Consider the following 56875-nt stretch of genomic DNA (forward strand, 5'->3'; position numbering starts at 1 on the left):
CATTGGCATGTCGAAAACAGTGGTGTCAGGCATGCCTACATCAAGCGCGGCACGCCCCAACTCAATGGGAAGGTCGAGCGATCACACCGTTCCGATCAGCAAGAATTCTATTAGCTCCTCAGTTACAAAGGCGACGTGGCTCTCGAGGTCAAACTGGATGAATGGGAACACACCCACGTTTCGCTTGATACAGGCTTCTATTTCACGGGTGAATTGACCGCTGCCGCCTTCACCAACAATGCGTGCCGGATGATCTAGACGTCCTCGATTATGATCGCACGCAGGTCATTGACGTTAGTGCCTGTTGGGCCCGGCACGAACAGATCACCAGCCGCATCAAAAGCACCCCACGCATCATTGCCAGACAGCGCCACCCTTGGATCAACACCACCTGCACGCATACGCACAGCACTTTGGCCATCCGCAAACGCGCCTGCGTTATCTTCTGACCCGTCAATCCCGTCCGTATCTGCCGCAAGCGCGGAAATGCCATGCATACCCTCTATCGCTTGAGCAAAAGACAAAAGAAATTCCGTATTGCGCCCGCCTCGCCCTTTAGCACGCAAGGTCACAGTCGTTTCACCACCTGATAGAAGAATCGATGGTTTCTTGAACGGTGCATTTTTATCCGCAACCTGTTTCGCGAGGGCTGCGTGCATTAAGCCAATGTCGCGCGCCTCGCCCTCAATCGCATCGGACAGGATCGAAACGGAATAGCCCGCATCACGCCCAACCGCAGCAGCCGCGTCTAGCGACATACCAGCAGAGGCCACGACAGTCACGCTACTTCGTGCAAACCCATCATCTGACGGATCAGGCGCACGCGCGCTTTCTTTTGCAAGGTGCGTTTTGATCGCCTCGGGCCAATCAATGCGCAGGCTTTCAATCAAACTCAGCGCATCTTCGAGTGTCACATCATCGGGCACAGTCGGACCAGAAGCCACTTGCGCGGGATCATCACCCGGAACATCCGACACAACCAACGACACCACACGCGCAGGGTAGGCGGCTTGTGCCAAGCGCCCACCTTTGATCCTGCTACAGTGCTTGCGGATTGCATTCATCGCACCAATCGGCGCACCAGAAGCCAACAAAGCCTCATTCAAAGCTTGCTCATCGGAAAGCGTCAAACCCTCTGGCGGCGCTGGCAAAAGCGAAGAACCGCCGCCGCATATCAAAGCCACAACAAGATCTTCTGGACCCAACCCCTCGACCGCTTCAAAAAGCGCGGACGTCGCCGCAAGACCTGCCTCGTCTGGAACAGGATGCGAAGCTTCCAATACTTTCACATGTTTGCACGCCACTGCGTAGCCATAACGCGTCACAATCGCACCAGTGACAGGATCGCCCCAGAGCTGTTCGAACGCAGCTGCCATTTGCGCAGCACCTTTGCCAGCACCAATCACAACCGTGCGCCCTTTGGGCTTGTCCGGTAAGTGCGCTTTCAAAGACGCCAAAGGGTCAGCGGCTTTGATCGCCGCATCAAACATTTTGGTCAGCAGTGCGACATGATCTTCATTCACAATCTAGGCTTTCGCGTCTTCAATGTCCTCAGACACGACTTCTGCATCGAAGACTTCGACTTCTTCCGGCTCCGCGATGTTTTCTACGTCGACCACGTCTACACTCAAATGATCCTCGAGCACGCCAACGATTAACGGAAGCATTGCAACGCCTGTGGATGTAACAACCTCAGATGCGGGCGGTGATTTCCAGCTCAACGTATCGAAGCTTGCACAATTACCACAAACGGGCTCCCACTCTGCATGAATATGGTTACAGGCATCGCAGACCCATTGCGGACCACGTGGTGCGCTGAGCGCACGGGCAAGCCAGCCCTTAACAATCGCATCGGACGCACCTTCCCCGCGCTCAATCGCAGCCATGATTGTCAGTGCGCGCGCATCTGGCGCGGTCTCGACAAGATCGCCCATTGCGCGACGCGCAGCAGGGAAGTCTTCGGCGGCGATATTCAGCTCTGCGTTCAACATCTTTGTTTCTGCATGATCCGCGTTGGACTTTGTCAGCTTGGCAAAGCGCTTGATCCGCTCAACAGGAGTTTCCTCAGGTTCAATCGCAGCGTATGCAGCCGCCAATTCCGGGTGCGGTTGAACATCCCACGCCTTTTTCAACACGCGCACAGCATAGCGTTTCTTGTCCTGCTCTGTGTAGCTGCGTGCCGCCATAACAGCCGCAGGGATTAAATCAGGGGACAAACGATTTGCCTCAGTCGCGGCTTCGCAAGCTTCAATGCCGTTGCCCTCGTCAAAGACACCTTTTGACTGCGACAGGGCCAACACAGCTTCGCGTCGCTTATGCACATCGCGTGGCAGCGAGCCACTTTTCAGCTTGGCCGCCAAAGTCTTGCGCGCACCAGCCCAATCCTCGCCCTGCGCTTGCAGCTTGAGCAAAATGTCCTGCGTCTCTTCATGCTTTGGCTTGAGCGCGAACGCACGCTCTGCAAGTTGCAGCGCCGTGTCTGTGTCGCCCTCGGCCAACTTCTGTTTCATGATGCCACGCACACCCACAAAACGGGTTGCTTCATCTTTAACCAATTTTTTGTAAGTCTCTTCCGCTTTGCGACGATCCCCCGCCATTTCAGCAGCTTGAGCTGTCAAAAGATTGGTCAGTTCTGGCTTGGCGAGATATTTCTCCGCCTTTGTCGCTTTGCTCATCGCCGCGAAGCCATCGCCAGAGGCCAGTGCCATCATCCCTTCGGATAAAGCTTGATACCCTTTACGTTCGCGGTTTTTTGAGAAGTGCCGCGAAAGCGCCGTCTCGTCACCGTTGATGAATTTCAAGACTGCCACCAAGAGCGACAGCAACTTAAGAAAGACCCAAAGCGCCACCAACAAAAGGGCTAATCCAAGGATGATCTGCAAAGGTGAGAGCGAGAATTCTATTCCCCCCATGTTGACGACCGCGCCGCCCCCAATTTCCATCAGATATCCGGCACCTAGTGTGAGCGCCGCTATTATTGCCACAAAAACTAGAACTTTTAGCAAAGACCAAAGCATTCAAAAGCGCCTTATTGAGAGTTCAAAGTAGATGCGAGGACTTCAGCCTCTCGCGCGGCGGAGAGACGTAAATTGGCCTGCTGCATCCAATCGGCCAGCGGCGCTTTTGCACCGTCCGGTAGTGTATTTGCTTCCACAAGCGCATCGCTGATCCGGCCCGCATCAATCGCAGCACCTACGCGCGACAGGATCGCATCGGGATCATCGCCCTCGCGTGGTGTAACAGAACGCACCTCAAGCTGACGCGTCAAAAAGCTGGTTACCCCACCCCCTGTTTCTTCGCTGCGCACCACCGCCAAAGCTGCACGCGCTGCTTCGGGGTAGCTGTCACCAAGTGCGGCGACAGTCGGCAAACCATCAGTTGCCGATTGTGCCAGAACCTCGGGGATCGTCACATCTGTATTCGCTTCAACCTCTGCCAGGGCATCCGCAAAGGGTGCACCGCTTTCAAGTGCAACCAAAATACGCATCACAGCAGCACGTGCCATGGTCTGGCGTGCCGTGTCTTCGGCGTTTTGTTTGGTATTTTGCGCTTCATCAATTATCTGGGCCAATTCACCCTTTTGCAGATCAAGGGCTGCACGCAGATCCACAAGTTCATTCGCCATCGCTTGAGAAATGCCGCTATTATCATTTGGCTGCTCTTCCAGTATGGCAACGCGTGTTTCCAAAGCGCCAACATTCTCAACAACTGCGCCGATCTGCGTTTGTAAGTTACCCACCGCTGCCACCGCCGCTTCAAGCGGGCCAGTAAACGCCTCGGGCTGCGCATTCAAAAGCGCTTGCAGATTATCAATACGGCCTGATTGTTGCTTCAACGCGCGCTCAAAATTGATTTTCGCGGTCACCGCTGCACCAAAAGGCAAACCATTCGGGAAAATATACTGCGCGCTTACAACGCCCAAAAAAGCGGCGATTACACCGCCAAGAACCAATGGGACAAAACCGCTTTTCTTCTCGACTACTGGCTCGGGTGCAGCAATCGAAGTCTCTTCGGAGATGTCGGTCGTCTCAACCACTTCGGTGACCTCTGGCGCGTCAATCGGATCCACCTCTTCAGCAACAGCAACCGCATCTTCTGCAGTCTCTTGAGAACCCTCTGGGGCATCCACATCGCTCGTGTCTTGCAAGATCTCTTCAATAATTTCATCAGCAGTAACGGGCTTTTGAGCTTTCTTGCTCTTGCCTCTGGTCAGTTTTGCCACGTTACGTACCCTTCAATTCTATTCATCACACACTTTGGTCGAGGATGACCTTACTGCCCTGCTTGACAACCCTCAAGCAATGACCAGCTCAGAAATCCTGGCAATCATCCCCTTTGCATCAGGATGTGGAGCGATAGTGGCCCCAGGGCAAGCTGCCGCCGCCGATCTCGAGATCGCGATTGTTTTCACCTGAGGGCCAAACGGACCAGAACTTGCAAACTGCAGCGCACTGCGCGGTGAGAACAGGGGAACTATGACAGGCGCTCCCCCCTGCAAGAGGGCTCTGGCAGATGTGCTCAATTCTTTCAGGTTCTGTTCATATGCAATTAGGCTCTGTAATTTAAGTCCCTTCGCACGCAACCTGTCCACCAATCCACCACGAGTGTGTCTGCCACGAATATGCAAGATTTCGCCGCTGGGATTCGCGTTTTGCACGTCACTCACAAGGTGCTCCACCGTGCCGCCACTCACCTTTGGATCAAATCCAATTGCACGCGCTGCATCTGCTGTCGCCTCGCCCACGCAAAAACAAGAGGCGCGTGTTGTGAAACAAGCACGCGACCATGCATCCACCCCGTTACGGGATGTGAAGACAATCGTTTGCGCGTTCGGCTCTTCGTTCAAGTCCAGAAAATCAATGTCGATCAACGGGGATATTTCAATCCTGATCTCTCCAAGTCGATCCACAACCTGTCTCGCAAATCGCTGCGACGCCGATTGCGGTCGCGTCAAAAGCAAGGTTGTGAGCTGCGCCATGGATTGAAGCCGGTATTGTTTGCGACAAGCGTCAGTGGTAGCTGCTGAGCAACGTTCTGGCAATGGAGACCCCGCCCGTGGCACGCCCAATCACCATCCTTGGTTTGGAAAGCAGTTGCGATGATACTGCCGCCGCAGTGGTGCGTCGTCATGAGGATGGTGCGGTGAGAGTGCTGTCCAATGTTATTATTGGTCAAACAGATCTGCACAAGGCATTCGGTGGTGTCGTTCCCGAGATCGCCGCGCGAGCGCACGCGGAAATGATCGATCTCTGCGTCGAGAAAGCACTTAGAAAAGCGCAGCTTGGGTTGCCCAAGATGGATGCAATCGCAGTAACCGCAGGGCCGGGTTTGATCGGCGGCGTCATGTCTGGCGTGATGTGTGCCAAAGGTCTGTCCGCCGCGGCAGGCAAACCTCTGATCGGTGTGAACCATTTGGGAGGCCATGCGCTCACACCACGTCTGACGGATGGTCTGCAATTTCCATACTTGATGCTTTTGGTGTCTGGTGGTCACTGCCAATTTTTAATCGCGCGCGACCCTGATGATTTTTCGCGCATTGGAGGCACGATTGACGATGCGCCTGGAGAGGCGTTTGACAAAACTGCCCGCCTTCTTGGCCTTGTACAACCCGGCGGTCCTGCGGTCCAAAAAGAGGCAGCACTTGGCGATCCAAAACGTTTTCGGTTTCCACGCCCGATGTTGGATCGCGCTGGTTGCGATATGTCGTTCTCTGGCCTTAAGACTGCGGTACTGCGCGCCCGCAATGAAGTGATGACGAACGATACAATTCGCCTTCAAGATGTCCGCGATCTTTGCTCAGGATTTCAAAGCGCCGTGGTCGATGTACTAGTCGAAAAATCGCGCCGTGCTTTGACGCTATATCTTGCAGAAAATCCCAGCTTTCCTGCCCTTGCCGTTGCAGGTGGCGTTGCTGCGAATACAGCCATTCGCGCTGGATTAGAGACTGTTTGCGCAGAAATGAATGTGCGATTCACCGCCCCACCCCTCGCGCTTTGCACGGACAATGCGGCAATGATTGCCTATGCAGGATTGGAGCTTTTTGAGGCAGGGCATCGCGATGATCTAAGCCTGAGCGCACGGCCGCGTTGGCCTTTAGACACGTTAAGCGCACCTATGCTAGGAAGCGGTAAGAAAGGTGCAAAAGCATGAGTATCGCAGTTCTTGGTGCTGGCGCTTTTGGCACAGCTCTCGCAATTTCGCTGGCGCGCAACGGAACAGGCATCACACTTTGGGCGCGTAGTGAAGCAAATGCAAAGCAAATGCAGTTAGAACGCATAAACTCTGCACGCCTGCCAAATACGACCCTGCCTCACACGATTAGTGTTACGTCGAATATAGACACCATAAGGGTATTTCAGACCCTATTGCTGGCAGTTCCAATGCAGCAACTTGCAGTTTTCGCGCAGAAGAACGCTCATGTTCTGGCATCTAAAACGCTTGTTGCCTGCTGTAAGGGTATCGATCAGAATACGGGGCTTGGTCCTGTTCTAACCCTGAAGGCCGCATTGCCCGATGCTCAAATTGCGATCCTCACAGGACCCAGTTTTGCGCATGATATTGCGATTGGTTTGCCGACTGCGCTTGCGCTTGCGTGCGAGGGCGAGCAGGTTGGCAAGCACCTGCAGCAAACACTGAGCACATCGAACCTACGGCTCTATCGCAGCAGCGATGTAAAAGGGGCCGAACTTGGTGGTGCCATGAAAAATATTGTCGCAATTGCCTGTGGTGCTGCCATCGGCGCAGGTCTTGGGGAAAGCGCGCGCGCGGCACTAATCACGCGCGGATTTGCGGAAATGCAACGGATGGCGCAAGCGATTGGAGCACGCTCAGAAACGCTTGCCGGACTTTCGGGATTTGGCGATCTCGCGCTAACCTGCGCTTCTGAAGGATCGCGGAATTTCCGGTACGGTCTTGCGCTGGGACGCGGCGAGGAGTTCGATCCGACCGTTACTGTTGAGGGTGTAGCAACGGCCAAAGCCGCCTTAGCACGTGCGAAAACCCTGAGCATAGACATGCCTATAACAGCCGCAGTCAGCGCATTGATCGATACAACAATAACACTTAACGAAGCCATGGATTCGCTCCTCGCGCGTCCGCTGAAGGAGGAAATATGCTGATCGCATTAATGGCAAAGGACAAAGACGGTGCACTGCAAACGCGCCTTGATAATCGCGACGCGCATCTAGCGCACATCAAAAACAGCGGCATCGTGATGCACGGAGGTCCCCTCCTGAATGACGCCGGGAAAATGTGTGGCTCGCTGGTGATCCTTGATGTTGAAGACATGACAGCCGCTGAAAACTGGGCCGCGAATGACCCTTATGCGAAAGCGGGCTTGTTCGCGTCTTGCGAGCTGGTTCAATGGAACAAGGTGATCGGCTGATGAAATATTGGCTGTTCAAGTCCGAGCCATCCGTTTGAGGCTAGGACGACCAAGTTGCAAAAGGAAAAGGCGGTCGTCAGCATCGTCAAAGTTTTCAAAAAAGCACATCCAGATAGCACCACTGACGATCCAGAGTCGAAGTGCGTTGATATAAAAGCAATTGAACAGCTCAAGACAGCGGTCACGCTTGATGTGGTCAAAACCGATCCGCATTTCGCAGAAATGAGCCTTGTCAAAATTCGCGCTTGTCCATCCAGCCCATCAAAGCAGAAGAATGGCAAATTATTTGCGCACTAGGTGGAATTGCATAATTTTTCATCGCCCTTCATGGTCTTCGCACGACACATAGATAGTAAAGACTTACGGAATTTATCAATGTCTTGGTGGCGGCCACTGCCAGATCTGGTGTTTGTACAATCTGGTACGGTGTACTGTCGAAACTTCGGATAGAGGTATTCGGCGTCAAGGTCGGTGCAGATGGTAAGCCGGCGAATGGGGTTACCAACAGGTAGCTTAACCCCTGTTCTGAAGGTAGAAATGATCCGCGTGCGCAGCGTTTTAGTCAGGGCCAAGCATTGTGCCGAACCGATCACAGGAAGTGTCGCGAACCTCGCGCAGGAATTGTGCTTTGGCGTAATCCTCATCCTAATCCTCCGGCAATCGGATGCGCGGGCTGTCGGTTAGGTCGAGACCCAAGATATCAATCGCACCCGCCGTTGCATGTGTGCTCCTCCGGTCTGTGCCAGAAATGCGACGGCAGTTGTATGGCCCAACATGGCGGAGCCTGCTAGCTTGTGTGTTGAACAGATCTTGCGCAATGGATTGAATGCCATTTTCTTCCCACATGAAAATGCGTAGCGCGGTCGCGCAAACGGTTTCAATCGGACCATTATCAGTCACGCCAACACGCCTTAATGTAAGGCCTACAATCCCACACGCTCCATCTCTGTAATGCGCCCAGCACTCTGAATGATCTCTTTGTACAGCTTTGGATCACTGGTTGCCCAATCGAGCTTCCAATGTGTAAGCGGCGTGATCGGATCGCTTACCGAGGGCGGTTCAAACACATTCCAACGATCTGGCAGCGGCGTATCAGGGTGACGCAGCAGAGCAGAGCCTATCAGCGCCACAGCCACCAAAACAAAAAGCGCCGCACTCCGTTTCAAAGGACTGCGGCGCTTTTCAAATTTATCGCTCATAAGAGTGTATTAGTAGCGGTAATGCTCTGGCTTAAACGGACCGTCGGGGGAAACGCCGATGTAGGACGCTTGTTCCGTGTCCAACTTGGAGAGCTTCACGCCGATACGATCAAGGTGCAAACGCGCGACTTTCTCGTCGAGGTGCTTGGGCAGAATGTAAACTTCGTTCTTATATTCATCACCACGCAGCCAGATTTCCATCTGGGCCAGTACTTGGTTAGTGAATGAGGCTGACATCACGAAAGACGGGTGGCCCGTTGCGTTACCAAGGTTCAACAAACGACCTTCAGAAAGCAGGATCAAGCGGTGGCCATTCGGCATCTCGATCATGTCCACTTGCTCTTTAATATTAGTCCATTTGTGGTTCTTCAGGCTTGCGACCTGAATTTCGTTATCGAAGTGACCAATGTTGCCAACAATCGCCATGTCCTTCATCGCACGCATGTGCTCGATGCGGATCACGTCCTTGTTGCCTGTTGTCGTGATGAAAATGTCCGCCGTCTCAACAGCGTCCTCAAGTGTAACAACTTCAAAGCCGTCCATCGCCGCCTGCAATGCGCAAATTGGATCAACTTCGGTAACTTTTACACGTGCACCAGCACCAGCCAGCGACGCAGCAGAGCCTTTGCCCACATCGCCGTAGCCCATAACAACTGCAACTTTGCCGGCCATCATCGTATCTGTCGCGCGGCGGATGCCGTCGACGAGGGACTCTTTACAGCCGTACTTGTTGTCAAACTTGGACTTCGTGACGCTATCGTTCACGTTAATCGCAGGGAACGGCAATTGGCCATCGCGCTGGAGTTCGTACAGGCGATGAACGCCTGTTGTCGTTTCCTCGGATACGCCTTTGATGTCTGCTTTGGTCTTTATGAACCAGCCCGGTGTTTCTGCGATACGCTTCTGGATTTGCTTCTTGATGACTTCTTCTTCCTCAGATGTTGGCACAGCCAGCACATCTTCGCCAGCTTCCATTCGTGCACCTAACAGGATGTAAAGCGTCGCGTCGCCGCCATCATCAAGGATCATATTCGCGCCCGTTGGGAACATGAAGGACTTGTCGAGGTAATCCCAGTGCTCTTCCAAGCTTTGACCTTTGATCGCGAAGACAGGCGTACCGCCCGCCGCAATCGCCGCCGCTGCGTGGTCTTGCGTGGAGAAAATGTTGCATGACGCCCAGCGCACGTCCGCGCCAAGTTCTACAAGTGTTTCGATCAGAACCGCTGTCTGGATTGTCATGTGCAATGAGCCAACAATACGTGCGCCTCTGAGTGGCTTTTCAGCACCAAATTCTTCACGCAAAGCCATCAGGCCCGGCATCTCTGTTTCAGCAATATCCAACTCCTTGCGACCGAAGTCCGCAAGGCTGATGTCTTTTACGATGTAATCATTGGCCATTTTACCGTTTTCCTTTAAATATCTCTTATTCTGCTGTGCATTTAGCACTGGCCCCCCCCTCCTTCAAACAAAAGCCGAAAGAAAGAACTGAGAACGGCAAAATCGTGACTTATCGCCCACCTGGGAAATGAGTCATCCAGTTCGTATCCCCAGATGCAATGTGCGACGCACGGCACAAAGCCCAGCGCGCACGGATTTTTTTCGAGACGTTTAAATAAAGCGCGCCCTCGTGGACCGTCCATGCATCGGGATCACCGGGGGCGAAGTAACCTTTGAACATCGCAAACGCACAATACACACCAAAGCACGACGCATATTTATCTGGATCAGCTTTAAAGGTCGCGAGGTTCTCGATATTGGCAAAATGGAAAATGGTGTCTTTGTGCTGTGTGCTGTGCGCGTCGCTACCCATGACGCCATCTTCATTGCCAAGCGAGAAGTAAGCGACAACATCGCCCCCGCTGGTAGCAAGATCATCACCTGCATTGAACCAGCGCGGTTCTGTTGCGGCGACGGTGGGCATAGCAAAACTTGCGACAGCGAGTGCTGTAAAAGAGCGGCGAATGAGCGTCATGGGTAAGTTTCCTTTTCATCATAGGGCTGGCTGCGTTACATCTTGATCCCAAGTGAAGAATTGAAAATCTCGGAGTTTCCCCATGTTACAGAAACGTGCTTGGCAGCGCATGTTATCGGGCCGTCGTTTGGACCTTTTGGACCCAACTCCAGTGGATATCGAAGTCGAAGATATCGCGCACGGACTTGCCTTCGTTGCGCGGTGGAATGGCCAAACTAAAGGAGATTTCGCCTATTCTGTTGCGGAACATTCGCTTCTGGTTGAAACGCTTTTCACCCGTTTGCAGCCCAATGCACCCGTGAAATGGCGCTTGGCTGCTTTGTTACATGATGCGCCAGAATATGTTATTGGCGACATGATTAGTCCGGTGAAAGCAGCGGTTGGGCCAGGATACGGCGAGCTCGATGAACGCCTAACAGCTGCGATTCATTTCCGCTTTGGTCTGCCTGCGACTTTGCCTGTCGTAATCAAAAAACAGATCAAAAAGGCCGATCTGATCAGCGCACGGCTAGAAGCGGAGCAAATCGCAGGCTTTACCACAAAAGAAGCAGACCAATTGTTCGGCAAACCCAGCCAGGACTTGACCGCGGGCCTATCGATCCAATTGCGTCCACCCTTAGAGGCGCGCAATGAATTCACAGCACGTCATGCAGATCTATTGGGGCAACTCTAATGAACATCACCATTCGTCCGCTTCAAGTGAGTGACATTCGCCTAATGACGGAACTCCTGAACGAAATCATCGAGATTGGCGGCACAACTGCCTATCTGAGCCCTCTCCCCGAAGCTGAGCTCGCGTCTTGGGTTGCACGCGGGACAGAGCGCGCCAGCTGGACAGTCGCCGAAGATGACACTGGCACATTGGTTGGATTTCAATGGGCAGAGCCACACGCGCTTTTGCCACCAGAAGCCGCAAGCATCGCGACGTTTGTACGCATAGGTGTTGTAGGTGGTGGCATCGGCACGCGACTATTTTCTGAAACATCAAAACATATGAAGCAGTTCAGATTCGAATGGATCAACGCGTCGATCCGTTCTGATAATGACAGCGGGCTTAGGTACTATACGAAGATGGGGTTCAAAGATTGGAAGGTTGATCATCATGCAACGCTCTCGGATGGGCGCATCACTGGCAAACATCATAAAAGGTACGACCTGTAAAATTATCGAAAGCCCAGCTTCGCGCACAGGTTGTTTATGCATACTTCGTGAATAATATTCACAATTTTACCTTAAATGATTTCTATCAAGCACCAATCAAAACACCGTGCGTTTGATCGCACAGAAATCTGTATGCTTGAGAAAATAACCGGTGCGCACCTCCCGTTTCATTGTTTCTATCGTTCTCGTCCTTTCGGTGTCTGGCTGCGTCTCTTCGACAGAGCGGATGCTCAGCTCTCGTCGGGCAGCGCCGGAACAGGTCTCTGTTTTGAATACGACAAACGAAATGCAAATGCAGGAACTAGACAAACGCGCTGAACAAGATGACACGCGATATCATTCGCAAGTCGACTGTGAGCAGTGCCGCGATTGGCGCAGTTGCTGGTTGTGGCTTAAGGTCAGGACTCATAACTAGAATATGACGGTTGCGGCGAGAGCGATAGCTGACAGGAAAATCTTTGGGTAACGACTATAACGGGTTGAGACACGTCGCCAGTCTTTGAGCCTCCCGAACATCCTTTCGATGCGGTTGCAGCGCTTGTCGTAATTGATGGTCTTCTTGCACGATTTGTATACTGGGATGCAGGGCTTTGTGCCTATATCTACAAGGGTATCTCGGAACCAGTCAGCGTCATACCCTCGATCTGCGAGAAGCCACTTAGCTTCAGGCAGGCCCGTTCATCAATGCCGCAGTACCAATATAATCGCTTACCTGCCCTGGGTAATGAACAGACGGGCTTGACGGCCGATGGTCTTGGTAACGGCGTGCTATTTAGTATTCATTACCCCTTGGTCAGCCTGATCAGGCATCCACGCCCCCCTTTTTAAGCTTCAGACTGGAGGCCGTGCGATGCGTCTTGAGATACGTTGTATCAATTGAGACGGTTGTGTTGTCGGGAGCTTGTTCAGCCAGTCTCATTATGATCCGGGCAAACACACTCATATCACTTCAACGTTTCCAGCGATTATACAACGTCTTTAGTGGGCCATACTCGGAAGGTGCATTGCACTAACTTAAGCCATTGCGATTGATGAATACAATTCAACTTAGAACGCGGCGATCATCCACGCGAGCGCGACCTCGGCTCTTTGCAAAGTAAGACCGAAGACGCTTCATCTGCGCCTCCGTAAGCCTGTATAAGTTGCTCATCATATCCCCCTAAACTGGGGGTCGTGAACCTTAGCTGCGCGACAAGCTCAATCAGTTAATGGGCCTTGAACCTAGATGTCGCATATCTGGAAATGAAAAATATTTTTTTGAAAGTGCAAAATTTCGCAGCGTTATCTATACCTTGCGTTGTGCCAACTCACAAAATTCGCCACACCGTCTTTTAAATCAGTTTTATTCATTGGGCCAATGAGATCATGCAGCAATGTGGCATCCGCCCAAGTAGCAGGCATATCACCCGGTTGAATATCCAACATATTTTTCTGTGCCGTCTTGCCAAGCACCTCTTCGAGCGCTTCGATGAATTCAGTAAGCTTTGTGGGCGCGCCGTTTCCGATATTCACCGCACGCCATGGGGCGATGGGGGAAAGATTATCTGCGGTGCTCACGGGGGTTTTGCCGGGGATTGCATCCATCAAGCGACGTATAGCATCGACGAGATCATCAACATAGGTGAAATCACGCAGCATATCGCCGTGATTATACACATCGATGGAGCGGTCGTTCTGTATGGCATCAGTAAATTTAAACAGCGCCATATCAGGTCGCCCCCATGGGCCATAAACCGTAAAGAAGCGGAACATCGTCGTTGGAATATCATAGAGATGCGCATAGGTCTGCGCCATCGCCTCTGTCGCCTTTTTGGTCGCCGCATAAAAGGACATCTGAGTATCTACTCTGAGGGTTTCGCGGTAGGGCATGTCGGTGTTGGCGCCGTAAACAGAAGATGTGGAGGCGATCAGCAGATGCTTGGGCGTGTGATTACGCGCGGCTTCCAGCACTTCAAACGTACCGCAGATGTTGCTTTGCACGTAGCTGCGCGGTTCATCAATTGAATAGCGCACACCTGCTTGTGCGGCGAGATGGATGACCATTGCGGGTTTATGTTTGGCAAAGATGTTTTCTAGAACATCAGGCGTTTCAAGGCGCGCAATCACAGGCGTAAACGCATCGTGCGCTTTGAGGAGAGAGAGGCGCTTTTCCTTAAGAGAGACGTCGTAATAGTTTGTCATCGCGTCCAGTCCGATGACCTCAAGCCCGTCGCTTAGCAGGCGCTGACACAGATGAAACCCGATAAACCCAGAAGATCCGGTGACAAGGATGGGGGCTTTCATGGTCGTTCTCCTACAGGAGCGCAATGTTTCGTACGCAAAACATTTGAAGATGGGAATTAATCGGGGTTGGATTTACCTTCTGCGTCTTGATGCTTATCAAGAAAGTAGTCAAGTGTAGGGTCGTTACTTATCATATTCTGAGAAGCCGGTAAGGGGATATAAAAGGGGCTTATGAGGCTTGGAAAGTGAGTGCTTCCAAACGATCCATTGAGCCGCTTTGAGATGTGTAATACATGGCGCCTTTCGGGTATCATATGAGTCAAATGCGAGTTTCTTTTTTAGACAATAATATAAGGGACTAAAATGCAATTTGGAAAGAATACGGGCTCCCTTTTAGTTGCCTTCCTGTTGGGATTATTCCCCGCGTTTGCATTGCCGGCGCTGCAAGGAATATTGTGGATCGTAATAATCACTATTGGTCTGTCTTTTCGACAGATTGAACGCGCACTATTTCAAAACGCTTTGAATTTTTGCAATTTAGCCTTCGCCCAGTTCGCGATTTTCTTTTTACTAAATGCGGCGATCTTCGACGTCCTTGAAGGAGGACGGGTATACTACCGCGCAGTTGCGTTGGAAAACTGGTGTCTCACGCTTGTTTGTCTTGTTCTGCTCGCGGTTTGGCTACAGCTCAGCCGTGCAGAGGATGTAAAGAGGGCACTATTCCGCTGGCTGCCTGCTGGTCTCACCCTGTCATTTTTGGTGGCGACAGGAATTTATTTGTTCGGCAATCAAGGCTCGCGGATTGAAATTTTTGCCTCAAATCCTTTAGGACCGCCCCTTTGGTTCTTGGTGCTCACCATGTGCAGCTTCGCATGGTTTTTTGAAATGAATCGTAAACAGAAAGCCTGGCGTGTTGCCTTGCTATTTATGGCGGGGCTGATGGTGATTTACGCAAGTGCGCGGCTGGTCGTATTCGCTTGGGTAATAACAGGTATGGCGTTGGCGATCTGGCTGTATTTGCGCGCAGAGCCCCATCACAAAAAACAGGCCTTGCTTGGGATCATTTTAAGCACTGCATTTGCGATTGGGGGTGTAATGCTTGTGAATTCCTTGACCGACGGATTCCTTGTTGCCCGAATGGCGGAGTTTACCAATGTAGAGTTTACCTATGACAGCATAAGCGCCGAATTTTTACGACTGAAGATTTGGGATGGCACATTGACCATTGTTTGGGAAAACCTCTGGTTTGGTATAGGTCAGGTCAATGAACGTTTCGCGATCCGACAAGAACTTGAGTGGGAGAAGTGGCAAAATTCCCATCAAGCCTATTTGTCTTACCTCATTGCAGGTGGTATTCCAGCTCTGATCTCGGGGTTATTAATGCAAAGCCCAGTACTCGCGTTTCTCAAATCCACAAGGCGATCAACAATGCTACCCGCGTTCTTGGGCCTTGGCGTCGCCGTCACCATGAATTGCTTTACAGATTCGATTTTTCAATCGGCCGTCAATGTGCAAGTGTTCATGGTCGCGACCTTGATCTTTCTAAAGGCCAGCGACGCGGATTAACCGATCTTGGTGCCCTAGAAATAGGTCTCATCCGCCATAATTTAGCCATCAAAGGTGCGTAGATTTCCTGTAGCTCGACCGTGTCCCCCACATTCAGCAGCGTAAGGGTCTGCAGGGGCAGGGTGGTTGTTTCTGAATTATGCGTGCCGATGATTTCACCGGTTGTACCTGAAATCGCGGTGAGCCCGTTCAGCAAAAGACGCCCTTGTATTCGTACGCTCGCGTTGCCGTTAGTTTTGTAGGTCAGGGATGCACCCAGCAGATAGGTGCCATCCACAGGCGCAGGCTGGATTGGGGCACAGTGCTCTACGTTAGGGTCTAAATTGGCCCTGACCGTGCTTTATTTAACTTTTCGAAAACCTGCATGCCCGTGCGCTCGCGTAAGGGTTTGCTAAGCATGGGATCACTCAGCCTGTGGCGCTACTTTTTCTGTAGGCTGTTCCGGCACGATCTGGCGAGAATGTTTACGCAAATGACCTATAGCTTGGTCATGAGTAATTTTACCTTGTCCGAGCTGCTCCATCATTTGTGCATGCTCAACACCTTTTGCAGCTTTGAGGTGCTGTCTGTGTTGCTCAAAAATCTACGGCCACATGAAGCGCAGTACGTTTATTTCCATCCATAAAGGCATGGATGCAAGATATTGCTCCCGCATAAGTGGCTACGAGTTGAAATGTATCCGTTTCACTATACGAATATTGATTCTGCGGGCGCGCAAGCGCAGATTCGAGTAAAGCGGTGCCCCTTGAGCCGTGCGCACCATGATTGAAATACGGCTCTAAACCCTAACGCGGGCTGCGCTTGGCAAGAATGCGCTGCAAAGTACGGCGGTGCATGTTCAATCGACGCGCAGTTTCACTGACATTGCGATCGCACAACTCATAGACACGCTGGATATGTTCCCAACGCACGCGATCCGCACTCATCGGGTTTTCCGGTGGCGGTGGTAACTCATCACCGCTCGCCAAAAGCGCGTTGGTGATATCATTGGCATCCGCGGGCTTGGACAAATAATCAATCGCGCCGATCTTCACGGCGGCCACCGCTGTTGCGATTGCACCATAGCCTGTCAGCACAATCACGCGACAATCAGGGCGCTTTTCGCGCAGAACTTCGACAACGTCCAAACCGTTCCCATCTTCAAGGCGCAAATCCACAACAGCGTAAGCAGATGGACGCGCCGTCGCAATCGCGCTTCCCGCAGCGACAGAGCCTGCTGTTTCGACCTCAAAGCCACGTTTTTCCATGGCTTTGGCAAGACGGCGTAGAAAAGGTTCGTCATCGTCGACAAGCAAAAGTGACTTGTCGTCACCAAGGTTTTGAGCAGCATTAGTGTTCATGCGGGGATCCTCGGGGCATTAGCGTCGTTAACGAACCCTACGCCTAAGCTGTTGGACGGTCAAACCTTTGCGCACTCTAAGAGTTGTTCACAAAGCACTGGATCGTATCGGCCATCTGCTCGGGTTGGATTTCGCGTCGAAAGAATTCAACAACACCATGCCCAGGTAGGACAAGGTATGAAAAAGTCGAATGATCGACGAAATAGAATTCATCGTCCGCGGGCTGGGCTCTGTAATAGGTTTTATATGCTTGGCTCGCTGCTTTAACCTGCGCAGGAGATCCGGTCAGTCCAATCATACGTTCATGCAAATTGTCAGCGAATTCGCCAACGACTTCAGGCGTGTCACGATTTGGGTCGATTGAGATGAAAACAGGGGTGATCTCTGTTCCGCGTTCAAGCAACACATCCGTTGCTTTTGCGTTGCGTGACAGATCAAACGGGCAAATATCAGGACAGAAAGAATATCCGAAATAGATCAAAGTCGGCTCTGCGATAACATCCTTCTCCGTCACCTCTGCTCCAGTCTTGTCGATCAAGGTGAAGGGACCACCGATCTGGCCACCGCCCCCTGCGACCTGACCGATCCGGCATTGCGCGAATTGATCCTTTGGTGCGCTAAAAAACGTCAGCGCCACAAAAAGGCCCAAACAAAGAGCAACGGCAAGTACTGCAAGAATTGCGAGTAAGCGGGTCATAGACATCTCCGGCTGTGGCGGTCAAGTTGAGAGGGCGTAAATCTCGCTCTGATTATCACTGTCGCGCCACAATGCATATGCACCAATGTGTGAAGGTATGCGACAAAAAGGACCACTTGGCAGATGGCATATACCGATCCCTATTCGCCCTCAGGCACGCAACGCCATAACTGGATCCGTTTGCGCACAATCACCATGCTGCGTTGGACTGCGATTCTTGGTCAACTGATCGCGATCATCGTGGCGCAGAACATGTATAATCTGCAGTTAGAGCTTGGGTTGTGCTACCTTGTCATCGGTGCCTCTGTTGTTGGCAATATTGTGGCGATCTTCCACTTCCCCGAAAACAAGCGTTTATCAGAAACAGAGAACCTTTTGATGGTGGTGTTTGATCTGCTACAACTGTCGTTCTTACTGTTCTTGACGGGTGGTCTTCACAACCCCTTCTCTCTGCTGATCCTTGGCCCTGTTACTGTGTCTGCTGCGGTAATGTCGCTGCGCTCAACCGTGCTGCTTGGCTTTTTGGCGCTGGTCATTGTGTCACTGCTTGCGCAGTTTCACTTGCCGCTTCGAACGGAGCAGGGGTTTATCCTTCAAATCCCTCAAGTCTTTGTGTTTGGAAATTGGGTTGCCACGGTGATCGCACTGCTTTTTCTCAGCGCTTATAGTTGGAAAACCGCGAATGAAATGCACACTATGGCAGAAGCGTTGCAAGCCACACATCTTGCATTATCGCGCGAACAAAAGCTCACCGATATCGGCGGGGTCGTCGCGGCTGCCGCCCATGAACTTGGCACGCCACTTGCGACGATCAAACTGGCAAGCTCTGAGCTGATGGATGAGCTATCTGACAAGCCCGCGTTGGCAGAAGACGCCGCATTGATTCACGAACAAGCGGACAGATGTCGAGAGATATTGCAGTCCATGGGGCGCGCAGGCAAAGATGATCTTCATCTGCGCAAAGCCCCCTTGAGTGCCGTGCTGGAAGAAGCCGCAGAACCGCATCTTAATCGCGGCAAGGATATCGTTTTTGAGCAAAACGTTGTAACTGAAACGCCCCAACCTGAAATTCTGCGCCGCCCGGAGATCATTCACGGCCTGCGAAACCTTGTTCAAAACGCTGTCGATTTCGCGCATGGCACTGTCTGGGTGGAAACCAATTGGACGGACGATCATATAACAATTCGTATTGTTGATGATGGCACAGGATTTCCCCCTCACCTGATCGGACGGATTGGCGATCCTTTCATGGGACGGCGCAAATCAGAAAAAGAGCGCAAAGCGCGCCCCGAATATGAAGGCATGGGACTTGGCCTTTTCATCGCAAAGACTTTGTTAGAACGCTCTGGTGCCGAGTTGCGCTTTTCGAACGGCTCCTCGTTGCTTGTGCGCGAGCAAAAGCTAAAGAGAGGTGCGATAATTGACGTCATATGGCCACGCACAAAGATTGACGCTGCCTATTCAGAGCTGGCTCAAGTGACTGGAGAAAATTTCCGCAACGCCGAGCATTAACTTTTGAGCTTAAGTATTAATTAAGAACCAGCACGCTAAATAGAGACAAATTTTCTTCAAGGCGTGTTCACGATTTTTACTCTAACTTGGATCGACATAAGCGTTATCGTTGGGGCTGCTGCGGCGACCGATGTGCTCTTAAAGTTGTTCAATAAACCAAAGACCGCGTTCGCTCCGGTGAAGCATGGAGCGCACCATTGCAAAGCAAAGACGGTCAAACGCCTGCGATTAAAGTTTAGCCACTCGCGCCCGGCGCAAGCTTGATCGCCCTAGCCCCTGAGACACCAAACAGAGCCGCGCCCAGTCGCATCGCGATCCCTACAAAACGCCTCACCGCGTCCAATTCAGCGGTTGCGTAAACACAATTCGCGGTTCCCCCTCCCTCGAAAGCACCGTAGCTTGATCACATGTTGATCGAGCTACCAAACCAAACCCTCAATACATCTGAGGAGACTGCAAACCTCGCGGTGCGCGTCGGTGCTCAGTTGCGCATTGGTGACACGCTGCTTTTGCAAGGTGACATCGGGACTGGCAAAAGCTTTTTCGCACGCGCCCTAATCCAGTCTTTGCAGGATCACCCAGAAGACGTGCCCTCCCCCACTTTCACGCTTGTACAAACCTACACCACAAACGTGGGCGAGGTTTGGCATGCCGATCTTTATCGTCTGAACGACCCAAGTGAAGCAGAGGAACTTGGCTTAACCGAAGCCTTCAGCGACACAATTTGTTTGATTGAATGGCCTGATCGAATGGCAAATTTGTCGCCTCCCGATGCAATCATCCTCTCCTTTACCACTTTGGCAAATGATGACACGCGTCAGATATCATTCTCAGGCGGCGCACAGGCGCTAAGATCCCGAATTTTGAAAGCCCTTCTATGACCACGCGCGAACAAGTAATTTCAGGATTTCTAAGGACGACAAATTGGAAATCCGCACAATACGCGCCCCTTGCTGGCGATGCATCGATGCGAAAATACTTGCGACTAGGTCCCGGTGATAATGGTCGGGTCGCAGTGCTTATGGACGCAGATCCTGCACTTGGCAACGATGTTGGCCCCTTCGTCAGAATCACGAACTACTTGCGCAGTGTCGATCTAAGTGCCCCAGAGATTTTCGCCACCGATCCCGCACAAGGCATCTTGATTATCGAAGACCTTGGTGATGCGCTTTTTGCGCGGGTTGTTGCGCAGGACCACACACTTGAAGAACCGCTCTACACTGCAGCAACTGACACTTTGCTCCACCTTCACAATGCGGCACCACCAACCCTCACACCATACGATGCAACGGTCATGACCAACATGGCTGCGCTCGCCTTTGATTGGTATCAACGCGGTGCATCCGACGCGGTAGACATTGACGCCAAAGTCAGCTTTTCTGATGCATTTTTTGCCTTATTAAAAACTAAAATTAGTCCACCTAGCGTTCTTATCCAGCGCGACTATCACGCAGAAAATCTACTCTGGTTACCAGAGCGTGGGGGCATCGCACGCGTTGGTTTGTTGGACTACCAAGACGCACAACTGGGCCACCCCGCTTATGATCTCGTTTCACTGCTTAAAGACGCGCGCCGCGATGTGCCCGAAGCAATTGAGGAGAAAATGATCGCCCATTACATCGAGGCCTCTGGAACGGATGCGCAAGATTTTCGTGACGCTTATCATCTGCTTGGCCTGCAACGTAACCTTCGCATTCTGGGTGTCTTCGCGCGGCTTTCGATGCACTTTGGAAAGCCCTCCTATATTGATTTGATCCCGCGCGTTTGGAGCTTCATCCAGCGCGATCTTAACCATCCAGTTAACGCGAATGTCGCCGACCTAATCACTACAGCGCTTCCCACACCTACGCCAGAAACCCTCCAACGATTGAAAGACAAATGCGCGACAGTCCCAACGCTATAATGCTCTTCGCTGCCGGTTTTGGCACACGCATGGGCACGCTTACAGCGAACACGCCCAAACCACTAGTGCAAGTCGCAGGTCGCGCATTGATTGATCACGCTTTGGCAGAGGTGGGGGCGGTCACCCTCGAAACGAGGGTAGTGAATTGTCACTATTTTCCTGAGCAAATCAAAGCTCACTTCAGAGACCAAGACGACATAACGATTATCGAAGAGGCCGGCGAGATTTTAGAAACTGGCGGCGGACTTAAGAACGCGTTGCCCATACTTGGCGATAGCCCTGTGTTTACCATGAATACAGATGCGGTTTGGAACGGTGAAAATCCACTGAAGGCGCTACTGAAGGCGTGGGATCCTGCCAAAATGGACGCGCTCTTACTGTGTGTTCCTAAGTCGAATGCAATTGGTCATGACGGGCCAGGTAATTTGCATTTGGCGCAGAATGGACAACTCTCTTACGGCGTGGGCAGCATCTATACGGGCCTTCAAATCGTCAAGACTGCAGCCCTCAACGAGATTGAACAAAGCTCCTTTTCGGTGAAGCTTCTCTGGGAAAAATATTTCGCTGAAAACCGAATGTACGGTTTAGAGTTTGATGGCAAATGGTGTGATGTAGGGACGCCAGAGGGTGTGCAATTGGCCGAAGCCATGCTCGCAGGCCGCGATGTTTGAGGCACAAGAAACCCCACGCATATTTGCACTCGGCCTTGGCGTTGATTTTCCAAAGGCGCTTGTTAAGGGCGTACTAGATCGTACTCAAAATAATGCGCCGACCGACATCGCGCAGATACAGATCATCCTGAATACAGCGCGGATGCGGCGGCGTGTGAGCACCCTTTTCATCGATGGAAAAGCCAAGCTTTTACCGCAGATCACTCTGCTGGGGGACATCGGAAAACACCCCAAGTTTCATTCGATCCCCCAAGCGGTCTCCCCCCTTTCGCGACGCATCGAACTCATCGCGTTGGTTGACGCATTGTTGCGGCGCAATCCTGCTTTGGCCTCCCGCAGTTCGCTTTTTGATTTGGCGGATTCACTTGCTGGTCTCATGGATGAAATGCAGGGCGAGGGCGTATCGCTAGAGGATATTTCAAACCTCGAAGTTACCGACATTTCCGGCCATTGGGCGCGCGCGCAAGAGTTTATCAGCATCGTTGGTCGCTTCCTTGATCTCTCGCAAGTACGTCCCGATAGCGAGGCACGCTCACGCGCTGTCGTTCTTGCCCAGATTGCGGGTTGGCAGATCAATCCGCCGACACATCCTGTAATTTTGGCCGGCTCAACAGGGTCACGCGGCACCACTGCTTTGCTGATGGAAGCCATCTCAAAACTTCCTCAGGGTGCCGTCATTCTGCCCGGCTTTGACACTGATACGCCACACGAAGTTTGGGAAGAGCTGATCGCGGATCACCCAACGCGCATGGACCCAGAAGATCACCCGCAATATCGCTTTGCAAACCTGTTGAAATCCCTTTCCATGCATCCAAAAACCGTACCGCTTTGGCATGATACGCCTCCAGTGGACACCGCCCGCAATAAGGTTGTCTCGCTCGCTTTGCGCCCCGTTCCCGTGACAGACGGATGGCTGCGCGACGGTCCTAAACTGGGCGACCTGACAAGCGCAATGCAGCACGTCACACTTTTGGAACCGCAAACAAGCCGCGAAGAAGCGCTTGCCATCGCAATGCGGCTTCGCTTTGCTGCTGAACAGGGAAAAGCGGCCGCACTTGTCACTCCGGATCGCATGTTAACCCGTCAAGTCACCGCGGCTTTAGATCGCTGGGATATCAAACCTGACGATAGCGCAGGTTTGCCGTTGCAGCTTTCCCCACCGGGTCGATTTTTGCGTCATGTGCTTGAGTTGTTCACGCGACTGCTTGATGCGGAAGCTTTGCTGACGCTGCTAAAGCACCCCCTGACACATACGGGTTCAGAGCGCGGAACGCATCTTTTGTTAACCCGCGAGCTAGAGCTTTCGATCCGCAAGAACGGCCCTGCTTTCCCGGCCAAAGACAGCCTTCTTGCTTGGGCGAAAGATAACAAGCTGGACGGTGCTCAAAGCTGGATTGACTGGGTCGCAAACACATTTTGCGGGCATCTTTGCGATGGTCCTCAGAACGCAGTCGAGCTAGCCGAACGTCACATAGATTTAGCTGAACGCATCTCCCAAGGGGCGCAAGATGTGGGCACGGGTGACCTTTGGAAAGAAGGCGCAGGCCGGGAGGCAATGTCGCAATGGGTTGCGCTGCGTTCCAATTTGGATGCTTTGCCAGATCTCTCTGCACGTGATTACGCTGATCTTTTCGGTGGTGTTCTGTCGCGCAGCGAGGTGCGCAATCCTGATACTGGTCATCCGAACGTGTTGATCTGGGGAACCCTCGAGGCGCGTGTTCAAGGCGCGGACTTGTTGATACTCGCTGGTCTGAACGAGGGTAGCTGGCCCGAAGTACCCAGCCCCGATCCTTGGCTCAACCGACGCATGCGCGCGGATGCAGGGCTTTTGTTGCCTGAACGCCGTATCGGCCTGTCTGCACATGATTTTCAACAAGCAATTGCCGCGCCTGAAGTTTGGCTAACCCGCGCCCAGCGCTCTGATGATGCGCAAACCGTGCCCTCGCGATGGCTCAATCGGTTAACTAATTTGATGAACGGATTGCCTGATCAAGACGGCCCAGTCGCAATTGAGCAAATGCAAGCGCGTGGCAATGAATGGCTAGAACGCGCACATCAGCTTGAGACCCCTATTGAGGCGCACCAGGCTAAACGCCCCTCCCCAAAACCCGCGATTGAAGTTCGGCCAAATCAGCTGTCAGTCACAGAAATCAAAACGCTCGTACGCGATCCTTATGCGATCTATGCCAAGCATGTTTTGCGATTGGCACCGCTCGATAGTCTCGTGAAAACCGCTGATGCGCGTTTGCGCGGGATTGCAGTGCATCAGGTGTTTGAAGACTTCGTACGCAGTTGGGACAAAGGGGATACTGCTGCTGATCTCATGGCGCACGCGGAGCGTATATTTGATAGCGATGTGGATTGGCCTTCTGCGCGCCTGATGTGGGCCGCCCGCATCGCACGTTTGGCTAACGATTTCGTTGCTGAAGAACGCGAAAGGCAGCAGATTGCTGTGTCGTCTCGCCTGGAAGTGAAGGGCAAAAGCACGCTAACCGAACTTGGTTTCACGCTTACCGTCAAAGCTGACCGCATTGATTTAGACGAACGTGGTGGCGCGTATTTATTTGATTACAAGACAGGCACAATTCCGAGCAAACCACAGCAGCTCGCCTTCGATATGCAACTCTTGCTAGAGGCCGCAATGGCAGAGCGCGGTGACTTTTATAACCTACATCCACGACACATTGAGGGCGCGACATATCTTGGCGTCGGCTCTGGTACAAAATCAGTGGAAGCGCCTTTGGATGACAAACCAACAGCAAAAGTTTGGGCAGAACTTTACAAGCTGATTTCTGACTATCAAGAGTCTAATAAAGGCTTTACGGCCCGACGTGCGATGGAAAAATCCAAGAGTTTCGGACGCTACGATCAGCTTTCACGCTTTGGCGAATGGGATGAAACGGATCTGCCCGACGATGGTGGAGTGCGCTCATGAACACACGGAATGACGCGACCCAAGCCCAAGTTGATGCTGCGCGCCCGCACATGTCTACGTGGTTATCCGCCAATGCTGGGTCCGGCAAAACCCGCGTGTTGACAGATCGCGTCGCGCGCCTGTTGCTTGCCCAAGTTCCGCCAGAACGTATCTTGTGTTTAACCTACACCAAAGCCGCTGCCGCAGAGATGCAGAACCGCTTGTTCAAACGCCTTGGCGAATGGGCGATGCTTGAGAACGAGGCGTTGCGCGCAGCGCTACAAGAATTGGGCGAAGAAGGCTCAATCGGTGCAGAAGACCTTCGCATGGCCCGCACGCTTTTTGCGGCTGCAATCGAAGCACCCGGCGGTTTGAAGATCCAAACGATCCACTCCTTCTGCTCCACCGTTTTGCGGCGCTTTCCGCTAGAGGCAAATGTCAGCCCACAGTTCGCCGAAATAGAAGAGCGCGCCGCCGAATTGCTGCGCGAAGAGTTGATCGAAGAGATGGCGTCCAGCGAAGATGCGACATTGATCTTGAATCTTGCGACGGTAACGGGCGCCTATGATCTGACTGAACTCAGCGGTGAGATTGTTGGGCAACGCACTGCATTGATCGCGCCGCCAACCGACGATGCAGTATTTGCCGCATATGATCTCGACCCCTTGATCAACGAAGAACAAATTGCCGCCTCCGTCTTTATGGGCGGTGAGGCGAATCTGCTCTCAGCGCTCGTCAATGTGCTTAACACATCGGGCGTGACGGACGTGAAAATGGCTTCAAAGTTAACCACGATCACCGCACTTGATGCGAGCGCTTTGCCAGTCTTGGAAGATGCCTTTCTCCTGAAGAAAGATGGCAGCGCCAAGGTCGGGAAGGTCCCCGCAAAAGGCGTGCAAAAGGATTTCGTCGCACATCAAGATGCGCTCGATGCTTGGATCCTTCGTGTTGAGGCCGCGCGCAGCTCACGCCTAAAGCTCGCGGCGGTTCAGAAAACGCTGCACCTCAACCGTTTCGCCGCTTCTTTTCTCAAGCGGTATGAGTCAAGCAAACAGGCGCGCGGATGGCTTGATTTTGACGATCTCATCCTGAAAACACGCGATCTCCTCGCCAATTCTGAAATGGCGCAATGGGTCCTCTATAAACTAGACGGCGGCATCGATCATATTCTGGTGGACGAAGCCCAAGACACCAGCCCGACGCAATGGGATGTGATTGAACGACTGACCTCCGAAATTACAGCAGGTGATGGCGCACGAGGTGAGGTGCCACGGACGATCTTTGTGGTCGGTGACAAAAAACAGTCGATTTATTCGTTCCAAGGTGCTGATCCGCGTGAGTTCGACCGCATGCGTAGCGAGTTTGATGTGCGGCTACGCCCCACCAATTCTCCCTTGGTTCCTGCTGAGTTGCATTACTCTTTCCGCTCTTCCCAATGTATTTTGGAGTTGGTCGATAAAGTGTTTGAAGGCCATCCCGCAGCCGGTTTTAGCGGTTCTAATCATCTTGCGTTTGAAGGTGGCCCACCTGGTCGCGTCGACATTTGGCCCGCCATTCCAAAAGCTGAAAAACTCGATGGCGGCGATTGGTCGGATACGGTCGATAAGTTGGGTGAGAACGATGAAACCGTCCTGATGGCGCGCCGCATCGCAGATGAAATTGCGCGCATGACTGGACCTATGGGCGAAGCAATTTTTGACAAAGGGATCTTTCGCAAAGTGCGCGCAGGCGATGTTTTGATCCTTGTTCAACGTCGATCTGATTTGTTCGAAGAAATCATTCGTGCGTGCAAAGCCAAGGGCCTGCCGATTGCTGGCGCAGATCGCCTGAAAGTTGGTGCTGAAATGGCAGTGCGCGACTTGCAAGCTTTGTTAAGCTTTCTGGCGACGCCCGAGGATGATTATGCCCTCGCCGTTGTCTTAAAATCCCCACTGTTTGGGTGGAGCGAAAAGCAGCTTTTCGATCTTGCCCATGATCGCAGTGGACCTTTCTTGTGGCAAGAATTGCGCTCGCGAAAGGACATGCATCCCGATGTGCTTCACACGCTTGAAGACTTACGCAAACAGGCAGATTTTCTTCGTCCGTATGATCTGATTGAACGCGTCTTAACGCGCCACAATGGACGTCGTCATTTCGTTGGCCGCCTTGGACGAGAAGCGGAAGACGGAATTGACGCGCTCCTTGCTCAGACGCTGTCATTCGAGCGGTCACGCATTCCTTCGCTGACCGGGTTTCTCACGTGGATGGAAAGCGATGACCTGACGATCAAGCGCCAACTTAGCCAAGATAAAGACGAAATTCGCGTGATGACAGTGCATGGTGCGAAGGGTCTCGAGTCACCGATTGTAATCATGCCGGAGACGCAAAAACGTAAAAGTCCTGGTGGCGGTTCCTTAATCAAAATGGATGATCTGGTGGGATGGAGCGTGCGCAATGAAGATGCGCCCGACATCATAAAGACCGCCAAAGCAAAACGCGAAGAGCGCCAAGCGGAAGAGCGGATGCGCCTGTTGTATGTGGCGATGACGCGCGCTGAGAAATGGTTAATTTTGGGAGCGGCAGGTGACCTTGGCAAGACTGACGATGAAAGCTGGTACGGACTTGTGAGTTCCGCTGCGCGCAAGCGCCCACATGTGGAACATGACTTTACCTTTGGCAAAGGACTGCGCATTGAACCTGTACCCTGGGGCGATATTGAAGAGGCCCCTAAGCAAACGTCGCTCGTACAATCGATCGAATTAGATCCACTGTTTCGCGAAGTAATTTCAATAATCGTACCCAGTGAAACGACGATCAGCCCGTCAAACCTTGGTGGTGCAAAGGCTCTGCCAAGCGAAACTGGTTTGGATGAAGAAGCCGCGAAACTGCGCGGCACACGGGTGCATCTACTTCTCGAACATTTCTCGCAAACGCCCATCGATAAGTGGGCCGCTATTGCTGAAACGCTGCTTACCGACACACCCGACCTTGACGACCTTATCGTTGAGGCAACAAAGGTAATCACCGCCCTTAACCTATCTTTCATCTTCGATCATGGTACGCTGTCTGAGGTGCCAATCACCGCCACTTTGCCCGGCCTTTCGGACAAACCCATTCATGGTATCATTGATCGCCTTATTGTGAACGACACCGACGTTTGGGTAATTGATTTTAAAACCAACGCTGCGGTGCCCGCTGATGCGGCCCATTGCCCCGAGAGTATTTTGCGGCAGATGGGGGCCTATAGAGCTGCTTTGCAACAAGTGTATCCGTCACATCACATTCGCACTGCCATTATCTGGACCCGTAACGCAAGCTTAATGGAGTTGCCTGCGAGCCATGTTGATCCAGCAATGCACAGAGCGGGTGCATCTATGCTCCTTGACGGCGCGACCCCCAATACCTAGTTTGCAGCTCAAGATTTACCGCGATATTCCTTAGGAGACGCTCCCATGTCCACAGTAGCCGTAACAGACGCCACATTTGACGCAGAAGTCAAAAATTCCTCCGTTCCAGTCGTTGTCGACTTCTGGGCAGAATGGTGTGGCCCTTGCAAACAAATCGGCCCAGCGCTGGAAGAATTGTCCACTGAATACGGGGATAAGGTTAAGGTTGTGAAGGTCGATGTCGACAGCAACCCAAACTCCGCAGCGGCAATGGGTGTGCGTGGCATTCCAGCTTTGTTCATCTTCAAAGACGGCGAAGTTGTTTCCAACCGCGCGGGCGCAGCACCAAAAGCAGCGTTGCAAAGCTGGATCGACGACGCGATCTAAATCGTGTTGATAGATTGATGAAGGGGCGTACCAGCGGTGCGCCCTTTTTCTTTTTTAGGCTGCTTTCTTGCACCATCCTGCTCGCCTCGCCATATAGACACCAACAAAGATGGAGAGAGCGCATGAGCAGCAATGAATTTCCCGGCTGGCACGGCACCACGATTATCGGCGTTCGCAAAGGCGGCGAAGTAGTGATTGCGGGCGATGGTCAAGTCTCTCTCGGGCAGACAGTGATCAAAGGAACGGCGAAGAAAGTGCGCCGTTTGTCCCCTGGTGGATACGATGTTGTGTGTGGGTTTGCTGGTTCTACCGCCGATGCCTTTACTTTGTTGGAACGGCTCGAGGCGAAGCTGGAAGCGACCCCCGGTCAACTCGCGCGCGCCTCTGTTGAGCTCGCCAAGGACTGGCGCACAGATAAGTATCTACAAAAACTGGAAGCGATGTTGATTGTCACGGATGGCAAAGATCTGTTCGTGATCACTGGTGCTGGCGATGTCTTAGAGCCGGAGCATGATGTCACGGCTATCGGTTCTGGCGGTAATTTCGCGCTCGCCGCTGCGCGTAGCTTGATGGAGGGTGATAGCACTGCTGAAGAGATCGCGCGCAGAGCGATGTCGATTGCGTCTGACATTTGCGTCTACACCAACGGTAAACTCACTGTAGAAACTATCAAAGCATGAGCCTTGATAAGGACGATATTCGCGCCGCCGTTGCGTCCAACATTCTGACAGAGCCGCAAGCCGCTTCACTTATGGCGCTGGCTGATAGTCGTCGTGGAACACGCGAAAATATGGATGGTCTCGATGAACCGTTCGAGCTGTTTCGCGGCTTTAACGAGGTGTTTATCGTTATCGGCCTCGTCATTTTGTATTCTGGATGGATGGGACTGACAGGGATCAACATTTTCTTGTCTGATGAAGCTAACCTCAGTACGTTAATCTACGGTGTTATTTCCGTTGTCGTCACCTATTTCCTCGCACGTTATTTCACTTTGCAACGCCGCATGGTTGCACCATCAATCATGCTGGTTGTCTTGATGGCGCTGAGTGGTTTGCAAATCGGCGCGAGCCTCTCCAATCTATTTGGCTTCGCTGGCGCGTCGATGATCGCTTTCGCAGTGACCCTTTCTGTCCTTCTTCTTATCGCGTTTTATGCTGTGTTCCGCATTCCCATCACCGTATTTTTCATCGCGCTCGGTGTGTTCATCGGCATCGGTGCGCTTGTCGTACAAGGCGGTGTTAACACACCCAGCTTTAACGATTTCTTTATGCTCACAAATGATGGTCCATACGCTTACATCACGATTATCTTGGGCCTCATCGGCCTCGCCATCGCGTTGCGTTTCGACATGTCCGATCCACATCGCGTGACACGCCGTGCGTCCGCTGGGTTCTGGCTGCATGTGATTGCAGCCCCAGCAATTGTGAACACCATCGCACTGACGCTTTTTGAGAGCGGAACAATCACGGCGCAGATCATCCTACTTGCCTTCCTTGCTGCTATGGCCGTCTTTGCGATGATTATTGATCGCCGTAGCTTTCTGGTGGCTGGAATCGGTTACATCGTGGCGATTGCAATCGCTGTGCTTGAAGGAAATGCAGCGATTGTTATCCTTATTCTTGGCCTAGGACTCGTCCTGATGGGCGCAAAATGGGAAGGGCTGCGCACACGCATCATGGATGCATTGCCCGACTTTCCCGGCAAAGACAAACTACCCCCATGGGGCCTGACGGAGACTTCACTATGACCGACCTCACCCCCCGCGAAATTGTCTCGGAGCTTGATCGCTTCATCATTGGCCAGAACGATGCGAAGCGCGCTGTTGCCGTGGCCCTGCGCAATCGTTGGCGCCGCAAGCAGTTGGCCGATGATCTGCGCGATGAGGTCTATCCAAAGAACATTCTGATGATCGGACCAACTGGCGTTGGTAAGACGGAAATCTCTCGCCGCCTCGCCAAGCTCGCTCGTGCACCGTTTATCAAGGTCGAAGCGACCAAGTTTACTGAAGTTGGTTATGTGGGTCGCGATGTTGAACAGATCATCCGTGATCTTGTCGAAAATGCCATCAGCGAGACCCGCGAATATATGCGCGAAGATGTCAAAACCAAGGCCCAAGCAGCCGCCGAAGAGCGCGTGATCGAAGCAATTGCAGGCGAAGGTGCGCGTGATGCAACCCGTGAGATGTTCCGCAAAAAACTGCGCTCTGGAGAGTTAGATAACACCGTGATCGAGTTAGAAATCTCGGATACCTCCAACCCCATGTCGGGTTTTGAAATTCCGGGACAACCGGGTTCTAACATGGGCATGATGAACATTGGTGACCTCTTTGGCAAAGCAATGGGTGGGCGCACAACACGCAAGAAGATGACCGTTTTGGAAAGCTACGATGTGCTGATTGGCGATGAAGCTGACAAGCTACTTGATGATGAAAGCGTGACGCGCGCTGCTTTGGAAGCGGTGGAGCAGAATGGCATCGTCTTCCTTGATGAGATCGACAAAGTCTGCACACGCTCCGATGCGCGTGGCGGCGATGTGTCCCGCGAAGGGGTGCAGCGTGATTTACTTCCCTTGATAGAAGGCACAGTCGTCAGCACCAAGCATGGCCCTGTGAAAACTGATCATATCCTGTTTATCGCATCCGGTGCCTTTCATATCGCCAAGCCGTCAGATCTGTTGCCCGAACTTCAGGGTCGCTTACCGATCCGCGTTGAATTACGCGCGCTGACAGAGGAAGATTTCGTTCGCATTCTGACAGAAACAGACAACGCTCTGACGCGCCAATATACAGCGTTGATGCAAACCGAAGAAGTGATCGTATCCTTCACAGATGATGGTATCGCCGCACTGGCGAAGATCGCAGCAGAGGTTAATCAAAGCGTCGAAAACATCGGCGCACGCCGTCTTTACACCGTACTTGAGCGTGTATTCGAAGAACTTTCCTTCACTGCACCTGATCGAGGGGGTGAAACGATTTCCGTCGATTCCAGCTTTGTAGAGACTTATTTAGGCGAGCTTTCCCGCTCTACAGACGTGTCCCGCTATGTTCTGTAAACGCGCGTGAGCAGCCTGACGAACTATCTGCGCGAAAATGCCAGATGGTTAAGTGCAGGCGTGCTGTTGACCTGTTTGTCCAGCTTTGGACAAACCTTTTTCATCGCACTTTTTGCCGCTGATATTCAAAGCGTATTCGATCTGAGCCATGGTGGTTGGGGCTCGATGTACACTGTCGGCACGACGGCTTCGGCAATAGTGATGGTTTGGGCGGGGCGACAAGCAGACGTCTTTCGAGTGCGCACTTTAGGTGCGCTTAGCTTACTCGCCCTTGCGCTAGCCTGCGTCGTGATGGCGTTAAATCCATGGCTTTGGGCGCTTCCGTTTGTGATTTTCGCGTTGCGCCTGACCGGACAAGGCATGATGGGCCACATAGCCGCTGTCGCTATGGCGCGATGGTTTGTTGCGACGCGCGGACGCGCTTTGTCGATTTCCGCGCTAGGGTTTTCTATCGGGCAAGCCTTCCTTCCAATCGCCGTTGTCGCACTAATGGGGTTTCTTGATTGGCATGTGATCTGGCTGCTCTGCGCTGGTATTTCACTGCTCGGCATTCCAATTCTCATGATGCTTTTATCAAAAGAACGCACGCCTGCGTCAATGACTAAGAGCAGCACAAGCCTCGGGATGGATGGGCAGCATTGGAGCCGAAATGAAATGCTCAAACATTCGCTCTTTTGGCTGATGGTGCCTGCGATCCTTGGGCCGTCGGCGTTCAGCACGGCGTTCTTTTTCCATCAGGTACATTATGCGTCGGTCATTGGAATCAGCACGATGCAGATGGTCAGTTACTTCCCGTTTTTTACCACGATGGTTGTGATAGCGATGATCTTAACAGGGATGCTTGTCGATCGTTTTGGCACGCCACGTTTGCTGCCCTATCACCAACTTCCTATGGTCGCGGCCTTTGGAATATTTTCGACTCACATCTTAGGACTTGGTTGGGGTTTCTTTTTCCTCGCACTCACCGCTGGCGCGCAAACGACACTGATTGCCGCCTTTTGGGCAGAGTTTTACGGCACCGCACACCTAGGCGCGATCAAGGCGATTGCGGCTGCTGTCATGGTGCTTGGCTCTGCGCTTGGGCCGGGGCTGACCGGTATTCTTATCGACTTTGGTATTGGGCTCGAAGCTCAATACGCATGGGTCGCTTTCTACTTTGTACTCACGTCAATTTCGATTTGGATCGGCGTCTCAAACGCGCGAAAATCGTTATCGAGCACGGCGTAAATAAACGTAGTACGCGCCAGCGCCACCATGTTTGATATGGCTTTCGGTCACCTGCAAAACCGCGGACGACACAGGTGCCATTGTCAGCCAAATCGGCACTTGCCGCTTAAGCGCGCCCATGCGTTGAGGCGCAATTACTCCCAACTCCTCGCGCTTGCCGCCTTTGCCAGTGATGATCAAAACAAGGCGTTTGCCATTCGCTTGCGCAGTCATAATGAAAGAGATCAGAGCCGGATGCGCCTGTGCGACAGTCATTCCATGCAGGTCAATACGCCCTTCGGGTTTGAGCTTGCCACGCTGCATCGTCTTGTAAGATTTCGCGTCCATTTTGACGGGTGCGCTACGCAAACGCTCACTGAGCGCAGGCAAGACATCTCGCATTTCGCGGGTAGAGGTTGGTAAAGCACCCAAAGTGAATGGTGCAATCGGCCTTGCTTCGCGCTTTTTGGCGGCCTCTTGCAAAGGCGCATCAACGATCAAGCTACGCCGCGGTAGGGCAAGGCGTTCTGTCGTGCTCGCCACTTGATTCCATAGATCAAGCTCGTCCTGCTTCACACGGCGGCGCGACATCTTACTGAACGTTCTCTGGCAAATAGGCGTAGGCGCGCTGGATCGGCATCAGCACAACCATGCGACCTGTGTCACGAAGGCTCCCAGCCTCTTTACCCGCTTTATCACCAGTCCCAAAGAACACATCCGCTCGCTGCGCACCTTTGATCGTAGACCCAGTATCCTGCGCAATCATCAATCGACGGAGGGGTGCTTTCCCATCCTTTTCAATCCAAACGGGCGCTCCAAGAGGTGTGAATTTCGGATCAACCGCAATAGATCGCATCGTCTTGATAGAGCGGTTCATCGCACCAAGCGGGCCTTTGTCAGCAGGTACTTCGCTAACTTCACGGAAAAACACATAAGACGGATTGTGAAACAGCAGTTCTTTGCCATCTTCGGGATTACGTCGCACCCAATTCTTGATCACCTCTGCAGAAACCTGATGTGGTTCATAAATCCCTCGCCGTACCATTTCCTGCCCGATCGAGCGGTAATTGTGGCGGTTCGACCCACCAAATCCAACACGCAGAAAACTACCATCCGGCAAACGCACACGGCCTGAGCCTTGGATTTGCAAAAAGAACAGCTCAACAGGATCATCGACATAACAAATCTCTAGGTTGAGACCATCCATCACCCCATCTTCGAAAATTTGTCGCCGCGTGTACCATTGACCCGCAGTCTTCGCATCGCGCGGCATGGCATAAATTGGATATTTGTAGCGCGCAGTGCGCGTGCGTGATCCGTCAAGTTCGGGTTCAAAATAGCCGGTGAACATCGCGTTTTTGCCATCTTGAATCAGTAAGGGGCGAAAAAACAATTCAAAGAACGCGCGTGCGTTCTTTTGATCATTTGCGGTGCGACATAACGTTCGCCAATCGGGTGTTTTCATATCGCGACATGTGTCGCGAAACGTATCAAGCGCCGCTTGATGATCGTCATCTGCCCAACCATCAAGTTCTTTGAAATCGAGAATACTGTAAACGGTTTCCGCATGCGCAGGGGCGCTCATTAAGACGCCCCCTGCGAATAGTGATGCCCTAAGGGCACGGATCATTCGCCGGTGGCAACAAGTTGCCAGTTTGGATCATCAGACCCCATCTTACGCGCGAATGTCCAAATGTCCTTCTGACGCTTCACTTTTTTCGCATCGCCTTCAACGATTTCACCCGCATTATCACGCACAACAGATGTCATTTCGCCGATGAACTTTACCGAGACCTCTCCAATGCCTTTTTCGTCGTCAAATGTCGCATCAGCCAATGACATTTCGCGAATGCCGACAAACTCGGCCTCAACAGTCAGTCCTTGCTTTTCACGCATTTCAACGACTTCCGCAAAGCTGGCATAGACGTCATCACCAAGGAACGGCTTGATGTCTGCCATTTCGCCACGCTCGAACCCGATGAGAATCATTTCATAAGCACCACGCGCGCCGCCAAGGAAATCAGACACGCCAAACGATGGCTCTACTGCTTTCATCTTCTCCAATGCTCCCGCTGCTTCAGGCATATCTTCGGTGTGATCCGAAATATCAGGATCGGGACCACCTTCGATGACTTCAAACTCGGGACGTTTGCGACCAGAGGGTATTTGGGCCGGCGGCTGCTCAAAGCCTTCCCGCGTTCCAAGCACGTTCTTAAGACGCAAAATAAGAAAAACTGCGATGCCGGCAAGCACCAAAAGCTGGATGATGGGCGAATTCATGAATGGGTCGTCCTCTAAAGCATAGCAACACGTTACTTGAGGACTTATGTACGCAAGGGCGGCGGTCAAGTCCACTCTGCCCCCAAGTGACAGGAGAACACTAAAGATGTGGTTATTTTTGGCCTTTTTGTCGGTTCCTTTGATAGAAATCGCTCTGTTTATCCAAATTGGCGGGGCTATTGGTCTCTGGTCCACACTCGGAATCGTTATTTTGACGGCCGTGATTGGCACGTTTTTGGTCAAAACGCAGGGCGCTTTGGCGATGAACAACCTGCGACAATCGTTTGGAACGCTCTCTGATCCGTCCGAACCTCTAGCTCACGGGGCTATGATCCTTGTATCCGGCGCGCTTTTGCTAACACCGGGATTTTTTACCGATGCTGTTGGTTTTGCACTGCTTATTCCGGGCGTACGGTCCGCTGTGTTTCGCGATCTCAAATCCCGCATCAAAGTCCAGAGTTTTGAAATGGGCGGCCATCCGCGTCAGCGTTCGCAACAAGCGGACATTATCGATGGTGAATTCGAAGAAGTGCCACCTGATCCGAATGCGCCACCTTCGGGTTGGACCAAGCATTGAGACCCAAGCATCTTGCTGATAAGCACCGTGCCAACTGACATTTTACCGGAGATTTCCAATGGCTGAAAACGAAACAGCAGCAGCGGGGGCAGCAGCCCCAGAAGCGCCACAGATCAAGATGAACATCCTTGCGCAGTACATTCGCGACATGTCATTTGAAAACATTCTAGCACAGAAGGGCATTCAGGGCGAAGTAAACCCAGACGTCAGCGTTCAGGTGAACCTGGACGCGAAAAAGCGCACTGCCGAGCATCAGTTTGAAGTGATCACCAAGGTTCAGATCAGTTCCAAGGTTAAGGAAAGCGAGCAGCAGTTGTTCTTGCTCGAGCTAGAGTACGCAGGCGTTTTCCACATCGAAGGTGTGCCAGAAGATCAAATGCACCCGTTCTTGTTGATCGAATGCCCGCGTATGACGTTTCCGTTCGTACGCCGTATAGTATCAGACGTGACGCGTGATGGTGGCTTTCCGCCGCTCAACCTTGAGAACATCGATTTTGTCTCTTTGTACCGCAATGAAATTGCACGTCGTCAAGCGGACGCAGCAGCGCAAGCCAAGCCTAATTAAGCTTAGACCAAAGCGCATCCTCGCCAAGTTTATCAACGAAGGCTGTATGCGCTTTGGTTTCTTTCTCAGTGATCCGAGAGGGAAGTGGGGTAGGGCGTTTGGATGCGCGCCAAGTTTCCTCTGATCCACCACTCGCGCTGCCACCAGAATTGGCAAGAACGAGGCCGGGCTGACGGCCACCCAACAATTCCAAATACACTTCCGCGAGAATTTCGGAATCGAGCAAAGCGCCATGCAGCGTTCGGTTTGAATTGTCGATATTAAAGCGACGGCACAAAGCGTCCAGTGACGCAGGCGAACCCGGAAAACGCTTGCGTGCAATTGCCAGAGTATCGAGCGCTTGCTCCATCGGTAATTGCTTCATGTTGAGCCAACCCAGCTCAGCGTTTAAAAACTTCATATCGAAAGACGCATTATGAATGACCATTGTGTCATCCTTGACGAAATCCAAAAATTCCTGCGCAATTTGTTTGAACACGGGTTTATTACGAAGAAAATCATCGCCCAATCCATGTACCTGAAACGCGTCATCCGGCATGGCGCGTTCGGGGTTGATATACTGATGATACGTGCGCCCCGTTGGCATCTGGTTAATCAACTCAACCGCGCCAATTTCAACGATGCGATCACCTTGCTGCGGATCAAAGCCTGTTGTTTCCGTGTCCAATACCAGTTCACGCATTTTGCAGCTTCCTTTTGATGTCCTCAACAATCGCTACAACCTGCGTTAGTGCATGGTCCAGTGAATTGGTCTCGATCACGTAATCACTAAGCGCGCACTTTTCTTCAATGGGCATTTGACGCGACAGGATCATCTGAAAATCCTCTTCGCTCATGCTACCACGCGCCAGAACACGTGTACGCTGTGTATCTGCATCGACACTTACGCACGCGACAGCATCCATCGCTTTGTTACCACTTGTCTCAAAGAGGATCGGAATATCAAAAACCAGTATGTCGGCAGTCGCATTTTCGATGAAGCGAGCACGGTCTTGCCCGACTAATGGATGCACGATCTTTTCAATCTTCGATAAAAGCATCGTATCTGCGCGAATAGCATCACGCAGTATCTCGCGGTCCAAAATATCACCATTCAAGGCATCAGGAACCAACTCAGTAACAGGCACAATCGCCAAACCATTTGGCGCATAAAGCCGATGCACAGCCTCATCCGCATCCCAAACGGCGCAGCCTGCATCTGCGAACATTTGTGCCGTCGTGGATTTGCCCATACCGATAGAGCCGGTGAGACCAAGTTTAAAGCTCATCGCAACACTACCGCGCGCAGTTCATCATCAACTTCGGGCTTCACTTTGAACCAACGCTCAAATCCCGGTGTCGCTTGGTGCAAAAGCATGCCGAGGCCATCCACCGCCGTCGCGCCTACCTCTGTCGCCGCGCGCAAAAGTTTGGTTTGTAAAGGGGTATAAACCAAATCACTCACCAACATCCCTGGCGCGAGCGCATCCAGAGGAACGCGCATTTCAGGTTTTCCAATCATACCAAGGGAGGTGGTGTTGATCACTGCATTAGCCCCCTCCATAGCGTTGCCGGCTTGTACCCAATCCACGACCGTAATTTTATCGCCAAAATCAGCCTTGAGTGTTTCCGCACGTTCTCGTGTTCGATTACTAAGCAGGATTTCAGGCACACCAATGTCAATGAAAGACGCCAAAACTGCCCGTGCAGCACCACCAGCACCAAGCACCATTGCAGAGCCTGCGCGCGGATCCCATTTTGGTGCAGATTGCAGCAAGTTTTGCATAAACCCGTAGCCATCCGTGTTATCCGCGTGAATTTTACCGTCTTTGCAGAAAATTAACGTGTTTGCAGCGCCAATCAGCTTGGCACGATCCGTCACAAGGTTTGCAATTTTCAGCACTGCTTCTTTATGCGGAATCGTCACATTGACGCCGACAAACCCCATTTTCGGCAACAAGCGGATCGCGCTTTCTAGATCTTTAGGTGCGATATCCATCGGAATATAGTGACCTTTGATACCGTTCTTTTTCAGCCAATGCCCATGCAGCTGCGGCGATTTGGAATGTGCGATCGGGTGACCAATCACGCCCGCCAATGGAATTTTCTGATCGCTCATTGCTGGAGTACCCCTTTGAGGGTGAGATAATTGACCAGCTCAATAAGGGGAAGGCCAAGAACAGTAAAATGATTGCCCTCGACCTGCGCGAACAGGCGCACGCCTTCGGCTTCAAGCTGGTAACACCCGACGCAATGACGGATCTCGTCCCAATTGCGATCCACGTAATCGCTTATGAAGGCATCAGAATAAACGCGTGTGGTCAGGCGCGCCTGACCAACATGTCGCCAAATAGGTTTGCCGTCTTGATAAAGCACCGCGGCACTTAACAAAGAATGGCGCGCGCCGCGCAGTTCGGTCAGGTGTTGCACAGCTTCCTCTTTTGACGTCGCCTTAGAATAGAGCGTTCCACGAAAATCTAGCACTTGATCGCAACCTAGCACCAAACGGTCAGGGTGCTTTTCACTGATCTTGCGTGCTTTCATCTCCGCCAGCGCATCTGCAATATCGCGCGGATTGGCTTCCTCCGCCAACATGGCATCTCGCATCATGCCTTCATCAACGCGGGGCTTGATCACGTCGATCTCTAGCCCCGCGTTCTGCAACATCTCACGACGCGTTTCAGAACCAGAGGCGAGGATAAGGGGCGCAGGCATGTGGATAATTCCGTGGATGAAGGTGAGGATTTATTAAGGAGCATTACTGCGCAACTCCACACGACTTGGCAAGCTGGGGAGTTCTGCGCCACGCCACGAAAATGCACACCGATTACTACTCTGTGGATTAGGATAACTTTGGAGAGCTACATTTCCTCGAGGCGGGGAATGATACGCTCGATGTCCCCAGGTTATCCACATAACGAAATGTAGTAACTTATTGATTTATAATTAAAATTAACATATCATGTTGCTTATAGCTATTCTATTACAAGCTTATCAACATGTTCAAACTTCTGGGGAAAACTCAATAATCCACAGAAAGAGTGATCCCTACTTAATCATCAACCTTTTATCTTTTATTTATTATTATTAAGGATAGAGCATGTCAGATTTGCTCGCCTCCGCCTATCCTTGGATCAAGTCACTGCATATCATGGCAGTGATCTCTTGGATGGCAGGGCTTTTCTACTTTCCAAGATTGCTTGTGAACCATGTAGAGCGTGATGATCCGACAAGTCTTTTACATGAGACCTATCAAGATATGGAAATGAAGCTGTTCAAAGTGATCATGCAACCTGCAATGATCGCGACTTGGCTTTTTGGCTTATGCTTGGTCTTTACTCCTGGAATTGTCGACTGGTCGATGTGGTGGCCTTGGGTGAAAGCGATCAGCGTGATTGCGATGACTGGGTTCCATGAATGGTTAGGTAAACGTCGTAAAGATTTCATTAACGGCACAAATAACCTCACAGGGCGTCAGTATCGCCTCATGAATGAGGTACCCACCCTTTTGATGGTTCTTATCGTTGTATCGGTCGTTGTGAAGTTCTGAGAGCGTATTTGACTCGCTTGCGACAGGTCTGTATCAGACCTCTAACGCGCGCCCGTTCGGGACACACGTGCATCTCCTAATTCTAACCTGATTGCGTAGCGCCAAAATGGTGTGCTGCCCAAGGATATTTCATGACACAAAATTCGCTCACACTTTCGCAACTTAAGGCGCAAAGCCCTAAAAACCTCGTTTCCATGGCTGAAGAGCTGGAGATCGAGAACGCATCCACCATGCGTAAGGGCGAAATGATGTTCCAAATCTTGCGTGAACGCGCAGATGAAGGTTGGGAGATCATGGGTGACGGTGTTCTGGAGGTCCTTCAAGACGGCTTTGGTTTTCTACGCTCACCTGAAGCGAACTACTTGCCGGGTCCTGACGATATCTACGTCTCTCCTGAAATGATCCGCAAATATTCCTTGCGCACAGGTGATACAGTCGATGGCGTGATCACTGCGCCTGACGACAATCAACGCTACTTCGCGCTTATCAACGTAATGCAGATCAACTTTGAAGCGCCTGAGAAGACGAAGCACAAGATCGCTTTTGATAACCTCACACCGCTTTATCCTGATGAGCGTTTTAAATTGGAAATCGAAGATCCGACCATCAAAGATCGCTCGGCGCGTATTATCGACTTGGTTGCGCCTATCGGTAAAGGTCAGCGTTGTTTGATCGTTGCGCCGCCACGTACTGGTAAAACTGTTCTGCTGCAAAACATCGCGGCAAGCATCGAAGCCAACCATCCAGAATGTTATTTGATCGTGCTTTTGATCGATGAACGCCCCGAAGAAGTTACAGACATGCAGCGTTCGGTGAAGGGTGAAGTTGTGTCTTCCACCTTTGACGAGCCAGCGACGCGTCACGTAGCTGTCTCTGAAATGGTCATCGAAAAGGCCAAGCGTTTGGTTGAGCATAAGCGAGATGTAGTTATCCTACTTGATTCGATCACAAGACTTGGTAGAGCCTTCAACACTGTGGTGCCTTCCTCTGGTAAGGTCCTAACAGGTGGAGTTGATGCGAACGCACTGCAACGTCCAAAGCGTTTCTTTGGTGCTGCGCGTAACATCGAAGAGGGTGGTTCTCTTACAATTATCTCAACAGCGTTGATCGACACAGGTTCGCGTATGGACGAGGTCATCTTCGAAGAATTCAAAGGTACGGGTAACTCTGAGATTGTTCTGGATCGCAAAATCTCTGACAAGCGCGTTTATCCGGCGATTGATATTCTCAAGTCTGGTACGCGTAAGGAAGACCTGCTCATCGATAAAGTTGATATGCAGAAAACCTTCGTTTTGCGTCGTATTCTCAACCCAATGGGCACGACGGACGCTGTTGAATTCCTGCTTGGCAAGCTCAAACAAACAAAGAGCAATGCAGAGTTCTTTGATTCAATGAACACCTAACAACCAATTGGGGCAGGTGTCATGGACACGATTTTTGCTCTCGCGACTGCGCAAGGTAAAGCCGGTGTTTCTGTTATTCGTATTTCTGGTGCACACGCGTGGGATGCGGGTGAAGCGTTCTGCAAAAATCTGCCTGCTAGTCACAAAGCTGCACTGCGTAATCTGACAGATCTGCAGGGCACTTTAATCGATCAAGCGCTTGTTTTGACTTTCGAAGATCGTAAAAGTTTTACGGGCGAACCTGTCGTTGAATTCCATCTCCACGGGAGCACCGCGATTGTCGCGCGGATGATGGAGTTGCTTGGTGGCGTCATTGGTCTGCGTTTGGCAGAACCGGGGGAATTCACGCGACGCGCTCTAGAAAATGGAAAGCTGGATCTTGCACAAGTCGAAGGCCTCGCAGATCTCATAGACGCGGAGACGGAAGCGCAACGTAAACAAGCGGTCCGGGTGCTTGCTGGTGATCTAGGCCGTACAGCGGAAATTTGGCGTAATGATCTGATCCGTGCGGCGTCTCTGTTAGAGGCGACAATTGATTTTGCGGACGAAGATGTTCCCATCGATGTGACGCCAGAAGTTCTTGGCCTGCTTGAGCGTAGTGAAAGTGCGATTACGAGGGAAGCAGAAGGCGTCAAAACTGCTGAACGTATTCGCACAGGATTTGAAGTCGCGATTATTGGCGCACCGAACGTTGGCAAGTCCACGCTTTTGAATGCAATTGCGGGACGTGACGCTGCGATCACCTCTGAATACGCGGGAACAACACGCGATGTGATTGAGGTTAAGCTCGATCTTAATGGTCTTGCTGTGACTATTCTGGATACTGCTGGCCTAAGAGAAACTGAAGATTTCGTCGAGAAGATCGGTATAGATCGCGCTTTGGAACGTGCTGAAAAGGCTGATCTGCGGGTTTTTTTAAAGTCGACCATGGAGGAGCAGCTCCCGATTGAACTGCGTTCTGGTGATTTTGAAATGCTGGGTAAAGCAGATTTGTCTGTCGGTCGAACCCTTCAGTCAGTCTCAGGTAAGACCGGGGAAGGCGTCGATCATTTGGTTAATGCTATCTCAACGACGCTTTTGGATAGATCAGCCAGCGCTGGAATTGCAACGCGTGAACGGCATCGGCAAGCGCTGTTGTCCTCTCAGCAGTATTTGAGTGCCGCTAAAGAAGGTCTTGATCTTGGTCCTGACCATTACGATTTGGTCGCAGAGGATATGCGTTCCGCTATTCGTGCTTTGAACAGTTTGATAGGTCATGTAGATGTCGAGAATCTCTTGGATGAAATTTTTTCAAGCTTCTGTCTTGGTAAGTAAGGAATGTTTCACGTGAAACAATTGAATTTCGATGTTGTAGTAATTGGTGGTGGTCACGCGGGTTGTGATGCCGCTCACGCTGCTGCGCGTATGGGATCCAGTACTGCTTTGGTGACGCTGTCCAAGGATGGTATCGGCGTTATGTCCTGTAATCCAGCGATTGGTGGTCTTGGTAAGGGTCACCTGGTTCGCGAAATAGATGCGCTTGATGGTGTTATGGCGCGTGTTGCTGATAAGGCTGGAATTCAATTCCGCTTACTAAACCGTCGCAAAGGGCCTGCTGTACAAGGGCCGCGAGCGCAATCAGATCGAGCAATCTATCGCGCTGAAATGCTGAAAGAGATCGGAACGCAGGAAAACCTGACGATTGTTGAGGGGGAGGCCGTTGATTTCTTGATGGAAGACGCTCGGGTTGTTGGTGTAGCTCTCGGCGATGGAACCCAATTGCGTTGTAGTGCTGTGGTTCTAACGACGGGAACTTTCCTGCGAGGCGTCATTCACATCGGTGATGTCTCAAAACCGGGTGGCCGCATGGGGGATAAGCCATCTATCAAGCTGGCTGAGCGTATCGACAGCTTCAAGCTTCCCTTCGGACGTCTAAAAACAGGTACTCCGCCGCGCTTGGATGGTCGTACGATCAATTGGGACATTCTGGAAAGCCAGCCGGGCGATGAAGATCCTGTGCTATTTTCTTTCTTGTCCAAAGGTGTCACAGCGCAACAGGTAAACTGCGGCATCACGCATACAAATATGCGTACGCATCTGTTAATCGAGGAGAACCTCAAGAAAAGTGCGATGTATGGTGGCCATATCGACGGTATTGGTCCGCGATATTGTCCTTCGATAGAAGATAAGATCGTCCGTTTCGCCGACAAAACGTCCCATCAGGTCTTTTTGGAACCTGAAGGCGTTAATGATCACACTGTTTATCCAAATGGAATTTCTACAAGCCTGCCAGAGGATGTGCAAAACGCTTACGTTCAAACAATTGTAGGCTTGGAGGAAGCGAAGATCCTACAGCCGGGTTACGCGATTGAATATGACTATGTCGACCCACGAGCTTTGGATGCTCGTTTGAGCGTTAAAGGTGTAGAAGGCCTTTTCTTCGCGGGCCAGATAAACGGTACAACAGGATATGAAGAGGCCGCCGCGCAGGGCCTCGTCGCTGGTTTGAACGCTGCCTTGGAAACTCAAGGTCGCGATCCTGTGATTTTTAGCCGCACGAACAGTTATATTGGGGTGATGATTGACGATCTCACAACGCGCGGTGTGACTGAACCGTATCGTATGTTCACCTCTCGTGCTGAATTCCGTCTTTCGTTGCGCGCCGACAATGCCGATCAGCGTCTTACGCCCTTGGGTATGGAGCTTGGCTGTGTCGGTGACGAACGTGGTTTAGCATTTGAAGAAAAGAAAATGCAGATCGCGAGCGTGGTGGGTGCTCTTAAGGGTAAGTCATTGACACCGAAAGAGATTAACGCAGGCGGAGTTTCGGTGAATCAAGATGGAAATCGTCGCGATGGTATTCAAGTTTTGGCGTTTCCTGATGTAAAGTTTGAAGATGTGTTGAGCCTGTTCCCAGAGCTGACAGAGACTTCGAAGGTTATCCGTGAGCAGGTTGAAAGGGATGCGTTGTACTCCAACTACATAGCCCGCCAACAGAAGGACGTAGACGCGCTGAAGCGGGACGAGGCGCAGAACATTCCTAAGGACTTCGATTATACCTCAATCGACAGCCTATCTAACGAATTGAAGCAGAAGCTTGGTCAGGTTAAGCCTATGAACCTTGCTCAAGCAGGCCGTGTTGATGGTATGACGCCCGCGGCGCTCACGCTGTTGTTGGCTAAGCTTCGTCAAAGAAAGCGGGCCTAAATGGAGCAGCGGATTGGTAACTTGAATGTTTCACGTGAAACATTTGAGAGACTTTTGATATATGTAGAGCTTCTGAAGAAGTGGAATCCTAAGATAAACTTGGTGTCTCGTAGTACCTTGGACGATATCTGGACTCGCCATATTGTTGACTCGGCACAGATGTTTAAGCTCGCTGACCCAAAAACACTGAAATGGGTCGATCTTGGATCAGGTGGAGGGTTCCCAGGTCTGGTTCTTGCAATAATTTCGAAGGAACTTGCGCCTCAAACACAGTTTACTTTGGTGGAAAGTGATCAAAGAAAATGCGCCTTCCTCCGCACCGTCGCGCGCGAAACAGGTGTTAAAGTCACCGTCATCGCCCAAAGGATTGAAGAGATTAGTCCGCAAAACGCTGATACTCTATCTGCGCGCGCTCTTTCTGATCTGCCTATGTTGCTTCAATATGCGAAGCTTCACTTAGCTAAGACCGGACATTGCCTATTCCCAAAAGGTCAACGATGGGAAAAAGAAGTTAATATGGCGCGCGACTCATGGCATTTTGAATGCGAAGCTATTACTAGTGAAACTAACGTCGAAGCCGTTATTTTGAAAGTAAATGAGATTAATCATGTCTGACCCCACGCGTGCAACAAACACCAAAATTGTTGCTGTCGTTAACCAAAAAGGTGGTGTTGGAAAAACGACAACGACGATTAACCTCGCGGCGTCATTGGTCGCCGAAGGGCTCCGTGTGCTGATTATTGATCTAGATCCGCAAGGAAATGCGTCTACAGGCTTAGGTGTCGATGCACGTTCCCGCGAATTGACGACTTATGAGCTTTTGCTAGATGACGTCACGCTTGAAGAGGTGATCCAGAAAACCAAAACGGATGGTTTGATGATTGTTCCGGCCACAGTTGATCTCAGTTCCGCGGATATCGAGCTGATGGTGAACGAAAAGCGGAGCTTTTTGTTGCATGACGCGTTACGTCAGCCTTTGATGGACGATTACGACTTCAACTTTATCCTGATTGATTGTCCTCCTTCGCTAAACTTGCTCACTGTGAATGCGATGGTGGCGTCGCATTCTGTTCTTGTGCCTCTGCAAAGTGAATTTTTCGCGTTGGAAGGGCTATCCCAGCTGATGCTGACGGTGCGCGAAGTCCGTCAAACGGCGAACCCTGATCTACGGATCGAAGGTGTGGTTCTTACGATGTTTGACGCGAGGAATAATCTATCACAGCAGGTCGAAAACGATGCTCGTGAGAATTTAGGTGAGATGGTCTTTAAGACAAAGATCCCGCGCAACGTTCGCGTCAGCGAAGCGCCGTCTTTTGCGATGCCTGTGCTGGACTACGACCCCGCATCCAAAGGTGCGCAGGCCTATAATGACTTGGCTCGAGAAGTTATCGAGAAGAACGCTAACCTCTCGCTTTAAAAGGAAAAAATCATGGCAGATAGCAAAAAGAACCGTGGTTTAGGGCGTGGATTGTCCGCTTTGATGGCGGATGTAGGTCCTGAATCAACAAACACAGTTACAACGCCCGCGCGCCCCGATTTGGTCGTTCCGATCGAGAAGGTTTTTCCAAACCCTGATCAACCGCGTAGAAGCTTTACGGACGAGCATCTGCAAGACCTGTCAGCGTCTATCAAAGCCAAAGGCATTATCCAGCCTTTGATTGTGCGCAAGCGAGCCAATGGGAAAGATGAATACGAAATTGTAGCTGGCGAACGTCGCTGGCGTGCGGCGCAGATGGCGCAACTTCATGAAATTCCTATTCTCGTTCGCGATTTTACGGATACCGAAGTTCTAGAAGTTGCGATCATTGAGAACATTCAACGCGCAGATCTTAACCCTGTCGAAGAGGCAGCGGGCTATCGTCAGTTGATGGATAAGTTTGGCCATACGCAGGAAAAGCTTGCTGAAGAACTTGGCAAAAGCCGCAGTCACGTTGCGAATTTGATGCGTTTGTTGCAGTTGCCGAGTAATGTACAGGATATGCTAGTGGACGGAAAACTTTCAGCAGGACATGCGCGTGCGCTGATTACTTCTGACGATCCATCAGCACTTGCAAAGCAAGTCGTGCAACATGGGCTGTCAGTTCGCGCGACAGAAGCTTTGGCGAAGAAGAAAGATGATGGTAGTTCTTCGCCTTCATCGCGCGAAAAAAGTAGTAGGAAAGAGAAAGATGCAGACACTAAAGCGCTCGAAAGTGATCTTTCTGCGGCTTTGGGATTGACAGTTTCTGTGGACCACAAGGCAGGTGGAGAGTCTGGTCAGGTGAGCATCAAGTATGCGTACTTAGATCAGCTTGACGAGATTTGCCGCATTCTTAGCAACAGTTAGAAGAACAATTCGCCGATCACAGAATTCAAAAGCAAGCGCCCTTGTGGAGTGGTGCGCAGAATGGCGCCGTCCTGCGTAATCAGGTTTAGGTCATTCAAATGATCTAGAGTGCATTGATCGACAGGCGCGCCAGCCAGGTTTTCCAGTCGCGTTCTATCCATGCCCTCGGTAATGCGAAGGCCCATAATCAGGTATTCGTTAGCTTGATCTGTGTTGCTAAGGCCGTCACGAATTTTTTCGCCCTTGCCGCGTTCGCTATTTTCAAGCCATGCATTTGGCATCTTGTAATGTTCAGTCGCGTATTTTGTGCCATCCAGGGTAAGACGACCATGCGCACCAGGGCCAATGCCAAGGTAGTCGCCATAGCGCCAATAGATTAGGTTGTGCCGCGACTCCGCACCGGGCTTGGCATAATTGGAGACTTCGTAGCCAAAGAGACCGGCTCTCTCGCAGAGCTCGTTGGTTGCGTCGTACATATCTGCAGCGAGATCCTCCATAGGAAGCCCTGTGAGACCGCCTTTTTCGTAACGCGCCGAGAAAGCCGTGCCTTTTTCGATAGTTAGCTGATAAAGGGAGAGATGATCGATTGCCAAACAAAGGGCTTCATTGAGCTCTTTTTTCCAGTCTTGCAGCGTTTGATCCTGCCTTGCGTAGATAAGATCGAAAGAAACCCGCTCAAAAGTTGAACGTGCTATATCGAAGGCTTTCTTTGCTTCATCAACTGTATGAATACGACCAAGGCGTTTCAAGTCGCGATCATTGAGAGCTTGCACTCCCATTGAGATTCGCGTGACGCCGCCATCTGCATAGCCGCGAAATCGGCCAGCTTCGACAGAACCAGGATTTGCCTCGAGCGTGATTTCAGGATCGTTGGGCATCGGCCAATGTTTGCGGATGCGTTCGATGATTGCGGCGACCGTGTCGGGATGCATGAGGCTGGGCGTGCCGCCGCCAAAGAAAACAGCATTCACCACGCGACCCGATAACTCAACAGCAGCGCGATCTAATTCGCAGAGATAGGCGCTGAGCCAGCGTGCTTCGTCCATTTCACGTGAAACATGTGAGTTGAAATCGCAGTATGGGCATTTCGCCTCGCAAAAGGGCCAGTGCACATAAATGCCAAAGCCACCATTTTGCCAATCAGCGTTCAAAGCAACCCTTTACCAGTTTTTCGAATGCGTCAGCGCGATGGCTGATTTCATTCTTCTTTTCAAACGCCATTTCCCCGAACGTGATGTCATATCCGTTAGGCATAAACATGGGGTCATAGCCATGACCAACCTGGCCACGCATGGGCCATACTAGTGAGCCGATAACCCTTCCCTCAAACACCTCATCATGGCCATCGGGCCACGCGAGCACCAACGTAGAGCAAAAACGCGCGCGACGGGGGTGGGGCGCGCTTACCGCTTCGAGTTTGTCATGGGTTTTCGTCATAGCCATCACAAAGTCACGGCCACTGGGCGTTTCAGCCCAATCAGCAGTGTAAACGCCGGGTTCATTGTTCAGTGCTTCAACCTCGATCCCGCTATCGTCGGAAAGGGCGGGCAGGCCTGTTGCCTTAACAGCGGCATGCGCTTTGATACGCGCGTTGCCGATGAAGTTGTCTTCGGTTTCCTCAGGCTCCGCTAAGTTCTTCTCAGCCGCTCCAAGGACGCTGACCCCGAATGGGGCGAGCAATTCGCGCATTTCTTCCAGCTTTCCAGCATTGTGGGTCGCGATCAAAAGCGTGTCGCCTGAGAATTTCCGGCTCATGCGGAAGCGGCCAATTGCATTGTGGCAAGTTCAGAAACGCCCTTTTCCGCCAGATCAATTAGCTGGTTCATTTGATCTCGAGAATATGTGCTGCCCTCAGCGCTCATCTGCGTTTCGATCATTTGACCGTTGGCGAGCATGATGAAGTTGCCATCTACGCCAGCCTCGGAATCTTCTGGATAGTCGAGATCAAGCACAGGCTGACCTGCGTAGATGCCACAAGATATCGCCGCAACGGGGCTAATCAACGGGTTAGAGGTGATCTCGCCCACCTTGATCAGCTTATTCACGGCCAATTTCAAAGCGACCCAACCGCCCGTTATGGAAGCGCAGCGCGTGCCACCATCGGCTTGGATCACATCGCAATCGACGGTGATTTGACGTTCACCCAAAGCGACGCGATCCACGCCAGCACGCAAAGAACGACCTATTAGTCTCTGAATTTCGACGGTTCTACCGCCTTGTTTGCCTGCTGTTGCTTCACGACGCATTCGCGATGTGGTGGAACGAGGAAGCATACCATATTCTGCAGTGACCCAACCAAGACCGGAGCCTTTGATGAAAGGCGGCACACGATTTTCAAGCGTGGCGGTGCAAAGCACATGCGTGTCGCCCATCTTGATCATGCAAGAGCCTTCGGCATGTTTGGTCACGTTGGTTTCGATAGAAACGTCGCGCATTTGGTTTAGGTCACGTCCTGAAGGTCGCATGAGATATCCTTTCGATTTGGCTATGGAATACAGGGGTGTCAACGCAATGCGCAACCCCGATTGACCTTTGAGACTTAGGGCGTACTTAATGGGTCGTTGTTAATGGTGATGAACATGCAAGGCAGTCCACAGATTTTGTCGGAAATGAACGATCGTTCACGCGAGGTATTTCGCCAGATTGTCGAAGGATATCTCGCGAATGGTGAGCCTGTCGGTTCACGTACTTTGACGCGCTCGCTGTCTGAAAAGGTAAGCGCTGCGACGATCCGCAATGTGATGCAGGATCTGGAACTTTTAGGTCTGTTGGGAAGTCCGCATATTAGCTCGGGACGCGTACCGACACAAAAAGGTTTGCGCATGTTTGTCGATGGTCTGCTTGAGGTGGATGATCTGAACAACGATGACCGCGTAAAGATCAATTCGACGGTTGGAAATGGCTCTGATGTGGGTGACTTGCTGGATCGTGTTGGGTCCGCGTTGTCTGGTGTGACGCAAGGCGCGTCATTGGTACTGACCCCGAAGCATGAAGCGCCGATCAAGCACATTGAGTTTGTGTCCTTGGCAACGGATCGCGCTTTGGTGGTGCTTGTGTTTGGTGATGGCCATGTGGAGAACCGATTGTTCATACCTCCACCGGGCCAAACGCCCAGTTCCATGCGGGAAGCGGCCAATTTCCTGAATGCCCTGATGGAGGGACGCACGCTTTCTGAGCTTCAAACAGTCATCAAACACGAGATCGCCGCGCGGCGGCAGGAAATCGATGTGCTTGCGCGTGATATGATCGATAGTGGATTAGCAGTTTGGGAAAATGAGGGTGAAAATCATGAGCGTTTGATCGTGCGAGGACGTTCGAATTTGCTTGCGGGGGAGGCGGAAGAGGAAGAACTGGAACGCATCAGAACGCTCTTTGATGACCTTGAGCGCAAGCGCGATATTGCTGATTTTCTAGAGTTGACACAAGACGGCGATGGTGTGCGCATTTTTATTGGTTCTGAGAACAAACTTTTTTCACTTTCGGGTTCCTCTTTGGTTGTTTCTCCTTATATGAACGCTGAACGAAAAATTATTGGTGCTGTTGGCGTGATTGGCCCGACGCGTCTGAATTATGGACGGATCGTGCCGATTGTGGATTATACGGCGCAACTGGTCGGGAAGCTGATTTCTGACCGGAATTAGAGGGTAGAGATATGGCTGATCGTGATGAAAACGAATTCTTGGATGATTTGGACGCGCTAGAGGCAGAGTTTGATGAGCAAGAAGAAGCAGAGCCAACTGAAGAAGAACTGGAAGCAGACGCTTTGGCTGTTATGACGGCGGAGCGTGACGAGTTCAAAGACCGCTTCATGCGCGCTTTGGCCGATGCTGAAAATTCGCGAAAACGTTCTGATCGGGATCGTCGTGAGGCGGAGAATTATGGCGGCTCTAAGCTGGCGCGTGATTTGTTGCCTGTCTACGACAACATGAAGCGTGCATTGGAAGCGGCAACTGATGAGCAGCGCGAGGTGTCTTCTGCGTTGATCGAAGGTATTGAGCTTACGATGCGCGAGTTGGTTAACGTATTTGGAAAGCATGGCATCGTGCCTGTTTCGCCTGAAGTTGGCGACAAGTTCGATCCAAAATTGCACCAAGCTATGTTCGAAGCGCCTGTGCCCGGCACCAAAGCTGGTGAGATCATTCAGATCGCTGCGGAAGGGTTTATGCTGCACGACCGTTTACTACGGCCTGCGCAAGTTGGGGTAAGCTCAACACCTGGTTAAACGGTTGGTTTTGAGTTTTTTAGCAAGATGAAGAGCGGCGTTGCGATTAATTTTGCGACGCCTCTTTTAGTTTGTAGATGAGGTTAAGCGCATCTTTCGGGCTTAGATCATCTGGGTGAATGTCGTTGAGCAAATCTATCGCTGGCGACTGTTTTGTTTGGATTGGTGGTGGGGGAGGGGTCGCAGAAAAGAGCGGTAAGTCGTCGATGACTGCTTTTTGACCACCGCCCTCGCGTTCACCTTTTTCCAAGGCATCCAAAACGATACGCGCGCGTTCAACCACTGCAGCGGGGAGGCCCGCGAGTTTAGCAACTTGGACACCATAACTTCTGTCAGCGGCGCCCTTGATAACCTCATGGAGGAAGATGACGTCGCCTTCCCACTCTCGTACGGAGATTGTTGCGTTTTCTGCTCCCTCAAGCTTGGCGGTGAGGTTTGTTAGTTCGTGATAGTGGGTCGCGAAAAGCGCGCGTGATTTGTTCACGTTGTGCAGGTGTTCGAGCGTGGCCCAAGCGATGGAAAGGCCGTCATATGTCGCCGTGCCGCGACCGATTTCATCGAGGATGACTAAAGCATTTTCGTCGGCTTGGTTCAGGATTGCAGCAGTTTCAACCATTTCGACCATAAAGGTAGAGCGCCCACGTGCGAGATCATCAGAGGCACCAACGCGGCTGAATAACTGACTAATAATACCGATGTGCGCACTGTCAGCTGGAACAAAACTACCCATCTGGGCGAGCACTGAGATCAGCGCGTTTTGTCTAAGAAACGTTGATTTACCGGCCATGTTCGGGCCCGTGAGAAGCCAGATTGCGGCACCGTCATTCCCGTCTGCCAGATCGCAATTGTTAGCGATGAACGGTGCGCCGCCTTGATTGTGTAGCGCTTGTTCAACCACAGGATGACGACCAGCCTCAATATCGAAAGTACGACTGGTATCAACGGAGGGCCTATTCCAATCCTCAGCACTTGCGAGTGCGGCAAGACTGGCGTTTAGGTCAATCTCTGCGAGGGCACGGGATGTGTTGGAAATTTCTGACGCACTAGACAATATTGCCTTTGTTAGAGTCTGAAAATGGCGTTTTTCAATCTCAAGCGCACGATTACCCGCGTTCAAAATTTTAGTCTCGATTTCAGAGAGTTCGATCGTCGTAAATCGCACCTGATTTGCAGTTGTTTGACGGTGAATGAAGGTTTCATTCAATGGCGGCGCAAGCATCTTTTCTGCATGAGTTGCGGTGGTTTCGATAAAGTAGCCAAGAACATTGTTGTGCTTGACCTTAAGCGACGCGACGCCGGCAATTTCTGCGTAATTCTTTTGCATAGACGCGATAACGCTACGCCCCTCGTCGCGGAGCGCACGCGTTTGATCAAGTTCACTATCGTAGCCGGACGCCACAAACCCACCGTCACGGGCAAGCAAGGGGGGTTCAGCAACAAGGGCGTCGTTGAGAAGGTTAATCAGATCTTCATGACCGCCAAGTGAGGCTATGCTTTGTTGAATAAGGCTCGAGGAATCCGGAAGATCATTGGCTTGGATCGCTTCAGCCTGCTCTAGCCCATTTCTGATAGCAGCAATATCGCGCGGGCCGCCGCGTTCGAGAGATATACGAGACAGAGCACGGTCCAAGTCAGGAACTCTACGCAATGTGCTGCGCAGATCTTCGGTTGCGCGTGAGTGTTCGAAAAACCAGCTTACGGCATCAAGCCGTGCTTGGATCGTTGCCAGATCGCGAGACGGACTGGACAAGCGTCGTTCCAAAAGGCGCCCGCCACCAGCCGTGACGCTGCGATCAATCACAGCCAAAAGCGTGTCTTTGCGACCACCTGACAGGCTTTGCGTAAGTTCCAAGTTACGACGTGTCGCAGCGTCGATCTGCATGGTGCCGCCGCTGCTCTCTTTCTGCGGAGGGCGCAGTAGTGGAAGCTTCCCCTTTTGAGTGATTTCGAGGTATTCGATCAAAGCGCTCATCGCGGAAATTTCGGGGCGCGTGAACTCGCCAAACGCATCGAGAGAAGCGATTTGAAATACATCGCAGATACGTTTCGTGCCCTGCGTGCTATCAAATGCACCGGGGGAAAGCGGTGAGACGGATGCGCCCATTTCAGATACTAAATTGACGGTTTCAGTGTCTGATATATCAGAAAGAATGACTTCACTCGGCGCGAGTCGCGCGAGTTCTGGAGACAGACGCATGGTACTCAACGGCATAACATGAAACGCGCCTGTGGACATATCGGCCCACGCTAAAGCCCCGTCGCCGCGTACATCTGCATAGGCGGCAAGGTAGTTGTGACGACGCGCATCAAGCAGGCTTTCTTCAGTCAAAGTGCCGGGTGTCACTAGGCGTACAACTTCGCGGCGCACAACGGATTTACCGCCACGTTTCTTTGCCTCGGCCGGGCTTTCCATTTGCTCGCACACAGCGACGCGAAAACCTTTGCGGATCAGCGTTAGCAAATAACCCTCAGCGGCATGATGCGGCACGCCACACATGGGGATTTCGCTACCCTCGTGTTTGCCACGTTTGGTCAGGGCAATATCCAAGGCTTCAGACGCGGCGACGGCGTCATCGAAAAACAACTCGTAAAAGTCACCCATGCGATAGAACAGCAAAGCGTCGGGGTAGCTTTCCTTGATCTCAAGGAATTGCGCCATCATGGGCGTTACGGTTGGTTTGGCAGTGCTCATGAAAATCCCTCGAAATTCGAGCGTAGAGTAGCGATAGGAGAGCGTAGGGAAAAGGCGAAAACAGTGTTGTTGTTGTGCGAACAGAATGCAAAAGTTGAACGGCTAGAATGCAAAAGGAACGCGAAGTTATGTCCAAGCAAAAGATCACCGATGAAGACGCTCTGGCGTTCCACTTAGAGCCGACACCGGGCAAATTTGAGATTAGCGCGACTGTTCCGATGACGACCCAGCGCGATCTTTCTTTGGCGTATTCACCGGGTGTTGCTGTGCCTTGTGAGGCAATCGCCGAAAACCCTGAACTGGCGTATGATTACACTAACAAAGGCAACCTTGTTGCGGTGATTTCAAACGGCACGGCAGTACTTGGTTTGGGCAACTTGGGCGCGCTTGGCTCCAAGCCTGTGATGGAAGGGAAGGCGGTCCTTTTCAAGCGGTTCGCGGATGTGAATTCGATCGATATTGAGCTCGATACAGAAGATCCAGATAAGTTTTGCGATGCGGTAAGGTTAATGGGTCCGACGTTTGGTGGCATTAACCTTGAGGATATCAAAGCGCCAGAGTGTTTCATCATTGAGCAGCGTCTCAAGGAAGAAATGGACATCCCAGTTTTCCACGATGATCAACATGGAACGGCCGTTATTTGTGCTGCGGGTCTTTTGAACGCGCTTCACCTTAGCGGCAAGAAGATCGAGGATGTGAAGATCGTCCTTAATGGCGCAGGTGCTGCTGGGATCGCGTGCATCGAATTGCTGAAGTGCATGGGTGCAAAGCATAACAATTGCATCGTTTGTGATACTAAAGGTGTGATTTATCAAGGCCGTACCGAAGGTATGAATCAATGGAAATCTGCCCACGCGATCACAACCGAGCTGCGTACTTTGGACGAAGCGATGAAGGGCGCAGACGTATTCCTTGGTGTTTCTGTTAAGGGTGCGGTTACGCAGGACATGGTTATCAGCATGGCAGATAATCCTGTCATTTTTGCAATGGCCAACCCAGATCCAGAGATTATACCCGAAGAAGCGCAAGAAGTTCGCGCTGACGCGATTGTTGCGACGGGGCGTAGCGATTATCCAAATCAGGTTAACAACGTGCTTGGTTTTCCCTACCTTTTCCGCGGTGCTTTGGACATTCATGCCCGTGCGATTAACGATGAAATGAAGATTGCATGCGCTCATGCTCTTGCCAATCTTGCTCGCGAAGATGTGCCTGACGAAGTTGCGCTCGCCTATGGTAAGAACCTGACATTTGGCCGTGATTACATCATTCCAACGCCTTTTGATCCGCGCCTCATTCACCGTATTCCGCCAGCTGTAGCGAAGGCTGGTATGAAGACGGGCGTTGCGCGTCGGCCGATTATTGACATGGAGGCATATGAGCTGTCGTTGAAAACGCGTATGGATCCAACTGCGAGCATTTTGCGTGGGATCAATGCGCGTGCGCGCTCTGCTCAGGCGCGCATGATTTTCGCAGAAGGCGATGATCCGCGTGTGCTGCGTGCGGCTGTTATGTATCAAAGAAATGGCCTCGGAAAAGCGCTGGTTGTGGGTCGTTCGAATGATGTCAAAACCAAGCTGGAAGAGGCCGGATTGGGCGATGCGTTCCGCGAGTTGGAAATCGTAAATGCTGCGAATACGCAGCACTTGGACGTCTACAAAGACTATCTGTATGAGCGTTTGCAGCGCAAAGGGTACGACAAAATTGACGTGCATCGAATCGCGTCACGGGATCGGCATGTATTTTCGTCGCTTATGTTGGCTCATGGACATGGTGATGGCTTGGTGACGGGTGCGACCCGAAAATCGGCGCATGTGCTTGAGCTTGTTAACCACGTATTCGATGCAGATGCGAAACATGGCGCCGTCGGCGTAACTGCGCTTTTGCACAAAGGACGCATCGTTCTGATGGCCGACACGCTTGTGCATGAATGGCCGGATGAACATGATCTTGCCACTATCGCAGAACGCGGTGCTGATGTTGCGCGCCACTTGGGCATTGAGCCTCGAGTCGCTTTTGTCAGCTTCTCGACCTTTGGGTATCCCGTGTCTGAACGTGCCGAAAAAATGCACCTTGCGCCGAATGTGTTGAAAGAACGTGGTGTCGATTTCGAATACGAAGGTGAGATGACTGTTGATGTGGCGTTGAACGCCAAATCAGCTGAACAGTATCCGTTCTCTCGTTTGACAGGCCCTGCGAACATCCTTGTCGTACCAGCGCGTCACTCAGCGAGCATTTCTGTGAAGCTTATGCAGGAGCTCGCCGGCGCAACTGTGATTGGCCCAATCCTCAGCGGCATAGATAAGTCGATCCAGATTTGTTCGACGAATTCAACGGCGAACGATATTTTGAACATGGCGGTTCTAGCCTCTTGTAAGGTTGGCTAGCGTGGAAAAGGACTTCGTATGACGATTTTCAATCTTGGGTCGATCAACGCAGATCATGTGTATTGTGTTCCGCATTTGCCTGGGCCGGGTGAAACACTTGCGGCGACGTCGATGCAGACCGGACTTGGTGGTAAGGGCGCGAATATGTCTGTCGCCGCTGCACGAGCTGGCAGTCATGTTGCGCAAATCGGTGCGGTCGGACGCGACGGACTTTGGGCCAAAAATCGTTTGTTAGAGTATGGTATTGATACCCGCCATATCGCGGAATTGGATGTTCCAACAGGCCATGCAATTATCACTGTCGATGATGCGGGGGAGAACGTAATCACGCTGTTTTCTGGAGCCAATCACCAGATTTCGGAAGACAGCATTGCGCGTGTTTTAAGTTCCGGCAGTACAGGCGATACTTTCGTTACGCAGAATGAAACGAATGCGCAGGTTATCGCTGCAAAAATGGGTTCTAAATTGGGGTTTCGGGTTTGTTACGCAGCCGCCCCCTTTGATGCGAATGCCGTGAAAGAAATGCTACCCTATCTGGATTTTCTAATCTTAAACGCGGTCGAAGCACAGCAACTGGAGACGGCGCTGGGCGTATCGATTGAAGAGCTGGAAGTCGCAGATATTGTGATCACCTTGGGTGCGAAAGGTGCGCGTTGGATCGGGCGAGAAATCGATCAGAGCTTTGATGCAATCAAAGTGGACCCGATTGATACGACAGGCGCGGGCGACACGTTCACAGGGTATGTTCTGGCTGGACTGGATCGCGGTTTGACTATGGGACAGTCAATTTCACTTGCGATGCGAGCTGCCGCTTTGATGGTGACGCGCATGGGCACCGCTGACGTGATCCCCGACCTCAAAGAGGTCGAGGAATTTTCTGGTCTTTAGTGGGATAAAAACGATGCTGCTTTGTCCCAAGGTTGCTATACTCTCGCGTCGCAACCACATCCTTGGCAATAGCGTTTCTAGGCGTCTGATTGTTTGACCGCACCAAATCGGGTGAGCATGCGCTTGGTGCCTTTGTAGTATCTTGGTGGTAGACTTCGGCCTTGTAGAACTGCCCATCTTGTGAGATCGGCGTTACGATCTTCTGACCTAACACGTTCTGTGCCGCCTGCTTTGCTGCCTTCGCAGAAGCGTTTTGCGCATTGTTAGAGCCG

At 51.8% G+C, this 56875-nt stretch carries 53 protein-coding genes and 5 pseudogenes (1 of these 58 cut by a window edge); 33 read left to right on the forward strand and 25 right to left on the reverse strand.

The genetic code is table 11. The annotated features are described in order from the left end of the window. Window positions 1-111, forward strand: a pseudogene (locus QZ280_RS07130) (IS481 family transposase); the annotation flags it as partial. Window positions 112-135: 24 nt separating this feature from the next. Beyond that, window positions 136-258 (forward strand): hypothetical protein, encoded by a 123-nt coding sequence (locus QZ280_RS07135; protein ID WP_293441893.1) that lies wholly within the window; start codon window positions 136-138, stop codon window positions 256-258. Here the strand turns inward: QZ280_RS07135 and QZ280_RS07140 are convergent. The 4 genes from QZ280_RS07140 to QZ280_RS07155 form a co-directional block, all read right to left on the reverse strand. Continuing rightward, the gene (locus QZ280_RS07140; protein WP_293441895.1) at window positions 255-1523 is read right to left on the reverse strand and encodes a glycerate kinase; all 1269 of its coding nucleotides are present in this window, start codon (window positions 1521-1523) and stop codon (window positions 255-257) included. The genes QZ280_RS07135 and QZ280_RS07140 overlap by 4 nt on opposite strands. Window positions 1524-1526: 3 nt before the next feature. Beyond that, entirely contained in the window at window positions 1527-3017 is a 1491-nt protein-coding gene (locus QZ280_RS07145) for a heme biosynthesis HemY N-terminal domain-containing protein (RefSeq protein ID WP_293441897.1), read from the reverse strand. Between the two features lie 11 nt (window positions 3018-3028). Beyond that, window positions 3029-4222, reverse strand: coding sequence for a hypothetical protein (locus tag QZ280_RS07150; RefSeq protein ID WP_293441899.1), 1194 nt, complete (start codon window positions 4220-4222; stop codon window positions 3029-3031). Between the two features lie 72 nt (window positions 4223-4294). Beyond that, window positions 4295-4978, reverse strand: coding sequence for a uroporphyrinogen-III synthase (locus tag QZ280_RS07155; protein WP_293441900.1), 684 nt, complete (start codon window positions 4976-4978; stop codon window positions 4295-4297). A 77-nt stretch (window positions 4979-5055) separates the two neighbouring features. Here QZ280_RS07155 and tsaD point away from each other — a divergent pair, with 77 nt between their 5' ends. The 4 genes and pseudogenes from tsaD (at window position 5056) to QZ280_RS07175 (ending at window position 7695) form a co-directional block, all read left to right on the forward strand. After that, window positions 5056-6150, forward strand: coding sequence for a tRNA (adenosine(37)-N6)-threonylcarbamoyltransferase complex transferase subunit TsaD (tsaD, locus tag QZ280_RS07160; RefSeq protein ID WP_293441902.1), 1095 nt, complete (start codon window positions 5056-5058; stop codon window positions 6148-6150). After that, complete coding sequence (locus QZ280_RS07165; RefSeq protein ID WP_293441904.1) at window positions 6147-7118, forward strand: NAD(P)H-dependent glycerol-3-phosphate dehydrogenase; 972 nt, start codon at window positions 6147-6149, stop codon at window positions 7116-7118. The genes tsaD and QZ280_RS07165 overlap by 4 nt, the downstream gene beginning before the upstream one ends. Continuing rightward, window positions 7112-7384: a YciI family protein gene (locus QZ280_RS07170; protein WP_293441906.1), complete on the forward strand. Its 273-nt coding sequence runs from the start codon at window positions 7112-7114 to the stop codon at window positions 7382-7384. The genes QZ280_RS07165 and QZ280_RS07170 overlap by 7 nt, the downstream gene beginning before the upstream one ends. Beyond that, a pseudogene (locus QZ280_RS07175) lies at window positions 7384-7695 on the forward strand (EVE domain-containing protein). Before QZ280_RS07170 ends, QZ280_RS07175 begins: the two are co-directional and overlap by 1 nt. A gap of 334 nt (window positions 7696-8029) precedes the next feature. Here the strand turns inward: QZ280_RS07175 and QZ280_RS07180 are convergent. From QZ280_RS07180 to QZ280_RS07195, 4 genes are all read right to left on the reverse strand, one after another. After that, window positions 8030-8284, reverse strand: coding sequence for an extensin family protein (locus QZ280_RS07180; RefSeq protein WP_293441908.1), 255 nt, complete (start codon window positions 8282-8284; stop codon window positions 8030-8032). A 23-nt stretch (window positions 8285-8307) separates the two neighbouring features. Next, window positions 8308-8583 carry a hypothetical protein gene (locus tag QZ280_RS07185; RefSeq protein ID WP_293441910.1) on the reverse strand — a complete coding sequence of 92 codons (276 nt, stop codon included), beginning with the start codon at window positions 8581-8583 and terminating at the stop codon, window positions 8308-8310. Between the two features lie 9 nt (window positions 8584-8592). Beyond that, the gene (ahcY, locus tag QZ280_RS07190; protein ID WP_293441912.1) at window positions 8593-9981 is read right to left on the reverse strand and encodes an adenosylhomocysteinase; all 1389 of its coding nucleotides are present in this window, start codon (window positions 9979-9981) and stop codon (window positions 8593-8595) included. A gap of 109 nt (window positions 9982-10090) precedes the next feature. Further along, the gene (locus QZ280_RS07195; RefSeq protein ID WP_293441914.1) at window positions 10091-10555 is read right to left on the reverse strand and encodes a YHS domain-containing (seleno)protein; all 465 of its coding nucleotides are present in this window, start codon (window positions 10553-10555) and stop codon (window positions 10091-10093) included. Between the two features lie 82 nt (window positions 10556-10637). On the opposite strand from QZ280_RS07195, the gene QZ280_RS07200 reads away from it, so the two are divergent. After that, the gene (locus QZ280_RS07200; RefSeq protein ID WP_293441916.1) at window positions 10638-11228 is read left to right on the forward strand and encodes an HD family hydrolase; all 591 of its coding nucleotides are present in this window, start codon (window positions 10638-10640) and stop codon (window positions 11226-11228) included. Then, a complete protein-coding gene (locus QZ280_RS07205; protein WP_293441918.1) occupies window positions 11228-11716 on the forward strand; it encodes a GNAT family N-acetyltransferase in 489 nt (162 codons plus the stop codon). Before QZ280_RS07200 ends, QZ280_RS07205 begins: the two co-directional genes overlap by 1 nt. A gap of 411 nt (window positions 11717-12127) precedes the next feature. Here the strand turns inward: QZ280_RS07205 and QZ280_RS07210 are convergent. Then, window positions 12128-12866 (reverse strand): annotated as a pseudogene (locus QZ280_RS07210) (IS5 family transposase). A gap of 131 nt (window positions 12867-12997) precedes the next feature. After that, complete coding sequence (locus tag QZ280_RS07215; RefSeq protein ID WP_293441920.1) at window positions 12998-13999, reverse strand: SDR family NAD(P)-dependent oxidoreductase; 1002 nt, start codon at window positions 13997-13999, stop codon at window positions 12998-13000. Window positions 14000-14392: 393 nt separating this feature from the next. Between QZ280_RS07215 and QZ280_RS07220 the strand changes: the two genes are divergently transcribed. Then, window positions 14393-15505 carry an O-antigen ligase family protein gene (locus QZ280_RS07220; RefSeq protein ID WP_293441923.1) on the forward strand — a complete coding sequence of 371 codons (1113 nt, stop codon included), beginning with the start codon at window positions 14393-14395 and terminating at the stop codon, window positions 15503-15505. 575 nt (window positions 15506-16080) lie between these two features. Here the strand turns inward: QZ280_RS07220 and QZ280_RS16295 are convergent. The 3 genes and pseudogenes from QZ280_RS16295 to QZ280_RS07230 all read right to left on the reverse strand — a co-directional run. Beyond that, window positions 16081-16206 (reverse strand): annotated as a pseudogene (locus QZ280_RS16295) (Fic family protein); the annotation flags it as partial. An 84-nt stretch (window positions 16207-16290) separates the two neighbouring features. Then, window positions 16291-16845: an ActR/PrrA/RegA family redox response regulator transcription factor gene (locus tag QZ280_RS07225; RefSeq protein WP_009829233.1), complete on the reverse strand. Its 555-nt coding sequence runs from the start codon at window positions 16843-16845 to the stop codon at window positions 16291-16293. 76 nt (window positions 16846-16921) lie between these two features. Continuing rightward, entirely contained in the window at window positions 16922-17542 is a 621-nt protein-coding gene (locus tag QZ280_RS07230; protein WP_293441932.1) for an SCO family protein, read from the reverse strand. A 123-nt stretch (window positions 17543-17665) separates the two neighbouring features. Here QZ280_RS07230 and regB point away from each other — a divergent pair, with 123 nt between their 5' ends. From regB to QZ280_RS07285, 11 genes are all read left to right on the forward strand, one after another. Further along, window positions 17666-19054, forward strand: a complete 1389-nt coding sequence (gene regB, locus QZ280_RS07235) for a sensor histidine kinase RegB (protein ID WP_293441935.1) — start codon at window positions 17666-17668, stop codon at window positions 19052-19054. Window positions 19055-19461: 407 nt separating this feature from the next. Then, entirely contained in the window at window positions 19462-19935 is a 474-nt protein-coding gene (tsaE, locus tag QZ280_RS07240; protein ID WP_293441938.1) for a tRNA (adenosine(37)-N6)-threonylcarbamoyltransferase complex ATPase subunit type 1 TsaE, read from the forward strand. Next, window positions 19932-20957, forward strand: coding sequence for a phosphotransferase (locus QZ280_RS07245; RefSeq protein WP_293441941.1), 1026 nt, complete (start codon window positions 19932-19934; stop codon window positions 20955-20957). The genes tsaE and QZ280_RS07245 overlap by 4 nt, the downstream gene beginning before the upstream one ends. Next, window positions 20933-21628 (forward strand): nucleotidyltransferase family protein, encoded by a 696-nt coding sequence (locus tag QZ280_RS07250; protein WP_293441944.1) that lies wholly within the window; start codon window positions 20933-20935, stop codon window positions 21626-21628. The genes QZ280_RS07245 and QZ280_RS07250 overlap by 25 nt, the downstream gene beginning before the upstream one ends. After that, window positions 21621-24563 (forward strand): double-strand break repair protein AddB, encoded by a 2943-nt coding sequence (gene addB / locus QZ280_RS07255; RefSeq protein WP_293441947.1) that lies wholly within the window; start codon window positions 21621-21623, stop codon window positions 24561-24563. Before QZ280_RS07250 ends, addB begins: the two co-directional genes overlap by 8 nt. Beyond that, on the forward strand, window positions 24560-27928 hold the full coding sequence (gene addA, locus QZ280_RS07260) for a double-strand break repair helicase AddA (RefSeq protein WP_293441949.1): 3369 nt from the start codon (window positions 24560-24562) through the stop codon (window positions 27926-27928). The genes addB and addA overlap by 4 nt, the downstream gene beginning before the upstream one ends. Window positions 27929-27973: 45 nt before the next feature. Continuing rightward, on the forward strand, window positions 27974-28294 hold the full coding sequence (gene trxA, locus QZ280_RS07265; RefSeq protein WP_293441952.1) for a thioredoxin: 321 nt from the start codon (window positions 27974-27976) through the stop codon (window positions 28292-28294). A gap of 122 nt (window positions 28295-28416) precedes the next feature. Then, window positions 28417-28974 (forward strand): ATP-dependent protease subunit HslV, encoded by a 558-nt coding sequence (gene hslV, locus QZ280_RS07270; protein ID WP_293441955.1) that lies wholly within the window; start codon window positions 28417-28419, stop codon window positions 28972-28974. Continuing rightward, window positions 28971-30041, forward strand: a complete 1071-nt coding sequence (locus tag QZ280_RS07275; RefSeq protein WP_293441958.1) for a hypothetical protein — start codon at window positions 28971-28973, stop codon at window positions 30039-30041. The genes hslV and QZ280_RS07275 overlap by 4 nt, the downstream gene beginning before the upstream one ends. Further along, window positions 30038-31345 carry an ATP-dependent protease ATPase subunit HslU gene (hslU, locus tag QZ280_RS07280; RefSeq protein ID WP_293441961.1) on the forward strand — a complete coding sequence of 436 codons (1308 nt, stop codon included), beginning with the start codon at window positions 30038-30040 and terminating at the stop codon, window positions 31343-31345. Before QZ280_RS07275 ends, hslU begins: the two co-directional genes overlap by 4 nt. A 6-nt stretch (window positions 31346-31351) precedes the next feature. Beyond that, a complete protein-coding gene (locus tag QZ280_RS07285; RefSeq protein ID WP_293441964.1) occupies window positions 31352-32572 on the forward strand; it encodes an MFS transporter in 1221 nt (406 codons plus the stop codon). Here QZ280_RS07285 and QZ280_RS07290 read toward each other — a convergent pair. Genes QZ280_RS07290 through QZ280_RS07300 form a run of 3 tightly spaced genes read right to left on the reverse strand, consistent with a single transcriptional unit; the run spans window position 32555 to window position 34831 of the window. Further along, window positions 32555-33142: a Smr/MutS family protein gene (locus tag QZ280_RS07290; RefSeq protein WP_293441966.1), complete on the reverse strand. Its 588-nt coding sequence runs from the start codon at window positions 33140-33142 to the stop codon at window positions 32555-32557. The genes QZ280_RS07285 and QZ280_RS07290 overlap by 18 nt on opposite strands. A 1-nt stretch (window position 33143) precedes the next feature. Further along, window positions 33144-34136, reverse strand: coding sequence for a murein transglycosylase A (locus tag QZ280_RS07295; RefSeq protein ID WP_293441968.1), 993 nt, complete (start codon window positions 34134-34136; stop codon window positions 33144-33146). 41 nt (window positions 34137-34177) lie between these two features. Further along, window positions 34178-34831: a Tim44/TimA family putative adaptor protein gene (locus tag QZ280_RS07300; protein ID WP_293441970.1), complete on the reverse strand. Its 654-nt coding sequence runs from the start codon at window positions 34829-34831 to the stop codon at window positions 34178-34180. A 106-nt stretch (window positions 34832-34937) separates the two neighbouring features. On the opposite strand from QZ280_RS07300, the gene QZ280_RS07305 reads away from it, so the two are divergent. Both QZ280_RS07305 and secB read left to right on the forward strand, forming a co-directional pair. Continuing rightward, window positions 34938-35408 carry an FxsA family protein gene (locus QZ280_RS07305; protein ID WP_293441972.1) on the forward strand — a complete coding sequence of 157 codons (471 nt, stop codon included), beginning with the start codon at window positions 34938-34940 and terminating at the stop codon, window positions 35406-35408. Between the two features lie 58 nt (window positions 35409-35466). Continuing rightward, window positions 35467-35973 (forward strand): protein-export chaperone SecB, encoded by a 507-nt coding sequence (gene secB / locus QZ280_RS07310; protein ID WP_293441975.1) that lies wholly within the window; start codon window positions 35467-35469, stop codon window positions 35971-35973. On the opposite strand, the gene dnaQ is transcribed toward secB, so the two are convergent. The 4 genes from dnaQ to QZ280_RS07330 are packed head-to-tail and all read right to left on the reverse strand — an operon-like array spanning window position 35966 to window position 38667. Then, window positions 35966-36655 carry a DNA polymerase III subunit epsilon gene (dnaQ, locus tag QZ280_RS07315; RefSeq protein ID WP_293441978.1) on the reverse strand — a complete coding sequence of 230 codons (690 nt, stop codon included), beginning with the start codon at window positions 36653-36655 and terminating at the stop codon, window positions 35966-35968. The two genes, secB and dnaQ, sit on opposite strands and share 8 nt — an antisense overlap. Beyond that, window positions 36648-37241, reverse strand: a complete 594-nt coding sequence (gene coaE, locus QZ280_RS07320) for a dephospho-CoA kinase (protein WP_293441981.1) — start codon at window positions 37239-37241, stop codon at window positions 36648-36650. Before coaE ends, dnaQ begins: the two co-directional genes overlap by 8 nt. Next, on the reverse strand, window positions 37238-38071 hold the full coding sequence (locus QZ280_RS07325) for a shikimate dehydrogenase (RefSeq protein WP_293441984.1): 834 nt from the start codon (window positions 38069-38071) through the stop codon (window positions 37238-37240). The genes coaE and QZ280_RS07325 overlap by 4 nt, the downstream gene beginning before the upstream one ends. Continuing rightward, window positions 38068-38667 (reverse strand): nucleoside triphosphate pyrophosphatase, encoded by a 600-nt coding sequence (locus tag QZ280_RS07330; protein WP_293441987.1) that lies wholly within the window; start codon window positions 38665-38667, stop codon window positions 38068-38070. The genes QZ280_RS07325 and QZ280_RS07330 overlap by 4 nt, the downstream gene beginning before the upstream one ends. A gap of 385 nt (window positions 38668-39052) precedes the next feature. Between QZ280_RS07330 and QZ280_RS07335 the strand changes: the two genes are divergently transcribed. The 7 genes from QZ280_RS07335 to QZ280_RS07365 all read left to right on the forward strand — a co-directional run bounded on the left by QZ280_RS07335 (window position 39053) and on the right by QZ280_RS07365 (window position 46417). Further along, window positions 39053-39502 carry a CopD family protein gene (locus QZ280_RS07335; RefSeq protein ID WP_293441990.1) on the forward strand — a complete coding sequence of 150 codons (450 nt, stop codon included), beginning with the start codon at window positions 39053-39055 and terminating at the stop codon, window positions 39500-39502. 131 nt (window positions 39503-39633) lie between these two features. Next, the gene (rho, locus tag QZ280_RS07340; protein WP_293441993.1) at window positions 39634-40905 is read left to right on the forward strand and encodes a transcription termination factor Rho; all 1272 of its coding nucleotides are present in this window, start codon (window positions 39634-39636) and stop codon (window positions 40903-40905) included. 21 nt (window positions 40906-40926) lie between these two features. Continuing rightward, entirely contained in the window at window positions 40927-42219 is a 1293-nt protein-coding gene (gene mnmE, locus QZ280_RS07345; RefSeq protein WP_293441996.1) for a tRNA uridine-5-carboxymethylaminomethyl(34) synthesis GTPase MnmE, read from the forward strand. A 3-nt stretch (window positions 42220-42222) separates the two neighbouring features. Further along, a complete protein-coding gene (gene mnmG / locus QZ280_RS07350) occupies window positions 42223-44091 on the forward strand; it encodes a tRNA uridine-5-carboxymethylaminomethyl(34) synthesis enzyme MnmG (RefSeq protein ID WP_293441999.1) in 1869 nt (622 codons plus the stop codon). After that, window positions 44092-44706 (forward strand): 16S rRNA (guanine(527)-N(7))-methyltransferase RsmG, encoded by a 615-nt coding sequence (rsmG, locus tag QZ280_RS07355; RefSeq protein WP_293442003.1) that lies wholly within the window; start codon window positions 44092-44094, stop codon window positions 44704-44706. Further along, window positions 44699-45508 carry a ParA family protein gene (locus tag QZ280_RS07360; RefSeq protein ID WP_293442006.1) on the forward strand — a complete coding sequence of 270 codons (810 nt, stop codon included), beginning with the start codon at window positions 44699-44701 and terminating at the stop codon, window positions 45506-45508. The genes rsmG and QZ280_RS07360 overlap by 8 nt, the downstream gene beginning before the upstream one ends. Window positions 45509-45520: 12 nt before the next feature. Further along, on the forward strand, window positions 45521-46417 hold the full coding sequence (locus QZ280_RS07365) for a ParB/RepB/Spo0J family partition protein (protein WP_293442009.1): 897 nt from the start codon (window positions 45521-45523) through the stop codon (window positions 46415-46417). Here QZ280_RS07365 and hemW read toward each other — a convergent pair. From hemW to rph, 3 genes are read right to left on the reverse strand one after another with little or no spacing between them, the layout of a single operon-like run. Then, window positions 46414-47568, reverse strand: coding sequence for a radical SAM family heme chaperone HemW (gene hemW / locus QZ280_RS07370; protein WP_293442012.1), 1155 nt, complete (start codon window positions 47566-47568; stop codon window positions 46414-46416). The two genes, QZ280_RS07365 and hemW, sit on opposite strands and share 4 nt — an antisense overlap. Further along, a complete protein-coding gene (rdgB, locus tag QZ280_RS07375; protein ID WP_293442015.1) occupies window positions 47558-48172 on the reverse strand; it encodes an RdgB/HAM1 family non-canonical purine NTP pyrophosphatase in 615 nt (204 codons plus the stop codon). Before rdgB ends, hemW begins: the two co-directional genes overlap by 11 nt. Further along, on the reverse strand, window positions 48169-48882 hold the full coding sequence (gene rph, locus QZ280_RS07380; protein ID WP_293442018.1) for a ribonuclease PH: 714 nt from the start codon (window positions 48880-48882) through the stop codon (window positions 48169-48171). The genes rdgB and rph overlap by 4 nt, the downstream gene beginning before the upstream one ends. Window positions 48883-48996: 114 nt before the next feature. Here rph and hrcA point away from each other — a divergent pair, with 114 nt between their 5' ends. Both hrcA and QZ280_RS07390 read left to right on the forward strand, forming a co-directional pair. Beyond that, window positions 48997-50058, forward strand: a complete 1062-nt coding sequence (hrcA, locus tag QZ280_RS07385) for a heat-inducible transcriptional repressor HrcA (protein ID WP_293442021.1) — start codon at window positions 48997-48999, stop codon at window positions 50056-50058. Window positions 50059-50069: 11 nt separating this feature from the next. Next, the gene (locus QZ280_RS07390) at window positions 50070-50639 is read left to right on the forward strand and encodes a nucleotide exchange factor GrpE (protein ID WP_293442024.1); all 570 of its coding nucleotides are present in this window, start codon (window positions 50070-50072) and stop codon (window positions 50637-50639) included. A gap of 46 nt (window positions 50640-50685) precedes the next feature. Here the strand turns inward: QZ280_RS07390 and mutS are convergent, their stop codons facing one another. Continuing rightward, window positions 50686-53301 carry a DNA mismatch repair protein MutS gene (mutS, locus tag QZ280_RS07395; RefSeq protein WP_293442048.1) on the reverse strand — a complete coding sequence of 872 codons (2616 nt, stop codon included), beginning with the start codon at window positions 53299-53301 and terminating at the stop codon, window positions 50686-50688. A gap of 158 nt (window positions 53302-53459) precedes the next feature. Here mutS and QZ280_RS07400 point away from each other — a divergent pair, with 158 nt between their 5' ends. Continuing rightward, window positions 53460-55715 (forward strand): NADP-dependent malic enzyme, encoded by a 2256-nt coding sequence (locus tag QZ280_RS07400; RefSeq protein WP_293442027.1) that lies wholly within the window; start codon window positions 53460-53462, stop codon window positions 55713-55715. Window positions 55716-55733: 18 nt separating this feature from the next. Next, a complete protein-coding gene (locus tag QZ280_RS07405; RefSeq protein ID WP_293442030.1) occupies window positions 55734-56603 on the forward strand; it encodes a ribokinase in 870 nt (289 codons plus the stop codon). Between the two features lie 35 nt (window positions 56604-56638). Here the strand turns inward: QZ280_RS07405 and msrA are convergent. Further along, window positions 56639-56875: pseudogene (msrA, locus tag QZ280_RS07410) on the reverse strand (peptide-methionine (S)-S-oxide reductase MsrA); it runs 386 nt beyond the window's last position.

Source organism: Planktotalea sp., assembly GCF_018607995.1.
Classification (GTDB): domain Bacteria; phylum Pseudomonadota; class Alphaproteobacteria; order Rhodobacterales; family Rhodobacteraceae; genus Planktotalea.

What these genes read in the sequence shown, in the direction of transcription:
- QZ280_RS07200 (WP_293441916.1), top strand. Translation starts at nt 10,638, where the DNA reads ATGTTACAGAAACGTGCTTGGCAGCGCATGTTATCGGGCCGTCGTTTG.
- rph (WP_293442018.1), bottom strand. Translation starts at nt 48,882, where the DNA reads ATGCGACCTTCAGGACGTGACCTAAACCAAATGCGCGACGTTTCTATC.
- QZ280_RS07185 (WP_293441910.1), bottom strand. Translation starts at nt 8,583, where the DNA reads ATGAGCGATAAATTTGAAAAGCGCCGCAGTCCTTTGAAACGGAGTGCG.
- QZ280_RS07205 (WP_293441918.1), top strand. Translation starts at nt 11,228, where the DNA reads ATGAACATCACCATTCGTCCGCTTCAAGTGAGTGACATTCGCCTAATG.
- addA (WP_293441949.1), top strand. Translation starts at nt 24,560, where the DNA reads ATGAACACACGGAATGACGCGACCCAAGCCCAAGTTGATGCTGCGCGC.
- QZ280_RS07245 (WP_293441941.1), top strand. Translation starts at nt 19,932, where the DNA reads ATGACCACGCGCGAACAAGTAATTTCAGGATTTCTAAGGACGACAAAT.
- QZ280_RS07330 (WP_293441987.1), bottom strand. Translation starts at nt 38,667, where the DNA reads ATGCCTGCGCCCCTTATCCTCGCCTCTGGTTCTGAAACGCGTCGTGAG.
- QZ280_RS07275 (WP_293441958.1), top strand. Translation starts at nt 28,971, where the DNA reads ATGAGCCTTGATAAGGACGATATTCGCGCCGCCGTTGCGTCCAACATT.
- hslU (WP_293441961.1), top strand. Translation starts at nt 30,038, where the DNA reads ATGACCGACCTCACCCCCCGCGAAATTGTCTCGGAGCTTGATCGCTTC.
- trxA (WP_293441952.1), top strand. Translation starts at nt 27,974, where the DNA reads ATGTCCACAGTAGCCGTAACAGACGCCACATTTGACGCAGAAGTCAAA.
- QZ280_RS07225 (WP_009829233.1), bottom strand. Translation starts at nt 16,845, where the DNA reads ATGAACACTAATGCTGCTCAAAACCTTGGTGACGACAAGTCACTTTTG.
- QZ280_RS07195 (WP_293441914.1), bottom strand. Translation starts at nt 10,555, where the DNA reads ATGACGCTCATTCGCCGCTCTTTTACAGCACTCGCTGTCGCAAGTTTT.
- QZ280_RS07405 (WP_293442030.1), top strand. Translation starts at nt 55,734, where the DNA reads ATGACGATTTTCAATCTTGGGTCGATCAACGCAGATCATGTGTATTGT.
- coaE (WP_293441981.1), bottom strand. Translation starts at nt 37,241, where the DNA reads ATGAGCTTTAAACTTGGTCTCACCGGCTCTATCGGTATGGGCAAATCC.
- ahcY (WP_293441912.1), bottom strand. Translation starts at nt 9,981, where the DNA reads ATGGCCAATGATTACATCGTAAAAGACATCAGCCTTGCGGACTTCGGT.
- rsmG (WP_293442003.1), top strand. Translation starts at nt 44,092, where the DNA reads ATGGAGCAGCGGATTGGTAACTTGAATGTTTCACGTGAAACATTTGAG.
- rdgB (WP_293442015.1), bottom strand. Translation starts at nt 48,172, where the DNA reads ATGAGCCGGAAATTCTCAGGCGACACGCTTTTGATCGCGACCCACAAT.
- dnaQ (WP_293441978.1), bottom strand. Translation starts at nt 36,655, where the DNA reads ATGCGTGAACTGGTATTGGACACGGAAACAACAGGCTTTGATCCGCAG.
- secB (WP_293441975.1), top strand. Translation starts at nt 35,467, where the DNA reads ATGGCTGAAAACGAAACAGCAGCAGCGGGGGCAGCAGCCCCAGAAGCG.
- QZ280_RS07250 (WP_293441944.1), top strand. Translation starts at nt 20,933, where the DNA reads ATGCGCGACAGTCCCAACGCTATAATGCTCTTCGCTGCCGGTTTTGGC.
- QZ280_RS07400 (WP_293442027.1), top strand. Translation starts at nt 53,460, where the DNA reads ATGTCCAAGCAAAAGATCACCGATGAAGACGCTCTGGCGTTCCACTTA.
- QZ280_RS07365 (WP_293442009.1), top strand. Translation starts at nt 45,521, where the DNA reads ATGGCAGATAGCAAAAAGAACCGTGGTTTAGGGCGTGGATTGTCCGCT.
- mnmG (WP_293441999.1), top strand. Translation starts at nt 42,223, where the DNA reads ATGTTTCACGTGAAACAATTGAATTTCGATGTTGTAGTAATTGGTGGT.
- QZ280_RS07335 (WP_293441990.1), top strand. Translation starts at nt 39,053, where the DNA reads ATGTCAGATTTGCTCGCCTCCGCCTATCCTTGGATCAAGTCACTGCAT.
- regB (WP_293441935.1), top strand. Translation starts at nt 17,666, where the DNA reads ATGGCATATACCGATCCCTATTCGCCCTCAGGCACGCAACGCCATAAC.
- QZ280_RS07360 (WP_293442006.1), top strand. Translation starts at nt 44,699, where the DNA reads ATGTCTGACCCCACGCGTGCAACAAACACCAAAATTGTTGCTGTCGTT.
- QZ280_RS07230 (WP_293441932.1), bottom strand. Translation starts at nt 17,542, where the DNA reads ATGACCCGCTTACTCGCAATTCTTGCAGTACTTGCCGTTGCTCTTTGT.
- QZ280_RS07170 (WP_293441906.1), top strand. Translation starts at nt 7,112, where the DNA reads ATGCTGATCGCATTAATGGCAAAGGACAAAGACGGTGCACTGCAAACG.
- QZ280_RS07295 (WP_293441968.1), bottom strand. Translation starts at nt 34,136, where the DNA reads ATGAGCGCCCCTGCGCATGCGGAAACCGTTTACAGTATTCTCGATTTC.
- addB (WP_293441947.1), top strand. Translation starts at nt 21,621, where the DNA reads ATGTTTGAGGCACAAGAAACCCCACGCATATTTGCACTCGGCCTTGGC.
- mutS (WP_293442048.1), bottom strand. Translation starts at nt 53,301, where the DNA reads ATGATGGCGCAATTCCTTGAGATCAAGGAAAGCTACCCCGACGCTTTG.
- QZ280_RS07165 (WP_293441904.1), top strand. Translation starts at nt 6,147, where the DNA reads ATGAGTATCGCAGTTCTTGGTGCTGGCGCTTTTGGCACAGCTCTCGCA.
- QZ280_RS07145 (WP_293441897.1), bottom strand. Translation starts at nt 3,017, where the DNA reads ATGCTTTGGTCTTTGCTAAAAGTTCTAGTTTTTGTGGCAATAATAGCG.
- rho (WP_293441993.1), top strand. Translation starts at nt 39,634, where the DNA reads ATGACACAAAATTCGCTCACACTTTCGCAACTTAAGGCGCAAAGCCCT.
- QZ280_RS07290 (WP_293441966.1), bottom strand. Translation starts at nt 33,142, where the DNA reads ATGTCGCGCCGCCGTGTGAAGCAGGACGAGCTTGATCTATGGAATCAA.
- hrcA (WP_293442021.1), top strand. Translation starts at nt 48,997, where the DNA reads ATGCAAGGCAGTCCACAGATTTTGTCGGAAATGAACGATCGTTCACGC.
- mnmE (WP_293441996.1), top strand. Translation starts at nt 40,927, where the DNA reads ATGGACACGATTTTTGCTCTCGCGACTGCGCAAGGTAAAGCCGGTGTT.
- tsaE (WP_293441938.1), top strand. Translation starts at nt 19,462, where the DNA reads ATGTTGATCGAGCTACCAAACCAAACCCTCAATACATCTGAGGAGACT.
- QZ280_RS07215 (WP_293441920.1), bottom strand. Translation starts at nt 13,999, where the DNA reads ATGAAAGCCCCCATCCTTGTCACCGGATCTTCTGGGTTTATCGGGTTT.
- QZ280_RS07390 (WP_293442024.1), top strand. Translation starts at nt 50,070, where the DNA reads ATGGCTGATCGTGATGAAAACGAATTCTTGGATGATTTGGACGCGCTA.
- QZ280_RS07325 (WP_293441984.1), bottom strand. Translation starts at nt 38,071, where the DNA reads ATGAGCGATCAGAAAATTCCATTGGCGGGCGTGATTGGTCACCCGATC.
- QZ280_RS07300 (WP_293441970.1), bottom strand. Translation starts at nt 34,831, where the DNA reads ATGAATTCGCCCATCATCCAGCTTTTGGTGCTTGCCGGCATCGCAGTT.
- QZ280_RS07305 (WP_293441972.1), top strand. Translation starts at nt 34,938, where the DNA reads ATGTGGTTATTTTTGGCCTTTTTGTCGGTTCCTTTGATAGAAATCGCT.
- hslV (WP_293441955.1), top strand. Translation starts at nt 28,417, where the DNA reads ATGAGCAGCAATGAATTTCCCGGCTGGCACGGCACCACGATTATCGGC.
- QZ280_RS07155 (WP_293441900.1), bottom strand. Translation starts at nt 4,978, where the DNA reads ATGGCGCAGCTCACAACCTTGCTTTTGACGCGACCGCAATCGGCGTCG.